The sequence below is a fragment of the Streptomyces sp. NPDC006430 genome (assembly GCF_040612395.1).
Classification (GTDB): Bacteria; Actinomycetota; Actinomycetes; order Streptomycetales; family Streptomycetaceae; genus Streptomyces.
The window spans coordinates 57,672-112,783 of the sequence record NZ_JBEXQA010000021.1 but is presented as its reverse complement, the minus strand read 5'-3'; the positions used below and the strand labels follow the sequence as shown (position 1 = coordinate 112,783).

General features: G+C 71.5%; 53 protein-coding genes and 2 pseudogenes (1 of these 55 only partly in view). 25 read left to right on the top strand and 30 right to left on the bottom strand.

What is annotated here, in order from left to right:
- The first annotated feature begins 233 nt into the window (after nucleotides 1-233).
- Nucleotides 234-1,361: a hypothetical protein gene (locus ABZZ20_RS25970; protein ID WP_356873485.1), complete on the top strand. Its 1,128-nt coding sequence runs from the start codon at nucleotides 234-236 to the stop codon at nucleotides 1,359-1,361.
- 53 nt (nucleotides 1,362-1,414) lie between these two features.
- On the opposite strand, the gene ABZZ20_RS25965 is transcribed toward ABZZ20_RS25970, so the two are convergent.
- The 8 genes from ABZZ20_RS25965 to ABZZ20_RS25930 all read right to left on the bottom strand — a co-directional run bounded on the left by ABZZ20_RS25965 (nucleotide 1,415) and on the right by ABZZ20_RS25930 (nucleotide 8,061).
- A complete protein-coding gene (locus tag ABZZ20_RS25965) occupies nucleotides 1,415-1,633 on the bottom strand; it encodes a ferredoxin (protein ID WP_356873483.1) in 219 nt (72 codons plus the stop codon).
- Nucleotides 1,630-2,973 carry an NADH-ubiquinone oxidoreductase-F iron-sulfur binding region domain-containing protein gene (locus ABZZ20_RS25960; protein ID WP_356873481.1) on the bottom strand — a complete coding sequence of 448 codons (1,344 nt, stop codon included), beginning with the start codon at nucleotides 2,971-2,973 and terminating at the stop codon, nucleotides 1,630-1,632. The genes ABZZ20_RS25965 and ABZZ20_RS25960 overlap by 4 nt, the downstream gene beginning before the upstream one ends.
- Nucleotides 2,970-3,656: a ferric reductase-like transmembrane domain-containing protein gene (locus tag ABZZ20_RS25955; protein ID WP_356873479.1), complete on the bottom strand. Its 687-nt coding sequence runs from the start codon at nucleotides 3,654-3,656 to the stop codon at nucleotides 2,970-2,972. Before ABZZ20_RS25955 ends, ABZZ20_RS25960 begins: the two co-directional genes overlap by 4 nt.
- Nucleotides 3,653-4,612 carry an FAD:protein FMN transferase gene (locus ABZZ20_RS25950; protein WP_356873477.1) on the bottom strand — a complete coding sequence of 320 codons (960 nt, stop codon included), beginning with the start codon at nucleotides 4,610-4,612 and terminating at the stop codon, nucleotides 3,653-3,655. The genes ABZZ20_RS25955 and ABZZ20_RS25950 overlap by 4 nt, the downstream gene beginning before the upstream one ends.
- Nucleotides 4,609-5,010 carry a hypothetical protein gene (locus tag ABZZ20_RS25945; RefSeq protein WP_356873475.1) on the bottom strand — a complete coding sequence of 134 codons (402 nt, stop codon included), beginning with the start codon at nucleotides 5,008-5,010 and terminating at the stop codon, nucleotides 4,609-4,611. Before ABZZ20_RS25945 ends, ABZZ20_RS25950 begins: the two co-directional genes overlap by 4 nt.
- Nucleotides 5,011-5,089: 79 nt before the next feature.
- Nucleotides 5,090-6,499 (bottom strand): HAMP domain-containing sensor histidine kinase, encoded by a 1,410-nt coding sequence (locus ABZZ20_RS25940; RefSeq protein WP_356873473.1) that lies wholly within the window; start codon nucleotides 6,497-6,499, stop codon nucleotides 5,090-5,092.
- On the bottom strand, nucleotides 6,496-7,218 hold the full coding sequence (locus ABZZ20_RS25935) for a response regulator transcription factor (protein WP_356873471.1): 723 nt from the start codon (nucleotides 7,216-7,218) through the stop codon (nucleotides 6,496-6,498). Before ABZZ20_RS25935 ends, ABZZ20_RS25940 begins: the two co-directional genes overlap by 4 nt.
- A gap of 270 nt (nucleotides 7,219-7,488) precedes the next feature.
- A complete protein-coding gene (locus ABZZ20_RS25930) occupies nucleotides 7,489-8,061 on the bottom strand; it encodes a helix-turn-helix domain-containing protein (RefSeq protein ID WP_356873469.1) in 573 nt (190 codons plus the stop codon).
- A 121-nt stretch (nucleotides 8,062-8,182) separates the two neighbouring features.
- Here ABZZ20_RS25930 and ABZZ20_RS25925 point away from each other — a divergent pair, with 121 nt between their 5' ends.
- From ABZZ20_RS25925 to ABZZ20_RS25915, 3 genes and pseudogenes are all read left to right on the top strand, one after another.
- Complete coding sequence (locus ABZZ20_RS25925; protein ID WP_356873466.1) at nucleotides 8,183-8,623, top strand: nuclear transport factor 2 family protein; 441 nt, start codon at nucleotides 8,183-8,185, stop codon at nucleotides 8,621-8,623.
- A gap of 310 nt (nucleotides 8,624-8,933) precedes the next feature.
- Entirely contained in the window at nucleotides 8,934-9,419 is a 486-nt protein-coding gene (locus tag ABZZ20_RS25920; RefSeq protein ID WP_356873464.1) for a DUF2975 domain-containing protein, read from the top strand.
- Nucleotides 9,419-9,502: pseudogene (locus tag ABZZ20_RS25915) on the top strand (transcriptional regulator); the annotation flags it as partial. The gene ABZZ20_RS25920 and the pseudogene ABZZ20_RS25915, both read left to right, overlap by 1 nt.
- Before the next feature lie 57 nt (nucleotides 9,503-9,559).
- On the opposite strand, the gene ABZZ20_RS25910 reads toward ABZZ20_RS25915, so the two are convergent.
- Both ABZZ20_RS25910 and ABZZ20_RS25905 read right to left on the bottom strand, forming a co-directional pair.
- The gene (locus ABZZ20_RS25910; RefSeq protein WP_356873511.1) at nucleotides 9,560-9,712 is read right to left on the bottom strand and encodes a hypothetical protein; all 153 of its coding nucleotides are present in this window, start codon (nucleotides 9,710-9,712) and stop codon (nucleotides 9,560-9,562) included.
- Nucleotides 9,713-9,888: 176 nt separating this feature from the next.
- Nucleotides 9,889-11,379 carry a hypothetical protein gene (locus ABZZ20_RS25905; RefSeq protein ID WP_356873462.1) on the bottom strand — a complete coding sequence of 497 codons (1,491 nt, stop codon included), beginning with the start codon at nucleotides 11,377-11,379 and terminating at the stop codon, nucleotides 9,889-9,891.
- A 421-nt stretch (nucleotides 11,380-11,800) separates the two neighbouring features.
- Between ABZZ20_RS25905 and ABZZ20_RS25900 the strand changes: the two genes are divergently transcribed.
- From ABZZ20_RS25900 to ABZZ20_RS25880, 5 genes are all read left to right on the top strand, one after another.
- Nucleotides 11,801-12,049, top strand: coding sequence for an ABC transporter permease (locus ABZZ20_RS25900; protein ID WP_356873460.1), 249 nt, complete (start codon nucleotides 11,801-11,803; stop codon nucleotides 12,047-12,049).
- Nucleotides 12,050-12,078: 29 nt separating this feature from the next.
- Nucleotides 12,079-12,339, top strand: a complete 261-nt coding sequence (locus ABZZ20_RS25895) for a hypothetical protein (RefSeq protein ID WP_356873458.1) — start codon at nucleotides 12,079-12,081, stop codon at nucleotides 12,337-12,339.
- 15 nt (nucleotides 12,340-12,354) lie between these two features.
- Complete coding sequence (locus ABZZ20_RS25890) at nucleotides 12,355-13,575, top strand: hypothetical protein (RefSeq protein ID WP_356873456.1); 1,221 nt, start codon at nucleotides 12,355-12,357, stop codon at nucleotides 13,573-13,575.
- A 568-nt stretch (nucleotides 13,576-14,143) separates the two neighbouring features.
- Nucleotides 14,144-16,270, top strand: a complete 2,127-nt coding sequence (locus tag ABZZ20_RS25885; protein ID WP_356873454.1) for a PIG-L family deacetylase — start codon at nucleotides 14,144-14,146, stop codon at nucleotides 16,268-16,270.
- 167 nt (nucleotides 16,271-16,437) lie between these two features.
- The gene (locus ABZZ20_RS25880) at nucleotides 16,438-16,860 is read left to right on the top strand and encodes a hypothetical protein (RefSeq protein WP_356873452.1); all 423 of its coding nucleotides are present in this window, start codon (nucleotides 16,438-16,440) and stop codon (nucleotides 16,858-16,860) included.
- A gap of 27 nt (nucleotides 16,861-16,887) precedes the next feature.
- Here ABZZ20_RS25880 and ABZZ20_RS25875 read toward each other — a convergent pair whose 3' ends face one another.
- Nucleotides 16,888-18,207, bottom strand: a complete 1,320-nt coding sequence (locus tag ABZZ20_RS25875) for a hypothetical protein (RefSeq protein ID WP_356873450.1) — start codon at nucleotides 18,205-18,207, stop codon at nucleotides 16,888-16,890.
- Between the two features lie 373 nt (nucleotides 18,208-18,580).
- Here ABZZ20_RS25875 and ABZZ20_RS25870 point away from each other — a divergent pair, with 373 nt between their 5' ends.
- Nucleotides 18,581-20,113: a DUF6056 family protein gene (locus tag ABZZ20_RS25870; protein ID WP_356873448.1), complete on the top strand. Its 1,533-nt coding sequence runs from the start codon at nucleotides 18,581-18,583 to the stop codon at nucleotides 20,111-20,113.
- Between the two features lie 139 nt (nucleotides 20,114-20,252).
- Here ABZZ20_RS25870 and ABZZ20_RS25865 read toward each other — a convergent pair whose 3' ends face one another.
- From ABZZ20_RS25865 to ABZZ20_RS25845, 5 genes are all read right to left on the bottom strand, one after another.
- The gene (locus ABZZ20_RS25865; RefSeq protein ID WP_356873446.1) at nucleotides 20,253-20,792 is read right to left on the bottom strand and encodes a 2'-5' RNA ligase family protein; all 540 of its coding nucleotides are present in this window, start codon (nucleotides 20,790-20,792) and stop codon (nucleotides 20,253-20,255) included.
- Nucleotides 20,793-20,884: 92 nt separating this feature from the next.
- Nucleotides 20,885-21,463 (bottom strand): hypothetical protein, encoded by a 579-nt coding sequence (locus ABZZ20_RS25860; protein ID WP_356873444.1) that lies wholly within the window; start codon nucleotides 21,461-21,463, stop codon nucleotides 20,885-20,887.
- Nucleotides 21,464-21,480: 17 nt separating this feature from the next.
- Nucleotides 21,481-22,398, bottom strand: coding sequence for a zinc metalloprotease HtpX (htpX, locus tag ABZZ20_RS25855; protein ID WP_356873442.1), 918 nt, complete (start codon nucleotides 22,396-22,398; stop codon nucleotides 21,481-21,483).
- 5 nt (nucleotides 22,399-22,403) lie between these two features.
- Nucleotides 22,404-22,682, bottom strand: coding sequence for a hypothetical protein (locus tag ABZZ20_RS25850; RefSeq protein WP_356873440.1), 279 nt, complete (start codon nucleotides 22,680-22,682; stop codon nucleotides 22,404-22,406).
- The gene (locus ABZZ20_RS25845) at nucleotides 22,679-23,461 is read right to left on the bottom strand and encodes a PspA/IM30 family protein (RefSeq protein WP_356873438.1); all 783 of its coding nucleotides are present in this window, start codon (nucleotides 23,459-23,461) and stop codon (nucleotides 22,679-22,681) included. The genes ABZZ20_RS25850 and ABZZ20_RS25845 overlap by 4 nt, the downstream gene beginning before the upstream one ends.
- Before the next feature lie 195 nt (nucleotides 23,462-23,656).
- On the opposite strand from ABZZ20_RS25845, the pseudogene ABZZ20_RS25840 reads away from it, so the two are divergent.
- Nucleotides 23,657-23,848 (top strand): annotated as a pseudogene (locus tag ABZZ20_RS25840) (pyridoxamine 5-phosphate oxidase); the annotation flags it as partial.
- 45 nt (nucleotides 23,849-23,893) lie between these two features.
- Here the strand turns inward: ABZZ20_RS25840 and ABZZ20_RS25835 are convergent.
- Nucleotides 23,894-24,802, bottom strand: a complete 909-nt coding sequence (locus ABZZ20_RS25835) for an aminoglycoside phosphotransferase family protein (protein ID WP_356873436.1) — start codon at nucleotides 24,800-24,802, stop codon at nucleotides 23,894-23,896.
- 90 nt (nucleotides 24,803-24,892) lie between these two features.
- Entirely contained in the window at nucleotides 24,893-26,305 is a 1,413-nt protein-coding gene (locus ABZZ20_RS25830; RefSeq protein WP_356873434.1) for a protein kinase, read from the bottom strand.
- Between the two features lie 249 nt (nucleotides 26,306-26,554).
- Here ABZZ20_RS25830 and ABZZ20_RS25825 point away from each other — a divergent pair, with 249 nt between their 5' ends.
- The gene (locus ABZZ20_RS25825; RefSeq protein WP_356873432.1) at nucleotides 26,555-27,352 is read left to right on the top strand and encodes a hypothetical protein; all 798 of its coding nucleotides are present in this window, start codon (nucleotides 26,555-26,557) and stop codon (nucleotides 27,350-27,352) included.
- Here ABZZ20_RS25825 and ABZZ20_RS25820 read toward each other — a convergent pair.
- Nucleotides 27,303-28,316, bottom strand: a complete 1,014-nt coding sequence (locus ABZZ20_RS25820) for a hypothetical protein (protein WP_356873430.1) — start codon at nucleotides 28,314-28,316, stop codon at nucleotides 27,303-27,305. The two genes, ABZZ20_RS25825 and ABZZ20_RS25820, sit on opposite strands and share 50 nt — an antisense overlap.
- Between ABZZ20_RS25820 and ABZZ20_RS25815 the strand changes: the two genes are divergently transcribed.
- Together ABZZ20_RS25815 and ABZZ20_RS25810 are read left to right on the top strand one after the other, a co-directional pair.
- Nucleotides 28,315-29,676: a 2OG-Fe(II) oxygenase gene (locus ABZZ20_RS25815; RefSeq protein WP_356873428.1), complete on the top strand. Its 1,362-nt coding sequence runs from the start codon at nucleotides 28,315-28,317 to the stop codon at nucleotides 29,674-29,676. The two genes, ABZZ20_RS25820 and ABZZ20_RS25815, sit on opposite strands and share 2 nt — an antisense overlap.
- Entirely contained in the window at nucleotides 29,673-31,817 is a 2,145-nt protein-coding gene (locus tag ABZZ20_RS25810) for a sulfotransferase (protein WP_356873426.1), read from the top strand. The genes ABZZ20_RS25815 and ABZZ20_RS25810 overlap by 4 nt, the downstream gene beginning before the upstream one ends.
- 5 nt (nucleotides 31,818-31,822) lie before the next feature.
- Here the strand turns inward: ABZZ20_RS25810 and ABZZ20_RS25805 are convergent, their stop codons facing one another.
- Both ABZZ20_RS25805 and ABZZ20_RS25800 read right to left on the bottom strand, forming a co-directional pair.
- Nucleotides 31,823-32,683, bottom strand: a complete 861-nt coding sequence (locus ABZZ20_RS25805; RefSeq protein WP_356873424.1) for an aspartyl/asparaginyl beta-hydroxylase domain-containing protein — start codon at nucleotides 32,681-32,683, stop codon at nucleotides 31,823-31,825.
- Entirely contained in the window at nucleotides 32,680-33,444 is a 765-nt protein-coding gene (locus tag ABZZ20_RS25800; RefSeq protein ID WP_356873422.1) for a polysaccharide pyruvyl transferase family protein, read from the bottom strand. The genes ABZZ20_RS25805 and ABZZ20_RS25800 overlap by 4 nt, the downstream gene beginning before the upstream one ends.
- Before the next feature lie 120 nt (nucleotides 33,445-33,564).
- Between ABZZ20_RS25800 and ABZZ20_RS25795 the strand changes: the two genes are divergently transcribed.
- A complete protein-coding gene (locus ABZZ20_RS25795; RefSeq protein ID WP_356873420.1) occupies nucleotides 33,565-34,209 on the top strand; it encodes a hypothetical protein in 645 nt (214 codons plus the stop codon).
- 104 nt (nucleotides 34,210-34,313) lie between these two features.
- A complete protein-coding gene (locus ABZZ20_RS25790; RefSeq protein WP_356873418.1) occupies nucleotides 34,314-34,781 on the top strand; it encodes a hypothetical protein in 468 nt (155 codons plus the stop codon).
- Between the two features lie 81 nt (nucleotides 34,782-34,862).
- Here ABZZ20_RS25790 and ABZZ20_RS25785 read toward each other — a convergent pair whose 3' ends face one another.
- A complete protein-coding gene (locus ABZZ20_RS25785) occupies nucleotides 34,863-36,326 on the bottom strand; it encodes a multicopper oxidase domain-containing protein (RefSeq protein WP_356873416.1) in 1,464 nt (487 codons plus the stop codon).
- Between the two features lie 477 nt (nucleotides 36,327-36,803).
- Nucleotides 36,804-37,316 (bottom strand): PadR family transcriptional regulator, encoded by a 513-nt coding sequence (locus tag ABZZ20_RS25780; RefSeq protein WP_356873414.1) that lies wholly within the window; start codon nucleotides 37,314-37,316, stop codon nucleotides 36,804-36,806.
- Between the two features lie 90 nt (nucleotides 37,317-37,406).
- On the opposite strand from ABZZ20_RS25780, the gene ABZZ20_RS25775 reads away from it, so the two are divergent.
- The gene (locus ABZZ20_RS25775; RefSeq protein WP_356873412.1) at nucleotides 37,407-37,961 is read left to right on the top strand and encodes a hypothetical protein; all 555 of its coding nucleotides are present in this window, start codon (nucleotides 37,407-37,409) and stop codon (nucleotides 37,959-37,961) included.
- 119 nt (nucleotides 37,962-38,080) lie between these two features.
- Nucleotides 38,081-39,619: an immunity 49 family protein gene (locus ABZZ20_RS25770; protein WP_356873410.1), complete on the top strand. Its 1,539-nt coding sequence runs from the start codon at nucleotides 38,081-38,083 to the stop codon at nucleotides 39,617-39,619.
- A gap of 69 nt (nucleotides 39,620-39,688) precedes the next feature.
- On the opposite strand, the gene ABZZ20_RS25765 is transcribed toward ABZZ20_RS25770, so the two are convergent.
- The 3 genes from ABZZ20_RS25765 to ABZZ20_RS25755 all read right to left on the bottom strand — a co-directional run bounded on the left by ABZZ20_RS25765 (nucleotide 39,689) and on the right by ABZZ20_RS25755 (nucleotide 44,509).
- The gene (locus ABZZ20_RS25765; protein WP_356873408.1) at nucleotides 39,689-42,904 is read right to left on the bottom strand and encodes a tetratricopeptide repeat protein; all 3,216 of its coding nucleotides are present in this window, start codon (nucleotides 42,902-42,904) and stop codon (nucleotides 39,689-39,691) included.
- A gap of 71 nt (nucleotides 42,905-42,975) precedes the next feature.
- Nucleotides 42,976-43,416 carry a hypothetical protein gene (locus ABZZ20_RS25760; RefSeq protein WP_356873406.1) on the bottom strand — a complete coding sequence of 147 codons (441 nt, stop codon included), beginning with the start codon at nucleotides 43,414-43,416 and terminating at the stop codon, nucleotides 42,976-42,978.
- 445 nt (nucleotides 43,417-43,861) lie between these two features.
- Nucleotides 43,862-44,509 carry a helix-turn-helix domain-containing protein gene (locus ABZZ20_RS25755; RefSeq protein WP_356873404.1) on the bottom strand — a complete coding sequence of 216 codons (648 nt, stop codon included), beginning with the start codon at nucleotides 44,507-44,509 and terminating at the stop codon, nucleotides 43,862-43,864.
- A 130-nt stretch (nucleotides 44,510-44,639) separates the two neighbouring features.
- Between ABZZ20_RS25755 and ABZZ20_RS25750 the strand changes: the two genes are divergently transcribed.
- Nucleotides 44,640-45,851 carry a pyridoxal phosphate-dependent aminotransferase gene (locus ABZZ20_RS25750; RefSeq protein WP_356873401.1) on the top strand — a complete coding sequence of 404 codons (1,212 nt, stop codon included), beginning with the start codon at nucleotides 44,640-44,642 and terminating at the stop codon, nucleotides 45,849-45,851.
- 178 nt (nucleotides 45,852-46,029) lie between these two features.
- On the opposite strand, the gene ABZZ20_RS25745 is transcribed toward ABZZ20_RS25750, so the two are convergent.
- Nucleotides 46,030-46,542 (bottom strand): ribosome-inactivating family protein, encoded by a 513-nt coding sequence (locus ABZZ20_RS25745; RefSeq protein ID WP_356873507.1) that lies wholly within the window; start codon nucleotides 46,540-46,542, stop codon nucleotides 46,030-46,032.
- Between the two features lie 515 nt (nucleotides 46,543-47,057).
- Here ABZZ20_RS25745 and ABZZ20_RS25740 point away from each other — a divergent pair.
- The gene (locus tag ABZZ20_RS25740; RefSeq protein ID WP_356873399.1) at nucleotides 47,058-48,101 is read left to right on the top strand and encodes a S66 peptidase family protein; all 1,044 of its coding nucleotides are present in this window, start codon (nucleotides 47,058-47,060) and stop codon (nucleotides 48,099-48,101) included.
- 236 nt (nucleotides 48,102-48,337) lie between these two features.
- On the opposite strand, the gene ABZZ20_RS25735 is transcribed toward ABZZ20_RS25740, so the two are convergent.
- Complete coding sequence (locus ABZZ20_RS25735; protein WP_356873397.1) at nucleotides 48,338-48,679, bottom strand: SCP2 sterol-binding domain-containing protein; 342 nt, start codon at nucleotides 48,677-48,679, stop codon at nucleotides 48,338-48,340.
- A gap of 52 nt (nucleotides 48,680-48,731) precedes the next feature.
- Here ABZZ20_RS25735 and ABZZ20_RS25730 point away from each other — a divergent pair, with 52 nt between their 5' ends.
- Together ABZZ20_RS25730 and ABZZ20_RS25725 are read left to right on the top strand one after the other, a co-directional pair.
- On the top strand, nucleotides 48,732-49,061 hold the full coding sequence (locus ABZZ20_RS25730; protein ID WP_356873395.1) for a hypothetical protein: 330 nt from the start codon (nucleotides 48,732-48,734) through the stop codon (nucleotides 49,059-49,061).
- Between the two features lie 110 nt (nucleotides 49,062-49,171).
- Nucleotides 49,172-50,293 carry a CapA family protein gene (locus tag ABZZ20_RS25725; protein WP_356873393.1) on the top strand — a complete coding sequence of 374 codons (1,122 nt, stop codon included), beginning with the start codon at nucleotides 49,172-49,174 and terminating at the stop codon, nucleotides 50,291-50,293.
- Nucleotides 50,294-50,391: 98 nt separating this feature from the next.
- Here the strand turns inward: ABZZ20_RS25725 and ABZZ20_RS25720 are convergent, their stop codons facing one another.
- Nucleotides 50,392-51,006, bottom strand: coding sequence for a DUF308 domain-containing protein (locus tag ABZZ20_RS25720; RefSeq protein WP_356873391.1), 615 nt, complete (start codon nucleotides 51,004-51,006; stop codon nucleotides 50,392-50,394).
- An 81-nt stretch (nucleotides 51,007-51,087) separates the two neighbouring features.
- Entirely contained in the window at nucleotides 51,088-51,783 is a 696-nt protein-coding gene (locus ABZZ20_RS25715) for a metalloregulator ArsR/SmtB family transcription factor (protein WP_356873389.1), read from the bottom strand.
- Between the two features lie 86 nt (nucleotides 51,784-51,869).
- Between ABZZ20_RS25715 and ABZZ20_RS25710 the strand changes: the two genes are divergently transcribed.
- The 3 genes from ABZZ20_RS25710 to ABZZ20_RS25700 all read left to right on the top strand — a co-directional run.
- Nucleotides 51,870-53,234 carry an MBL fold metallo-hydrolase gene (locus tag ABZZ20_RS25710; RefSeq protein WP_356873387.1) on the top strand — a complete coding sequence of 455 codons (1,365 nt, stop codon included), beginning with the start codon at nucleotides 51,870-51,872 and terminating at the stop codon, nucleotides 53,232-53,234.
- Complete coding sequence (locus ABZZ20_RS25705; RefSeq protein ID WP_356873385.1) at nucleotides 53,231-54,511, top strand: MFS transporter; 1,281 nt, start codon at nucleotides 53,231-53,233, stop codon at nucleotides 54,509-54,511. The genes ABZZ20_RS25710 and ABZZ20_RS25705 overlap by 4 nt, the downstream gene beginning before the upstream one ends.
- A 121-nt stretch (nucleotides 54,512-54,632) precedes the next feature.
- Nucleotides 54,633-55,112: the 5' end (the start) of a DUF5954 family protein gene (locus ABZZ20_RS25700; protein WP_356873383.1), read on the top strand. It continues 585 nt past the right edge of the window; the window shows 480 of its 1,065 coding nt (coding positions 1-480); it begins with the start codon at nucleotides 54,633-54,635; the stop codon falls past the right edge of the window.

The following is a 55,112-nucleotide window of genomic DNA, read 5'->3' as shown; positions in this document are numbered from 1 at the left end:
AGTCCCTCGCCCAGGCCCCGGACGGCCGCCCGGCTCGGAGAACCACCGGCGCCACGAAGGTCGGTGGGCTCGGTCGGTCTGCCACGCCAGCCATGTCACCCCCACGGTTGGGACCCTTCCTCCGCACGCGCGACCGTGCCTGCTCTACAGTGATCCGCCGGGTTCGGCGCCGCGGGCCGCGCCGACCGGCACCACGCACACAGCGGATGAGGAGTCACATGCCATCGCCAGGAATGTCCCGACGTCGGCTGATGTTCGCCGGAGCAGGCGTCGCCGCGGCCGCGACTGCGCCCATGGCTGCCGCGGGCACCGCGAGCGCGGAGACCGCGGTGAACCCTGCGAACATCCCCGACGGGGCACCGCTCATCGCGGTGAACAACCCCTCGACCCGGTGGAATCCCGCTCAGCGCGTCAATCAGGACACCTCGACCACGCTGCAGGGCATCGCGTTCGACTCGGTCAACGGGCACCTCTACACCCTGCAGATAGCCGGGGCGAGCCAGGTCGCCTACCTCAAGTCGGGCACCCAGGTCGCCATCACACCGTCCATCAGCGGCAACCAGCACGACCCTTCCGGCGATCTGTGCCTCACCCGGCACGACCTGGACGGCAACGTCTTGGGTTACATGTACCTGCTCGGCTTCGGGCACGGCGTGTCCCTCGGAATCGAGCCGGCCACCGCAAGTGCTCCGGCCTACGTGTGGACCGAGGCGAACGCGGCCAGGAGCGGCTACGGCCAGGAGATCGTACGGTTCCCGTTCACGGACGGGACCGTGCTGTGGACCAGCCACCCCGCCGTACAGAGGCTGGCGTCCCCGGACCCTGCCGCGACCTCGATGACGCCGTACGTGGACGCGGCCCGCGGGATCCTCCTGCTGCGCTACGCGCTCAACGGGGTGCACTGGTTCGCCGCGTACAACCTGGCAGCGGCACGGACGGCATCCGCCGACGGCTCTGCCCTGCCGACGCCACTCGCTCGGATCCAGCAGCCGTTCTTGCCCAAGGCGGACGCCAACGGAGCCCCCACGACCACCGCCGCCACGTTCCAGGGCTTCGCGTCGCACGGCCGTTACGTCTACATGCTGGATGGCGACAGTCGCACCAGCGACCCGTCACAGCCGCTGTCCGGCGTGGACAAGTGGACCGTCCACACGACGTCGATGGACCTCAACGGAGTTCTGAACGACCCAGCCACCGGGTACATCCTGCGCACGCACTCCGAGGCGGACGCGAGCGCCAACCCCCGTGAACCGGAGGGCATGGCCGTGTACACCGGCCCCGAGGGTCTGCGTCTGTGCTTCGGTATCACGAACAACTCCCCCACCGGAACACGCCAGTTCGATCTGTACTACAAGGTCTGACGCCGCCGTCGGACGGATACCGGGGCCGGACAGACGGTGCACGCACATGCTGGTCACCCCGGGCCGGTGTCGGTGTGCAGGGCAAGGAGGGGGCAGGCGGCGACAGCCCGTCGGGCGTGGGTGCGCAGCCGGTCGGGGACGGCCCGGTCCCTGACGATGGGGTATCCCCATTCGTCGAGGTCGATCAACTCGGGGAGCAGTTCGGCGCACAGGCCCCGACCGGTGCAGGCGATGCGGTCGATGCGCAGGGTACGGGTCGAGATACGGGTCATCGCCATGTCTCCGGGGGTGTGGCGGGCGGTACGGGTATCTGAGGCGGCCGGAGGGCCGCCCGGCAGGTGCCGTGGGTGAGGTGCTGGTCCACGTCGTCGGCGAAGACTCGCAGGGCGGAAGCAGCGAGGCGCGCGGCGCCGTCCGGGTGGCGGCAGGCGCCCCGGTCCGGCAGCAGACCGGTCCGATGGTGCAGCCGGGACAGCAGGTGCGCATCGGCCCGTCCGGCGGCCAGCGCGGCGAAGTCCTCGGCCACGGCGGGCAGCCCGAGGTGACAGGGGCCGCACTGGCGGGCGCTGTGGGCGGCCAGGTAGGCGAGGATCCGGGCCGTTTCGGTCAACCCGCAGGCCGAGTGGCGAAGCGCGATGAGCACTCCCGCACCGGGTGCGGCTCCCAACGGGGCCAGGTCGCGCCGGGTGAGGGGTGTGTGCAGGTGTTCCACCGGGAGCCAGGTGCCGGCGAATCCGCCGAGCAGGACAGCCCGTAGGGGTTCCGTGGGACCTCCGGCCCGGTCGAGGATCGTGGCGAGGGGCGTACCGAGCGCGACCTCGCGCACGCCCGGAGCGGCAACGGTCCCGGAGACGGTGACGAGCGTGGTGCCGGGCTCGTCCGGTGTGCCCTCCTGCCGGAACCGGTCGGGGCCGTAGCGGGCGATGAGGGCGAGGTGGGCGAGGGTTTCAGCGTTGTGGACGAGGGTGGGGCGACGGGCGACACCCTGTTCATGGGTGCGCGGCGGGCTGCCCTGAGGGCGGGCCGGCCCCCCGTTGAGCCAGCGCACCAAGGAGGTCGACTCGCTGGAGACGTAGGTGTGCGGAAGGGCGTGCAGGTGCAGCCGTACGGGATCGAGGCGGGCCCGTCGGCGCTCCTCCAGCACGGCGCCGAGCTGCCCGTGCTGGGCCGAACGGGTGCGGGGCAGGCACACGTGGACGGTATCGGCGCCGACCGCCGTCGCGGCCAGGACCGCGCCGTCGAGGACAAGGTGGGGGGCGACGTCGAGCAGGAGCTGGTCCTTTCGACTGGCGGGTTCGCTCTCCATGGCGTTGACGACGACAACGGCGCGGCCACGACGTCCCGCGACGGCACGCAGTTTCCGGGCGGTGGGGAACCCGGCGCCGCCGCGTCCGGTGAGTCCGGCCGCCTCGACGGCTTCCACCAGCGGCGTCGACGGACGGCCGGCGTGGGCCGTGACGGAGGGGGGAGGTCCGTAGCGCCCCAGGTGGTCGGTCAAAGCGGCCGGTCGCCCGGTGTCGTACCAGCCCGCCAGCAGCCGGGCAGCGGTAGGGGCGTCCGGCTCCGGCGCGAGGTGGTGGGGCGCGAAGGGCGCCGCGGCCGAGGAGTTCACCGTCCACCCCCGAGCAGGACCGTCGTCGTGGCGGCGCGCTGGGCCCAGCCGGGCTGGAGCGGCCCGGTGGCCAGGAACGCGGTCAGCACCACCGGTACGGCCACGGCGGCCACGGCAGCCACCAGGCGCCCGGTGACCCGTCCCGGACCGGCCTTCGCAAGTCGCCACCACACGGCACCGACCACCAGGGCCAGGCATCCGGCGTACAGCCACAGCTGGAGGGGGACCCGGGTGTCGGTGCCGGTCCCGGCGCCGTGGAAGAGGGCGAGCGGCCACGCTGCGTAAGCCAGCCAGTGCACTGCCTTCCAGCGCCGCACGCCCATCCGGAGCCGCAGTGCGCTGGTGATCAGCACCGCGAGCAGCAGGTCGAGCGCGGCCGTGCCCAGCCCGAGCCAGAGCGGCCGGTAGGCCGCGCCGAACGGCACCACGGACACCGCCCACCCCAGGTGCACGAACGGATCGAGCACTGCGGTCACCACGTGCACGGCGAGGAACACCAGGGTGAGCAGGGACAGGTTGCGGTGCAGCACGCCGAGCTCGAACCGGCCTATGCGGCGAGGCGCGGCCCGCCCGCCGGAGGTGATCCCGAGCACCACGGTGGCGGTGAGCAGGACCAGGGCGAGAGTGCCGCTAGCGCGGCTGGCGTACCACAAGGGGCTGCCGGTCAGGGCCAGGGTCGTCATCGCAGGTCTCCGCAGGTGGGAGGGTGGAAGTCGGGCGGCCAGCCACCGAGGCGTACGACGTGACCGTCGAGGGCGACCAGCCGCGCGGGGAGGGCGGTGTGGCGCAGCCAGTCCACGGCCCGGTCGCCCAGCACGATCGCCGCCGTGCTGGCGGTGTTGGCGTCCACGCAGGTGGCGGCCGCGACGGTGACGGTCCGCCACGGCGGTGTGGCGGGTTCGCCGGTGGCCGGGTCGACGATGTGGTGCAGGATCCGTCCGTCGCGCCGCCAGGTGCGCACCCGGATGCCGGAGGTCGCGAGCGCTCCGCCGGTCACGGCGACGGCGGGGCCCTGCTGCGTGGCGGGCTGTGCGTGGTCGTCAGCGAGCGCGATGCGCCAGCCGCCCTCCGGCGTCGGCCCGGCCGTCGCCAGGTCGCCGCCGAGGCTGACCAGGGCTCCGCAGCCGGTGGCTGCAGCGGCCCGCTGGGCGGCGCGGTCGGCGGTGAGGGCCTTGGCGGTGGCGCCCAGGTCGAGGCAGGTGTGCGGGGGAAGGCGCAGTCGGCGGGTGCGCGGGTCGAAGTCGATCCGTTGCCAGCCGGGCGCGGGGCGGGCTACGGGCAGGGGGCGGGCGTCGTCGGGACGCAGGGAGGCGAAGGTGCGGTCGTAGCCGAGCGCGATCACCGCGCTGCCCACGGTCGGGTCCACGGCGCCGTCGGTGAGCCGGGCGGCACGCATCGCTGCCTGGAGTGCTTCGGCGAAGTATTCGCTGACGGTCGTGGAGGTGCCGGCAGCCAGGTTGACGCGGGTGAGTTCGGAGTCCGGCCGGAAACGGCTGCACGTGAGGTCGACCGCGGCCAACTCTGCGCGCAGGGCCGCTGCGGCGGCGGGCAGGGCGCTCGGGTCGGTGACGAGCAGGGCGGCCGTGGTGCCGAGGGCCGGGAAGACGACCTGGGCCGGTGCCGGGGTGCGCGTGGTCATGACGCCCCCGTCGTGGTGTGCGGCTGTCCCTGCGTGGCGGCGGGCGGCTGGGCCGGAGGCTGCGGCGCGGGCGGCTGCGGCGCCGGTTGCGCGGCGGGGGTCGCGCCCTTGTCGTCGTCCTGGCTGCTCCCCGCCTCGTCGTGTTCCTCGCCGTCCTCTGCTGCGGTGGTGGCGGTGGATGCCGCGGGGTTCTGCACGGGTGGGCTCACCGGCGTGGGGGCGGCCGTGCCGCCCGGCAGCAGGTGGGTGTAGAAGCTGGCCAGGGCTGCCGCGCCGGCCACGGCGGTGACAGCGATCCACCGGGTGATGCGGCGGCTGCGTCGTAGGCCGCGGTCACGCGCGTACGGGGAACCGGCCGGGGCGGATGTCTGGTGGAAGTCGTCGGGCGAGGGAGCCATGGCAGCGCTCCTGGTGTATCGGCGGCCCGGAATGGCTGCGTGCACCTCCAGGCTCTGCTCATGGCACTCAGGAACTCGCTCACGTCGTCTTCAGATCCGGTAAAGATCTCGGCGCGGCACCCCGCTCGTGCCCGCGCTCCGGCCACAGTGGCAGGTCCAGTACGACGGTCAGCCCGCCACCCGGGGTGTCCTCCAGCTCCGCGGTACCACCGTTGACGGTGACCAGCCGGTGGACGATGGCCAGCCCCAGGCCGCTCCCCCTGGCCTCCGGATTCCCGAACCGGCGGAATGCGACCGCCTTCGCCTCGACCGTCATCCCGGGACCGTCGTCCCGCACGAGCACCCGGGCCGATCCGCCCACCGCGCTGTGGTCGAGGGTGACGCTCCCGCCGCCGGGCACGGCATCCACGGCGTCCACGGCGTTGGCGATCAGGTTGTCGAGGATCTGCTCCAGGTGGCCCGCGCCCAGCGCGGCTGTCAGAGCGGGTCCCTCGGACCGGGCGGTCAGCCGGACTCCGCGCTCCTCGGCAACGGGCGACCAGGCGGCCACCCGTTCGCTCACCACCTGGTCGACCCGCACGGCGGTCGGGCGGGGTGTCGCCTGTTCGGCGCGCGCGACTGCGAGCAGTCCGTCGACCAGCCGGGAGAGCCGGGCGATCTCCCCCTGGGCGGCGGCCAGCTCCGCAGCGGTATCGCCCTCGGCGCCGGCGGCGAGGAGGTCGAGCCGCAGCCGCAGCGCGGTCAGCGGGGTGCGCAGCTGATGGGACACGTCGGCGATCACGGCCCGGTGGCCGTGCACCAGGGTTTCCGTGCGGGCCGCCATGGTGTTGAAGGTGGCGGCCAGACGGCGTACTTCCGGCGGTCCGGCGCCGACGTCGGCCCGTTCGTCGAGCGCGCCCTCGCCCAGCCGTCGGGCGCTGGCGTCCAGCGTCGACAAGGGGCGGCTGACCCAGCGGGCGAGGCGGACGGACAGCAGCACGGAGGCGCCCAGCCCTGCGAAGCCGATCGCCGCGGACCAGCCCCAGATCGCGGCGATGCGGGCGTCGAGCGGGTCTGCGGAGCGGGCCAGGACGACCGCGCCGGCCGGCTGCCGTACCTCGCCGGCCGGTTCCGCGGCCAGCAGGCGGCCCTCGTTCTCCGGTGGCTCCGGCTCGTGCCCGGCCAGTACCTCCTCCACCAGTTCCTCCGCCTCCGCCCCCTGGGCCGCCGTGCAGGGCGTACTGGCCACCAGGCGCGCGGAGGCGTCGTACACGGCGGCGCAGTCCCCCGCCCGGGCCGCGGTGTCCAGCTCCTGCCGCATGGTCGTTGCCGGCTTGTGGTCGGAGAGGTGTTCCTCGGCCGCCGCGGCGATCACCCGGGTGGTTGCCCGCTGGCTGTCGCGGTACGCGACCCGCTCGCGCGCCGTCAGCGACACCGCCAGCGGTACCACCGCCAGCGCCAACAGCACGGAGGTGAGGACCAGCAGCGTCCAGGCGATCCGGCGGGTCACGACTCCTCCTGGGACTCCTGGGACTCGTGGGACTCCTGGAGCGCCCCGAGCCGAAAGCCGTGCCCGTAGACCGTCTCCACCAGGCCCGGCACGCCGAGCTTGCGGCGCAGCGCCGCGACATGCACGTCCAGCACCTTCGTGGGCCCGTACCAGTGCGAGTCCCACGCCCGCTCCAGGATCTGCTGGCGGCTCACCACCCGGCCCGGGTCGGCGGCCAGGCACTCCAGGATGCCGAACTCCTTCGGCGTCAGCGCCACCGTACGTCCGTCGACCGAGACCTGCCGGGTGCGCAGGTCGAGCGCCAGCGGCCCGTGGAGCAGGATTTCCGTGTCCGCGGGGCGCCGGCGGCGCAGCACCGCCCGTATCCGCGCCAGCAGCTCGGCCAGCCCGAACGGCTTGACCAGATAGTCGTCGGCGCCCTCGTCCAGGGCCACCACCCGGTCCGCCTCCTCACCCCGGGCGGTCACGGCGATGATCGCCGCATCGGACCGGGCCCGCAGCCTCCGACACACCTCCACCCCGTCGATGTCCGGCAGCCCCAGATCCAGCAGCACGACATCGGGCGAGGGCGCCGTCAGCGCCTCCCGCCCGGTCCGCACGCCCTCGACCGCATAGCCTGCCTGCCGCAGCCCACGCACCAGGGACTCCGCGATGCCGCGGTCGTCTTCCACGACCAGGACCCGCGCCTCTTCGGCTGCGCCCGTGGGCTGGGCGTTCATGCCCGCTCCCGCCTCCCGGACGATGGGATCGACTGCGTCGGTTCACCTCCCAGCCTGCGTCCTCGTCCGCCCCCGGCGGCAGGGGCCGTTCGTCCCCTTCCGACACTGAGCCACGGCGAGGGGCGAGGCCCCGCAGGCCGTGGCTGCCCGTCAGCTGGGGGTGGCGTTCTGTGTCGCGGGGGGGGCCGGTCCGTGTTCGGTCAGGACGTCGGTGGAGCGTTCCGGGAGGACGCCGACGGCGGTCGCATGGTGCCGTCGATTGAGCGGGGTTCAGCGTGGCCGCAGCCCGTCGAAGACCACCTCGAAGATCCGCTCCCGGGGCGCCGGATCCGCTCCGAGCTGTTCCATCGCCCTGCCGGTACCGGTCAGGAGGGCGATGAACTCCGGCAGGCCCAGCTCCGGGCGGACCGCCCCGGCCCGCTGCGCCCCGGCCAGCAGATCGGCCAGCCGGGCCTGGATCTCCATGGTCGGCTCGTGCAGGGACGCATGCACGTCCACCCCGGCCGCAGCGAGAGCCTGGGCGAACTCGCTTTTCCCCTCGGACTGTTCCACCACCAGGCGGAAGCAAGCGAAGAAGGCTTCGGCGGGCCCGGCCTCGGCGGCCAGCTGTGCGGTCTGGGCTGCCATCTCCTCCAGTCTGCGCACCATCACCGCCTCCAGCAGTGCCTCCTTGGTCGGGAAGTGCCGGAAGAGCGTGCCGACTCCGACCCCGGCGGTTCGGGCGATCTCCTCGGTCGGAACGCTGACGCCGCGAGTGGTGAACACCTCCGTGGCGACATCCAGCAGCCTGGCCCGGTTGCGGGCCGCGTCAGCCCGCAGCGGACGTTCCTGAGTGCCACCCATCCCTCTCCCACCCTTCGCCGTCGACGGCAGAACCGCTCTGGACAACCGGACTCTCCAGTCCGTATCGTGAAAACGGAGTTTCCAGTCCGATTCTAGCCGTGGATCCCACAGGAGGTTCGGCATGCCTGAAACGCTGTCACCGCGCGAGGTCTTCCAGAAGCTGATCGAGGGCATCGGCGCGGGACGGTTCACGGAACTGGCCGAGCTCTACACCGAGGACGCCGTAGTGGAGACCGTCTTCGAGCCGGTCGGTCCGCGGCGGATCGAGGGGCGGGCCGCACTCAGGGAGCGGTTCGCTCAAGTCTCCGAACGTTCGCCCGTGGAGCTGACCCCGGCGAACGTGGTCGTCCGGGAAACCGACGACCCGGAGGTGGTCGTTGCCGAGTTCGACTACCAGGTGCACCACCGGTTGACCGGGCGGACTTTCGAGGCCGCCAACATCCAGGTGCTGCGGGTCCGCGACGGCCTGATCGTGAGCAGTCGGGACTACCATGACCACCTTGCCCTCATCATGGCCGGCGGCGGCCTGCCTCAGCTGGTGGCGGCACTGGAAGGCAAGTAGCGACCGATGCAAGCGGGCACACCGCAACCAGTGGGCCTCACCCGGGAAACCAAGGAGGGCTTGCAGCACGGCGGGGATATCGCGACCCCCGGTCGGGATCAGCTTCGACGTAGCCGGGCGACATCCGATCTGCCTTCAAACGAGGCCGACTTCGACAAGACCAAGACGGTTCGCACAACCGCCACGCCACGGGAGCGGGCGACGGCGTCCCACCCCGGCGCGGAACCGCCGCCCACCTTCCTCTCCCAGCCCTTGCTTCACCTATCGAATCTCGATAGTTTCCCATCGCAACTCGATGGAAGGAGGGGCCGTGGGAAAGCTGACAGTGGGTGCGCTGCGCGCCGTGCTCGTGGTGGTGCTCGCCGGCACCGTGTTCGTGCAGGCATTGATGGTGTGGGCGTTGGCCACCGACCCGGAGGACGGCTCGCTCCCGCTGACCCCACTGCGCGTGATCACGATCCTGGGCATGGTGTCGGTCCAGGTCGCCCTGGTCTGCGTATGGCGGCTGGTGACGATGGTGCGACGCGGAACCGTGTTCTCCCACGCCGCCTTCCGGTACGTGGACGGCGTGATCGGCGCGATCGTGGCTGCTGCCCTCATCTGGTTCGCGGTCACGGCCATCAATGCGCCGGGCCAGCGGGACGACCCGGGCGTCACCGTCATCATGGGCGGGGTGGGCTTGGCCATCCTGGGGGTCGCGCTCATCGTGCTCGTGCTGCGGATGCTGCTCGCCCAGGCCGTCGCGCGTGACGTCGAAGCAGCGCACATGCAGGCTGAGTTGGACGAGGTGATCTGATGCCGATCGCCGTTGACATCGAGGTGATGCTGGCCAAGCGGAAGATGTCCGTGGGCGAGCTCGCAGACCGCGTAGGGATCACTCGTGGAGACCGTAACGGCCTCGTCGTACTCCGGCAGGCCGTGGCCTCCTACGACCACTCAGGCGACGGTGACCTCCACCGGAAAGGCCGAGTCCGGGCCGAGCTCGCCCAGAGCCGCGAAGACCGGGGCCTCGTCGAACAGCGACCAGCACCGTCCGGCCGCGTCCGCGAACTGAACCTCCACCACCCCGGGCCACGGCTCATCGTCCACCCAGCGGACCGCTTCACACCGCAGCTCAACCACGAACGCGCCGACGTTGTCCTACAGCAGCGATCGAGTCGCGTTTCCCAATCAGCGGTCGAGTCGTCGCGGGGCTCCGGGCAGCCAAGTCACACAAGCCATCAAGAGGCTCAGCCCTTAGGTAGCGGGCCCCGTTCGCGGAGCAATCAGGGTTGCACCGTGGGGCTGAGCAGCGCCGCGAACGGCTCCCGTACCGTCCCGGTGAACACCGTAAGCAGACCGTAGCTTTCGGAGATTTCATCCCATTCGAGCGCGCTCATCCCACGCCCCTCTTCACCCTTCAATGTAATTATCGCAGTTATGTCAGCGTATTCGTCATACTTCACATTGGATGACTTGTGAGCCACCCGCCAAAGAGTGACGTACCGAGGGCGGCGGGTCACATTGAGGATCTCAGTACTGTAATATAGTCGGGCATGAAATCTAATGTACTCATCCCCCGCCTGCGCCACCCACTCGGGAGCATTTTCCGCATGGGAGAGATCCTCTGACCATGATGCAGTCGCCGAGCTTGCGTAATCGCCGCTGACCGTCGCTCGATCCTTCCGCATGACCACAGCCCGAGCAGAACCGTCGATCGAATCGAATTTGGATGCTGCGGAGATAACGACGATCTTATCCTCGGTGAAATCGTCACCCGGCTCCAAGAAGGTACCACCTTCGTCGGCCATGATCGTACCGGAACTGATCAACTCACGCCCCAGCACCTCGTTATTGCGTTGCACATCTCCACCAGTCTGAAGATCACGCTTCCAATCCTTCATCCCCCTGGCCTTCTCGGTGAAATCAGCCGAGCGCCCGTAGACCTCATAAAGGCTACCCAGAATATAGAATGACACCTTTCCATTGTTCTTGAGCGTCACGGCCATCGGAAGATAAACGACCGTACGCTCGGCATTGAGTCGCGGTTTTCCAAACTTGACCACCATGCCCATTGTAACGGGATTGGCGTACGGTATGTACACCTGCGAGTAAATCAAGTTGGCAATGGCAATGAGCGCCGTCACCGCTGCACCGATCGCCACTCTCTTCGGATGCGGCGATTGTCTCCACACCTGTTGGGGATTGACCTTCCAGAGCGCCCAGAAAGACCAAACCAGGACAGTGGGCCAGATCCAAGCGTAAGGAGTGTATTCTCTGGCGTCGATCTGCATGAAGAGCAGCAGAGTATTCACGCCCAGTGCGATCGCGACGCCTATGAGCACCGCCGCTCCAGAGAAAACCCAGCGCCTCTTCCCCCAGTAGTCGAGAACAGCAATCGCCGCGATCAGCTCCACGGCACTCGCGAAGAGGAACGTGGCGCCCGCCACGCGTCCCCCGTACGTCAGGGCCTCCGAGATGTCTGTTTTCCCTATTCTGCCGAGTACGGCTGCCGTGACGAGCAGCCCTGCAGCCATGAGGACGGATGTTGCTCGCCGCTCCCAAGGACGGGCCGGCCACGTCTCGAATCCGCCGCCACGCCAATGGACGTGCGCACTGTCCTTCAGGTCCAGGTCGTCCGGGATTCCGGCACTGCGCAACAGACGGCGTAGGTCTTGCAGGGACCAGGCCCGGCCCACGATCTCACCGCGCACACGGACGACCCGCAATCCACGACTGTCCGGCGGCTCCACCACTATCAGCGGCTGGCTGTTCATGACACCAGGCTGATCCGGAAGGAGTCGCGAACGCCATGCGGGGCGCCCCGGGTGTACTGCGTGCTGCGCTGGAGCGACCAGGTCAACACACACGACTCGGACCAGCTGAGCGCTACGCCGTGCGGGTTATTGGCTGCGCAACACGATCCCGAATCGTGCTTCTTGAGGCATCTCCAGCAAGCGGGGCCGTAGGCGCGGCGTTCCGCGGCAGGCGCCCGCACCGATGCGTTTGACAGGTTCAGGGGTGCGGCGCCTACTGAGAGTGAGGCCTCGGGCAGGCAACTTCGGTCGCCGCTTGCGTGCGGTGGCGGTGGCGCTGATGGGCCGTCGCTGCCCACCCGTCCGGGGGGAGCTCTTCACCCTGACGACGGCCGCGGCGCGGCCGGTCCGGCCGTGGAACCCATCGCGAAGGGTGCGCAACATGATGCGTAATGTGCGTATGCGCGGCTGGATCGAGGCGATCGCCGCCTCGATCAGCGGAATCCTTCTCATCGTGACCCTGATCTGGCGCGATTGGATCGAAGAGGTCTTCGGGGTCGACCCCGACCAGCACAGCGGCGCACTCGAATGGGTGGTCGTCGCCCTCGCCGTCTGCGCCACGCTCACTTTCTCGCTGCTCGCGCGCGGTGAATGGCGCAGGGCCAAGGCACTGCATCCGCGCGCCGAGTGAGCTCATCAGCAGGAGCAGGAGGCTGTCCGATGTCGAACGAGAAGCGGACCGAGGGCCCCCCGTACGTGGCGGAGGAAGCGAACGTGGGGCACACCCGCAAGCCGAAGTCCCTGGCGAAACCGGGAAAGAAGGCCAAGGCGATGGCCGAGTCGGCCGAAGGTACGCCGACACCCGAGGAGCTCGACGCCCGCGAGGACAGGTTCAGCCGACGTCGCAAGCCGATGGGCCCCACTCGGGACCAGGTGCCCGAAACCATTCCCCAGGAGCTCGACGAGCCCGAGGAGCAGTGACGGAGGACAGCAGTCATGGCTCAGGTCCGCCTCATCCAGAACATCGGCCTCGACGACAACGCCACCGGTATCCAGACCGGCACCGTCCACGAACCGACCGTCGCGACGTCCCACGACAACATCTTCGTCACCGGCAACTGGTTCGCCAGCCGCAGCACCGACAACGGCGCGGGATGGACCCTGGTCAATCCGTTCACCGCGCTGCCCCCGGCAGCGGGCGGCTTCTGCTGCGACCAAATCGTCCTCTACGACCCCGGCCGGGAGCTCTGGATCTGGATCCTCCAGTACATCGCCGAGGGAGGCAGCAACGTCTTCCGGGTGGCTTTCGCCCCCGGCGACGACCCGACCGCATGGAGCTGGCACGACTTCAGTCCGCGTGACCTGGACCCCTCATGGACGGACATGTGGTTCGACTACCCCGACACGGCGCTGAGTTCGAACCATCTCTACGTCAGCTTCAACGCCTTCAACGCGGCCGGCCGCTGGCAGCGCGCGTTCGTCTTCAAGTTGCCCCTCGACGCGCTCAAGGCACGGCTCGCGCTGACGTACCAGTGGTGGACGACGACGCAGAACGGTTCCCTGCGGCTCACGCAAGGCGCCACCAGCAGCATGTTCTTCGCCAGCCACAACGGCGGCCGGACCCTGAGGGTGCACGGCTGGCCCGACGGCTCGAACACGGTGGGCTCGTTCGACGTGCAGGTGAGCCCGTGGACCCCCGGCCCGTTCGTCGGTGCACCCGGACCCGGTGGCGTCGAGTGGCTCACCCGTACCGACTCGCGCATCACCGGCGGATGGGTGAGCGGCACCCGTGCGGGCTTCCTCTGGACTGCCGGGCCCCGGTCCGGACGACCCATGCCATACGTCAAGGCCGCGGTCGTCGACGTGACCACCCAGGCGCTGGTGGAAGAGCCCGACATCTGGAGCCAGGAGTCCGCGTACGCCCAGCCCGCGGCCTGCCCGAACGCCCAGGGGATCGTCGGCGTTTCGTTGTTCTTCGGCGGCGGTCCGAGGCATCCTTCGCACGTCGTCGGCTTCCGCGACGGCGGCGAGTGGCGGCTGGCCATCACCAGTACGAGCACCCACGGACCGCTGGAGGGCAAGTGGGGTGACTACCTCACCTGCCACCGCCACGATCCGAATTCCTCGGAGTGGGTGGCCTCCGGCTACACCCTCCAGGGCGGTTTCGACCGCCGCAACGTGGAACCGCGGTACGTGCACTTCGGCATCGGCAGCTGACCCGGGGCGGGCGCTGCGCTCGGGCGGCGCCCACACTCGCCGCCTCCTTCGCCTCACGGCGGCGCAGGACGTCCTCGTCCCCGCCAGCCGGCCACCCCACCGGCCCGCCTCCGCCCCCTCTGGTGACCCGCGCCACACACCGTACGAGCAGATGGGACGGGCACGTCGAAGCCCTTCCAGCGTCTCCGCGAACCCGCTCGATTGACATGCACGGCTCAGCAATTTGGCCGAGTGACGATCCGACCCGCGGTCGCCGCGATCGCAGCGACAGGGCCGTCAGCCGCCGCCCGCGCAGAAGACCCTGCGGTCGATGCGCATAGGGATCGAAGTGTGGCGGGCCGGGCGGAGCCCGGCTGGTGACAACCGCCCCAACCCGTACCAAATGGGACAAGTCCGTCATATCCGGCATTCAACTTGATTTGCACTCATATGACACTTGATGGTGTGTCAGTCGCAAACGCGCGAGGCATAATCGGGCCCGGTCGTCTCCGGGAGCGGTGGAGCCATCGGGACACCGACTCACCCTCCAGCGGAATTCCGCACCGGACCGACCCTCAAGGCGTTGTAGATGTCCCTGGCCAGCCGCACCCGCCTCGCGACCCTGCTCACCGCACTCACAGTCGGCGCGGCCGGGGTGACGACCTGGGCCTACGGCTACGGGAACGCGCAGGAGCCGACGGCCCCCGAGGCGGTCCTCCGCCCGAGTGTGACCGAGGGCACGGTCGTCCAGGTCGTCGCGCATCCCGACGACGACCTCTTCTTCATGAACCCCGACCTGAGCCGTTCCATATCGACGGGCGCCCAGGTCGCCACCGTCTACCTGACCTCCGGCGAGTCCGACGGCAGGAACGAGGCCCACAGCCCGCACGTGGAGGACCCCGCGCGCCCCGCCGACCGCGCCGCATACGCGGAGGCCCGGCAGAACGGCATACGGGCCGCCTACGCGCAGATGGCCACCGGTGACCGCACCAGCGCCTGGCAGCGCAAGTCCGTACCCACCGCGGGCGGAGGGAGCGCCGAGGTGGACGTCCTCGTGGCCAGGCCCGAGGTCAACCTGGTGTGGATGCAGCTGCGTGAGGCCCGCAGCATCTCCGGCGACAATCCGAACAGCCTGCGCGGCCTGTGGGACGGCCGGGTGCCGGCCCTGGGCGCTCAGCTGACCTCCGGGACGCCGGTCAAACCCTGGTTCTCGTACACCAAGGAGCAGACCGTCGAGGCCATCGCGAACGTCTTCTCGATGTACCGGCCGACCACGATACGGACGCAGGATCCGACGCCCGGCCGGTCGCAGGGCGGCGGCGCCTTCCTCGACCACCAGGACCACATGTACGGCGCCCGCTTCGTGCAGGCTGCGGCCGAACGCTACGCGCAGTCCACGGACCGGCCGCACTTCTCGGTCCAGAACTACGTGAGCTATCCCAACAGCTCCCTGCCCCCGACGCTCGACCCGCAGGCGGCCGAGGAGAAACTCGGCTACCTGAAGACCTACGCCTGGCTGGACCACCAGGACTGGTGCGGCAGCCCCGCCGGCTGCGGCGATCGCAAGGCCGCGACCCGGCCCACCGGCGCCGGCTGGAGCCAGACCATCCGCTACAGCCGGGGCGACGGCACCTCCTGGATGGCCGAGGGCGTCTCCGGCCGGCTGTGGGCCTTCGCCGCCCTGGACGGCCGGATGGCCTACTGGTCGCGCAGCGGCCCCAAGGCCTCGTGGCAGGGACCCGAGTTCCTCCCCGGCACCGGGATCGACGCGGGCGCGACGGCGGTCCGGCTCCCTGACGGCAGGATCGCGGTCTTCGGCACCCGCACCAACCTGGGCACCACACCCCAGGAGTACGAGCGCACCGTCGTGTACGCCGTTCAGGCCGCGCCCGACGGCGCCTTCGGCCCGTGGCAGTCGCTGGGCACCCCGGACGCGGACGACATATCCGGCACCTCGGCGATCAGTGCACCGTCCGTTGCGGTGGACCGCACGGGCCGGCTGACCGTGTACGTACGCGATTCCCGGCGCACCCTGCGCACCCGCGTCCAGGAGACCCCGGGCGGCGCCTTCGGCGCGTGGCGGGCCCTGGGCGGCACCGGTCTGCAGGGCGACCCGGTCACCGCGACCGACGGAGCGGGGCGGCGGCACGTGTACGCGGCCACCGCCCGGACCGTGCTGGCCTGGGTACAGCCGACCCCGGACGCCCCGTTCAGCGGCCCCTTCCCGACCGGGCTGCCGGCGACCACCGGTCCGCTCTCGGCGAGCCCGCAGGGCGACGGTGTGCGCTTGTACTTCCGCCGCCCCGGCACGGGCACCGTCGGTACGAGCCTGGCCACCGCGGGCGGCCCCACGCCCACGTTCTCCCCGGTCACCGAGGCGGGCGGCGAGGGCGGCTACGGCGCCGTCGGCGTCGCGGGCCACGTGCTCGCGGGCCGCGCGGGCGCGGGCACGGTCGGCGTGTCGGGCCCGAACGACGCGCCGTCCTGGTACGAATCCCAGATGCTCTACACGGGCGCACCGGCGGCCGTGGCCGAACCGGACGGCACGGCCGTGGCCGCAGCCCTCGGCCTGGACGCCGGTCTGCACGTCACCACCGCTCCCCCGGCCGGATCCGGGCCGCCCGGGAGCGGCCCGCCCTCCACGCCGTGGCACCGGGCGGTCCAGCCAGCGACCGTCGCGCAAGCTGCGCCCGCGGGCTCCGGGTGGCAGCGCTGACCGGTGTGGGCGAGGATGGCGCGCGGACCACGTCGGGCCCGGCTGAGGCCGGCTCCTGACCACTGGCCGGCCCCTCACCACCGGCGATCGGGGATCCCATGACCCCTTGGTCCACTGAGCGCGGGCGTGCGGGACCGGGAACGGTCCGCGCCGTAGCCTCCGTCGCCGTGCTGATGGCCCTCGCCACCACCGGGTGCAGGAACGACGCCGCCCCGGCCTGGGGGTACCCGGATCTCCGGACAACCCTGGGGACCCTGTCCCGGGCCCTGGAGGCGGGCTGTGACGGGACGGCCCCCGAGCACTGTGCCGACGACCTCGACCGGCTCGACGCGCTGGCGGAGCGCGCCTTCGCCGCGGTCCTCGACCACCACCTCCTCGACGACGCGTACGTCGAAGCCAGGAACGAGGTGGACCGGGCGAGGGAGCTCCGCCGCACCATCGCGGCACAGGTCCGGTCACGTCGTGATCCGCACCACCTCCTCCTCATCCAGGCGGTGGCGGCCGAAAGGCTCGCCTACCGGCACCTCCTGGCCGCGCTGGAGAGGGTCCGCACCGCACCGCCGCCGGGTGACCGGACGGAGCCCGTCTGAGCACGTGCCCCGCCACCGCAGCACGGGCTACGCCGGCCGTAGGGGTGGGGTGGGGAGCGCCGTGCCGTCGAGCGCCACGAGGGACAGGACGGCGATCGAGCCCGTCCATGCGAGCGGAGCGACCGCGGCGGGCCTGCCCTCCTTGTCCACCTTCTCCGGCAGCTCGCCGAGCGAGTTCCTCTTGGAGAGGACCCATTCCAGGACCTGTCCCGCCTTCGCTGGCCTCCCCGTAGTGGCCCATGCGAGCGCGAACAACGCCGTGCTGGGCGTCCAGGCGTTCCCGCCCCAGGGCGCCGTGGGGTCGTTTCCGGGGGTCAGCCCGCCGTTGGGTAGGAGCAGCGCCCGGTAGGTGGCGTCCAGCGCCGCGGGGAGGCCGGCGGGCGCCGCGTTGAAGGGGGGCGCCATGAACGCCACCGCGCTGTCGCGCCCGTGCCGTCCGTCGACGGTGCGCTGGTACCCCAGGGGAACGAACTGCGCGGAGATCGCCGAGGAGAGCCGTCGTGCGGCCCGGGCCCAGCGCGCCGCGTCGTCCGGCCGGTTCGCCTCCCGGGCGAGGTCCGCCGAGGCGTTGAGCCCGGCGAGCAGCGGCGCGGCCGTACCGATGTTCGTGGTGGCCGTCATCAGCTCCCAGTAGTCGGGGGAGGCCGGGGGGAGGCCGTCCGTCCGCAAGGAACCCGCCGCGTGGTCGGCCGCCTTGCGGATCATCGGGTAGAGGGTGGTCAGCCGGGCGGGGCGGGTGGTCCGAGGGGCCTTCTGGTACCACTGCCAGGTGGCCCAGGGGACCCAACCGTTGGCGTCGAGCTGCCACCGCCTGCGGTCGGGCGAACCGGATCCGTCGAGCTTCGTCCGTGCCTCCCAGGTGCCGTCCTTGCGCTGGGTGGCGGCGCTGTAGCGCAGGATCCGGTAGGCCTCCGCGTCATGGCCGGTGTGCGCGAACGCGGCGGCGGCGAAGCTGGAGTCGCGCGGCCAGGAGTACTTCCAGCCGGGGCTCCACCCCGCCGCCATGGCGCCGTTCGGCCGGAGCAGGGCGCGCATGGCCAGGAGGGCCCGTTCGGCCGCCGCCCGCTGCGCGGGCGACCTGCCCGGGATCCGGCCGGAGGCCAGCCAGGCGCGGCTCTGCACGATCTGCTGCCACGCCGGCGGATGGTCGAGGGCGACCACGGTCGAGGCCGTCCGGGCGGCGGGAAGGTACATCCACCGACCGGATGCCAGGTGCAGGACGTTGCTCCCCTCGACGTACCGCGCGCCCCTGGCGACGGACGGCGGAACGCCTTCGGCGGCGGTCGTGTTGGACAGGAGACCGACGCTGGGGGCGGCGAGCATCGACAGGGGCGCGTACCTGAGCACGGCTTCACCACGCCTCTGGTGACCCCCGGCACACAGGGGAACGGCCACGCTCGCCAAGGCCACTGTGATGACCGCCCAACGGCCGAGCAGGACACCGGGCATCGCCACTCCCTCCGCGGGGCCTGCGTACGCACGGCCCGGATCCCCCATCCTGGAAGACCCGCGTGGAGGTTGCCACGGAACGCCCGCCGCCCGGGTGAGCGGGGCCCGACGGACCTGGCGGCGTCCGTACCCCGGCCTGGCGCACCCGAGATGCCGGGGGCGGGGAACCGTGCACATCATGGGTGCTCGCGGCCGTGCGGTCACTGCAGTCGGCGGACCGGCGGGCGCACCGGCCGCCTCCTCGGCCGGCCCCGCTGCGAAGGGGTGGTGAATGAGCACTGCTGCGGTCGAGGGCGAGGACGTCCGGACCCCTTCTTCCGCGGTGGCCCACAGACCCGGCCGCCGCCCGCTCGTGCGCAGGCTCCTCCCGGTGGCCGGGGCGACGCTGGTCGCGGCGGCCGGAGCGCTGATCGCCGTCGGATGCTTCCTCGGCCTGTACGTACGGCCCACGTCCGACGACTGGTGCGCCGCGTGGAAGGCCCGTGATCTGGGGGTCCTCGGCATCACGTCCGATTTCTACATGACTCAGAACGGCAGGATCGCCAACGCCTTCCTGACCGGTGTCGTCTACGGCGACGGACTGGCCGGAACCAAGATCCTCCCGACCGTCATAGCCGTCTCGTTCACCGCCGGACTGGTTCTGCTCGGGCAGGACTTCATCAGGTTCCTCGGCGGCAGGCCCCGGTTGCTGGTCCTGACCGCCTGCGCCCTGGTCGTCCAGGCGCTGCTCTACTTCGCCGGCACCCGCAGCTACCAGGTGCTCCTGTGGGCCCCCGCCACGATCTCCCACACCCTTCCGAGCGTCATCGGCCTGTGGGCGGTCCTGCTGGGCGTCCGCACCGTCCGCCATCCCCGTACTGCCGTCCGCGTGGCCGGCTTCGCCTCGGCGTTCCTCATCGGCCTCGCGCTCGGCACCCTCAGCGAGCCGTTCGCGCTCGTCAGCGGGCTGCTCGCCGCCGCGGTGGGGCTGCTCTCGCTGCCCCGCCTCGGCCTGGCGCGGAACCGGCATCCTTTCACCTGGTGCCTGCTCTGGTGCTCCGGCCTCGCCTGCGGTCTGGTGGTGCTCTACACCTCCCCGGGCGCCCGGTGGCGCCGGGCCCAGCAGCCGGACAAGGAGTCCGTGCTCTCCGCGGGCGAGCTCAGGGCCACCTTCGAGGACTGGCTGCACATGTGGAACTCCGTCACCGGCCAGTGGGCCTACCTCGGAGCCGCCGCCGCCGGCATCCTCCTGGGCCTGGCGAGCGGGCTGTCCGCCCCCGGGAAGCGGGACCCGCGGCGGACCGTCCCGCGCAGGATGCTGATCGCGGTGCTTCTGCTCCCGGTGCCCGTGGTGGTGCTCGCGTCGTTCGCGGTGGTGATCGGCCTGCGCAGCGGCTACGGTCCGAGCGGGTGGACGTATGCCCGTACCTGGACGAGCCATCTCGTACTGATGGAACTGGCGCTCTGCGGCTACGGGGTGCTGCTGGGGGCGTGGGGTGGCCGGTGGCTCTCGGGCCGCCGCACCAACGGCGCGGCCCTCGTGACCGGCACCGTGGCGGCGGGCTGCCTGGCGCTGGCCTCGGTGGCCGCGCTCGTCCCGAACGTCCAGCAGCTCACGACCGCCACGGTCGCCCGTTCCGTGGCCTGGGACGCCCAGAACTCCCGGATCCGCACCGAGGCCGCGCGGGGCGCCACGGACGTGGGCTACCGGCCGCTCCACATCGGCAGTCTCGCCGAGCCCTTCTTCACTGGGAATTACGAGCGGGACTGGGTCGCCGGCTGCATGTCGAAGTGGTACGGCGTCGACCGCATCCACCGCCGCTGACCAGCGGCAGCGCCGGCAAGGCGTGGCATGAACGGGCTGCCGTACTGGCGCCGGCGTGCGCAACGGCCCGACCCGAGCGGGCGCTCGGTATGACCGTCGAGGCCGTCCCGGAGGGTTTGCACGAGCCTGGTGCCCGGCGTCATCCTCCGAGTGCGAACGAGGCCCGTTCTTGCCACTTCGTGCCGTCGTACACCATGAGCTCGACCGACGAGACATGAGATGTGAAGGGGAGCCTGCCGACGAGGTCGGCCTCGATCTCCTCCAGGACGGCGTCTTCCTGACCTTGCGCGATGGTCAGGTGCGGCACGATCTCGGTGAACCGGCCGCCGTACGGCGGAGCCTCAGGCCAACGGTCAGCGATCGCCTCCGTGAGCTGCCGCAACCGCGTGTCCGGCTCGGGAACGAGATACAGCACGTCCGGGAGCCGTCCGCACCTCTCGAACTGCAGGTCAAAGGCCTGGTGGCTGCCGAACACGGCCGCGAGGGCGGAGTGGACGAGCGGGCCTATTCGGCTCTCGTCAAGGAACGGGAAGAGCACGGTGACGTGTGCTGGCACTCCGGCCCGTGCTGAGGGATCGAGCCGTTCACGCCACGCGCGAACGGCCGGCTCCGCCTCCGGGATCCGGACGATGAGTCCCGTTCGGCCTGCCGGAACCGTACTGGTGCTGTCATCTGCCACGACACCGCATGGTGTCACCTCTCCCCCGGACGGCGCCGCTCCTTTTGATCAACAGCTCTCGGGGGGCGGCGGCCCGGGGCCGCCGCCCGTTCTCATAGGCCGGGGGCGCCCCACAGCGGGAACCAGCGGCGCAGATCCTCCTCGATCCGCAGGTCGTCCTTCACGATGGCCTTGACCTGGAGTTCCAGCGGGTTGTCGCGTTTCTGGCCGGGCAGCGGCGCGAAGGGGTAGAAGGCGCCTCGCTTGTAGAGGTAGACGAGGGCGAGCGGGCGCAGTTCGGCGTCGCGGAAGGTGACCAGCGAACACAGGAGCTGCGGACCGAAGCCGCTGTCCTGCAAGGCGGTGTTGACCGCGTGCAGGTCGTTGACCAGGGCGGGGAGCTCGTCGGGGTCGCGGCGGGACAGCAGCCAGGAGTACCCGTAGTCGTCCCGGCTGAACTCCACCGACGAGCCGGGCCGTTCTGCGTCCGCGTCGAGCAGGGCGCGTACCTCCTGCTGGACTCGGGCGAAGGCCCCGCCCTCGATGGCGGCGAAGCACACGGAACCCAGGCCGGTCGGGGTGAAGCCGATGGCCGCCTGGAGCGTGATCGCCGCCGAGGGCAGGCCGAAGAGCTGGTCGAGGTCGGGCTTGACCGGCCTGCTGCGGCCGAACAGGACGTCCAGGAAACCCACGGGACATCAACTCCTTCTCAGGGCGCCGGCTCGCCCGGCCCGCCCAGCTCGGCAGAGATCTCTGCGAGCGCCGCCAGGCGGCGTTCCAGGCTGGGGTGGGTGGAGAACAGGTTCGCCACCGTCGTACCGGGCCCGAGGGCGGGGGTGAAGAAGAACGCGTTGAACGCCTGGGCGGTGCGCAGGTCCCGGGTCGGGATCCGGGCGATGTCGCCGCTGACCTTGGTCAGTGCCGAGGCCAGGGCGGAGGGTTTTGCAGTGAGCATGGCGGCGGCCCGGTCTGCGGCCAGTTCTCGGTAGCGGGACAGGGCGCGGATGAGGAGGTAGCTGACGGCGTAGACGAGGGCGGAGACCGCCATCACGGCCATGAAGACGACGGCGGTGTTCTGGTCGCGTTGGTCGCGTCCGCCGAACAGCTGGGAGTAGAACGCGAAGCGGACGACGAGTCCGGCGATGACGCCCAGGAACGAGGCGATGGTGATCACCGCGACATCGCGGTGTGCGACGTGGGAGAGCTCGTGGGCGAGGACGCCTTCGAGCTCTTCCGTCTCCAGGCGGCGCAGCAGTCCGGTGGTCACGCACACGACGGCGTTCTCCGCGTTGCGGCCGGTGGCGAAGGCGTTGGGAAGGTCCATGTCGGAGACGGCCACCCGGGGTTTCGGCATGTCCGCGGTGGCGCACAGCCTGTCGACGACGCCGTGCAGCAGGGGCTGCTCCTCGGGCGTGACGAGGCGGCCGTGCATGGCGTACAGGGCGATCCGGTCGGAGTACCAGTACTGCGCGCCCAGCAGCGCTGCGGCGATGACGACCACCAGCACGACGGACTTGAGCAGGACGATCAGCGCGGCGATGAACGCCACGTACACCAGCCCGAGCAGGAACATCGTGACCACCATGCGGACGGTCAGCTGCCGGTCGGGCTCGAAACGGCTGCGCATCGCCATCACCCCGGGATGAGGCCCTCGTCGGACAGCAGCTCCCGCACCTGCGCGAGGCTGGTGTCCGCATCGGGCAGCACCAGATCGGAGGGGGCGATCGTCTCGTCCGGCAGCGGAGTGCCGAGGGCTCGTACGGCGTCCAGCAGGGCCGACAGGGCGGTGGTGAAGGCCGCTTCGTCGTCCGCTTCGACGGCCGCCTGGAGGGCGGAGTCCAGTTCGTTGAGCCGGGCCAGGTGCTGTTCGGCGATCTCGTGCTGGCCCTCGCCCAGAATCCGCACGATCATGACTTCGTCTCCTCGTCCGAGGGGTCTGTCGGGTGATCTGCGCGTCCGCTCTCCACTGCCGTCGGGGCGGCGGACGCCGGAAGCTGCGCCTTCATCCGGGCCAGCTCGGTCTCCACGTCCTGGCCTGCGGTGACGCGTTCGAGCTCGGTCTGGATGTCGTCCCGCCCCGCCGGCAAGGTGGCGTCCTCCAGAACGCCGGAGGCGAGCAGTTCGTCCAGCGCACCCGCACGTGCCTGGAGCTGTTCGGTCTTGTCCTGGGCGCGCTGCATGGCCAGGCCCACATCGCCCATCTCCTCGCCGATACCGGTGACGGCCTCGGTGATGCTGGTCTGCGCCTCGGCTGCGGTATAGGTGGCCTTGATCGTCTCCTTGCGGGTGCGGAACGCGTCCACCTTCGCCTCCAGACGCTGCGCCGCCAGGGTGAGCTTTTCCTCCTGCTCCTTCAGCGACGCCTGCTGGCTCTCCAGGTCGGTGGTCTGCGCGGCCACGGCCGTGCGGCGGGTGAGCGCCTCACGGGCCAGGTCCTCACGCCCCGCAGCGAGCGCCTGCTCTGCCTGGCCCTGCAGTTTCTCCGCGGACCGACGCAGCTGGCTCACCTGTAGCTCGACCCGCTTTCGGCTGGTCGCCACATCGGCCACGCCGCGCCGGACCCGCTGCAACATCTCCCGCTGCTGCTCGTACGAATAGTCCAGGACCTCGCGTGGATCTTCGGCCTTGTCCAATGCCTTGTTCGCCTTGACCCGGAACAAGCTGGCGATGCGGTGCGTGATGCTGGTCATGACGACCGCCTTCCTCTCGACGCCGCCGCTGTCCGGGGTGCGACCGGCCCGGGCACGCCGGGCACGTCGCCAAATCCGTCCCACCGCGGGACACAGCTCAGGACGCCTCCCTTCCATTGTCCGGGCCCGTTCCCGACCCGGCAGCCTGATCGGGGTCCTGGGGTCGCTGCACGGCCCGCTCACGGCCCGCTCCCGGTCCAGGCGAGCGGCACCTACACGACGACGCCCGAGCAGCGGGTCGAGTGGGAGGCCGGCGTCCGCTCGCTGTACGACGGCATGGTCCGGATCGTCATGACCCCGACATGGGCCAAGCTGATCGACTTCGAGACGACCCTTCCGAGCGCCGTTGAGGAGCTGGTCCGGCAGCGGGACGAACGAAGCCGCGCCCGACCCCTCCCCGCCCGCGAGGCCCTCCGCGCGGGCGGAAGGCGCTCAACGCCCAGCGGCGTCCGTGAGGATCGCCCGAAGTCGTGCTCGGCATTCGGCGACGAAGGCGGGAAAGGTGTGCCAGTAGTAGGTGATTCCGCTGACACCCACCGCGATCGCCCAGGCGCGGGCGCGGGCCCACGTCAGATCGTCGAGGTCCAAGGCGTCCCAGTAGGCCTGCCGTGCCGGGGACGGCAGGTCCCAGAGCGTGGAGTGCTCGGCGTCGGGACAACCGACCGAGAGGCCTCCGAAGTCGATGACCGCGCGGATCCTGCCCTCCTGAACCAAGAGGTTGGTGGGCTTGAGGTCGCCGTGGAGCCACACGTGGGGCCCGGAAGGCTCGGGCAGTGCGAGCGCCGCTCGCCACAACCGTTCCAGGGTTTCGACGTCGAGCTCCAGCCCCACGAGGGTGCGGCACTCTTCAAAACACTGGCTGATCCACTGGTCGCATGCCCGCAGGCTGCCTCCGCGGTACCAGCTGAGGTCGTCCGCGCGAGTCGCTCCCATCAGGTCGATGCCGTGGAGCTCCCGCACGACCGCTGCGAGGTCAGCTCCGAAAGCGGCCCAGTCACGGACGGTGTCCGGGCCGGCTTCGTCACCGTCGATCCAGCGGTACACCGACCAGACGAGCGGGAAGGCCTCTGAGGGAGTTCCGGCATGGACGGGCTCGGGAATCGGGCAGGCGAGGTGGGGCGCCAAACGGGGCAGCCACTCCTGCTCCTTCCGCACGGACCGTCCGTTGGCGGCGGTTCGCGGGAGTCGCACGAGGAGCTCGTCGCCCAGCCGGTACATGGTGTTGTCCGTGCCCGCGCCTGCGGGCGACAACCGTAGGTCGGCCCATTCCGGGCGCTGTTCCTTCAACAGCGCCCGTACCAGCGCCTCGTCGACCGGGATCTCGTCCTCGTGCAGCGTCACGCGGGAAGTCTCACCGCTGGACGGTGCAGAAGCCAGTGACTTTCCGTCCGTCTCGGCTCTGGGGGCAAAGTGCCTGGCGCGTGGTCGCCGCTACGGCGGGGGTGGGCCGAAGCCGCCGGCTCCCAGAGGGGCGCCGGCGCCCCCGTACGGGCCGTACGGGCCGTGCATGCCGGGCGCGCCGGCGTCGTACGGTCTGGGCATGGAGCCCAGCCTGGGCTCCAGGTACCAGGCGACGATCCGGTTCAGCTGCTCCAGCCATTCCTGGAGGCGGGCGGCGCGGCGGGCGTTGATCTGGCAGGCGTAGGCGTTGCCGTCCGGCAGCCGAACCGTCACGACGAGGTGGTTGCCGCGGTGCGACGACGGGCCGTAGGCGACGCCGGCGAGTTCGCCCCATTCGAAGTCGGCCTCCACACCGTCGACTTCGAGGACGATCCCCGTGCTGTCGGCGACCACGCTGTTCCTGCGGTCGGCGATCAGGAGGTCCGGGCCGTGCGGCGCGGGTACAGCGGCCGGTCCGAACGCCCTGCCAGCCGGGAAGTTGGGGGCCGCCGCCGGTATCGGCGGGACGCCCTGCGGCACGGGCGGGGTCGCCTGGACCGGGAAGGGCACTGCCTGCGGGGGCGTCCGCGGGTCCGGGGGCGGCGTCGGGGCCTGCGTCGGGGCCGGGGCCGGGGCCGCCGGGAGTGTGGGTGCGGGCGTCCAGACCGCCGGGGTGCCGCCCTGCCGCGGGTCGGCGCCGGCGAGCAGGTCCAGCAGGGCGGAGGGGGTCGGGCGGTCCGCGGGGTCCTTGGCCAGGCAGGCCTCGACGAGCGGGCGAAGGACGTCGGGCACCGCTGTCAGGTTCGGCGACTCGTGCACCGAGCGGTACATCATGCCCATCGGCGTCCCCTCGCCCCAGGCGCTGCCGCCGGCCGCGGCGACCAGGACCGCGCCGAGCGCGAACACGTCGGCGGCGCCCGTGACGTCGTGGCCCAGCGCCTGTTCGGGGGCGAGGTAGCCGGGGGTGCCGAAGGCCGCACCGGTGGCGGTCATCCGCGTGGACTCCACGGCCCGCGCGATGCCGAAGTCGAGCACCCGCGGCCCGTCGTCGGCCATCATGATGTTGCCGGGCTTGAGGTCGCGGTGGACCAGGCCGCAGGCGTGGATGGCCTCCAGGGCCTCGGCGAGCGCGGCGGCCAGGGTGCGCAGCGCCGCCTCGCCCATCGGGCCGTCGGCGGCGAGCCGGGCGGCCAGGGTCGGTCCGGGTACGTAGGCCGTCGCCAGCCAGGGCGGGTCGCCATCGACGTCGGCGTCCACGACCGGCGCGGTGTGAAAGCCGCCGACCTTGCGGGCCGCGGCGACCTCGGCCCGGAAGCGCTCGCGGAACGCGGGGTCCGCGGCCAGTTCCGGCCGGGCCACCTTGACCGCTACGGGCCGGCCCCCGCGGGACCGCGCCAGGTAGACCGTCCCCATGCCGCCTTCACCGAGCTTGCGCTCGACGGCGTACACCCCGATGCGTTGCATGCGAACAGTATCGCGTCCGGCGGGGACAGTACCCGGCCAGGGAGAACCGCCCGGTGACAACCGGCGGATGTCGTCGACCGCCAGCACGGGCCCGGTCCGGAGAACTGCGCGGCGCGGCCCGTCCCCCGACACGGCCCGAAGGCAACGGCCCCGCTGACAGCCCGCCCGGCGTGCTCCGATCGGGTGCTCCCGGCGGCGGTCCTGCCTGTCGGGCGGGGGCCCGTCGGGGCACCGGATACTTTGCGGTCCGTGGTGCCCACCCCCCGGAACCCAGCAGCCGTCGGCGTCCTGCATGGGGCGACGGCGGACGACATCGCCCGGCTCGCGAACGATGCCGGGCTCAGCGCGGTCGTCGTCCCCGACGGCCGGCGAGCGCCGTGGCTTCACGAGCTGGCCGAACTCGTGGTCGGGGGACGGCTGGTCATCCCCCGCACCACCCTGGCGTCCGTCACCCGGGACGAGTTCACCGACTGGGCGCACACCGCTGTGGCCGACGCCCCCGCCACGGTGGCACGCCCCCTCGTCCACCACATGGCGGAGATCGTGACCCGGGTCGTGGACGCGGCGCGCACGGACCACGTCATGGTGCGCGCGTTCACCGAGGCCCCCACGCGCCGGTGCGGCTTCCACGTGGACACGGTGCCGCCGCAGAGTTCCACGGTCGGGGCCGTGCGGGTCTACAACGGTCCGACCACGGAGTACGTCGCCTGCGAGGACGTACGGGGCATGGACGAGTTCTACGCCTACCTGGCACGCAGGGAGCGGCTCTCGCGCCAGGCGGAGCGCGAGGGGCGTGGCGGCGGGGCCGCGCTCGACGAGCTGTGCGCCATGGACGACAGCCCGTCGTTCCTGAGGCGGGGCGCCGTCGTCCGGCGGGTGCCGGCCGACGCGACCGTCTTCTTCCGGCACCTCGACGTACGACGACACTGGTCGCCGCATCCGGTGACCGACGTGTGGATCCACCGCTCGCCCATGATCGGCAGGCCACGGCTGGTCCTCAACGTGTCGCCGTACCGGGCGGTACCGGCGCACTCCGGTCGGGGGTGAGCAGGACATGGGTGAGGTGGTCGGGCAAGGAGTCGTCCAGGGTGCGCAGCAGGCGCAGGACCCGGGCCCCGGCCCGTGCCGGCCCGTGGTGCGCGCCGAACCAGGCCCGGGGTCGCTGTCCGGCACCGCAGGCCGCCCGTACCGTCTGCACGGCGTCGTCCTCCCCGTCGAAGAACAGCCCGGTGAACGGGTTGACGTACTGCCATCCGCCGAGGATCTTCCGGTTGACGACGACCGGCACGTCGAGGCAGAGCGCTTCGGCGAGCACGCGCGGCGAGGCGTCGAGCACGGCCGGTACGAAGAGGGCACGCGCGCCGGCGATGGCCGCGAGCAGCTGCCGCCACGGCAGCGGCCCGACCAGTCGTACGCCGGGGATCGGCTCGGCGTCGGCCGGCGCGTCGACCACCAGGATCCGCAGCCCCGTCTCCCGGGCCACTCGGCGCAGACAACGGGCGGCGAGCGGCCAGTTCTTCGCCTGCTGACGCCAGGGCTCCCGACCGGCCACGTGCACCACGTCGGCGGCGAGCCGCGACGGCAGCGGCCCGTCCACCCCGGCCGCCCCGGCCGCCTCGGTCACGCGCGCCGGATCCACGCGGAGCGGGTCCGTGAAGTCGGACTCGCTCGCCAGCAGGCGGGGGCCGGTGGGCGGCAGGAAGCGGTCCGGATCGCGGAAGCAGTGCAGCCACGCCTCGCACAGCAGTCCGTAGTCACGCTCGTCGCGCCACGGCGCCGCCGGGAACCCCAGATAGCTGGTGGCGCCGGCGAACCGGGCGCCGGAGCGGGCCAGTTCGGCCAGTCGCAGGTGATGGGCGCGCGTCACGATCGGCGCACGGACCAGGACCCACGGCAGGCCCTCGCCACCCGGCCCGGTCACCCGTAGGAAGGGCGTGCCCGCAGCAGGGTTCACCCGTCGTCCCTCACTCGAATCGGCACGGTGCCACGACAGCAGCACAGGAGAGGTCATGACCCCGACCATCAGACGCGACTTCTACACGGATGGCAACGGCGGCACGCGGATCGAGATCTTCGACGAGCTGAGCGAGACCGCCAAGGCGGCCCTGTACGCGTTCTTCCGGCGGGTCGGCGCGCCCCAGCTGATGGACGAGGTCGTGCTGCCCCTGTTCTGCGACGGCGATTCGCAGGTCCTCGCCGCCGTCCGTGACCGGCCGTGGCCGCCGTGGGGGCTGGGCGCCCGCAACATCGTCGCGTTCGTGCAGACGCACCTGGTCGGCGACGGATGCTGGGGGTTGAGCCCGGTGCACGTCGCCGACGAGGACCTGACGAACGTCGGACTGTGCGCGGCCGTCTACAAGGAAGCCCTGGAGACGCTCGCCGTCGATCCGAACGCCGAGGTGCACTACCTCCTTGCCGAGGGCTCGCGGCTGGCGGACCTGACGTTGCGCCGCGTCGGCTTCGAGCGTACGGAGGACGTCTTCCTCACCGAGGCCGCGCGTTACCTCACCTACCGCATCCCGGCCGGCGAGCTGCTGCACCGTCTGGGGTTGGCCGAGGCCGACACCGTCGACGTGCTCGCCGGCGCCCTCGACGACGAGGTGTTCGCGCTCAACGCGGCCTTCCACCACACGATCTATCTGGGTTCGCGTGCGGAGTGGGTGGTGGACCGGCCTTCCGTCCCGTCCGAAATCGCCCGGCTGGTACGCGGCGGCCACTACAGCAAACCGGCCGGTGTGCCGACCGGCACCGGTCGGTTCGAGAGGGATCCGATCGCCGAAGTGGCCCAAGGGGTGAGGGAGTTCCTCACCGAGGCGGAACACGACGAGTTCCGTGCGTACGTGCTGCGCCGGGAGTCCGACTTCAAGCCCGCCACGGTCCGGATGTCCGGGGCCGCCGAACCGGTGGTGGACGAACGCGTGCGCCGCAGCCTCGTCCTCGACGAACTCGGCCCCTACGAATCGCTGTTCACGGAGCGCATCAAGGAACACCTCCAGCAGATCGGTCACCGCCTGAACCACCCGGCGTTCCCCTTGGGCCGTGTCGAACTACAGGTGACCGCCAACGGCGACCGCGACTACTTCGGCATGCACCGAGACAGTGACGGCGGCGACACCCGCGAGCTCACCTTCGTGTACTTCTTCTCCGGCGAACCGCGCCGGTTCTCCGGCGGGGAGCTGCGCGTGTTCGAGACGGTCTTGGAGGACGGGGAGGTGGTGCCCACGGACCGCAGTCAGACGATCGTGCCGCGCGCCAATCTCGCGATGTTCTTCCCGAGTCGGCACGACCACGAGGTGCTCCCCATCCGAGTGCCGAGCAAGGCGTTCGCGGACAGCCGCTTCAGTGTCACCGGCTGGATCCACCGGCAGTGAGCAGTCGGCAGGCCGGACCTGACCCCGGGCCGGCGGCCGTCGCCTGGACGGTGGTCGGCCGGGTGGCGCTCCCGTCCGGCCGGGCCCGGCACGCGGCGCGCGTCCTGCACCACGCCCCCTTCCCCGAGGTCGCGGGGCTGCTCGCCCGGGGCGTGCAGGCCGACGCCCACGGCGTGCGCGCCCGGTACCTCTTCGACTCGGAGGCGGCGGCGACGGCGTTCCGGGCCGCGCAGGACCCCGCGCTGGGCCGTCCGGGGTCGCCCGTCACCAGTGCCGTACGGGCGGTGCCCGCGACCGCGCCGGTCGCGGGCACCGCGCCCGTGATCATCGTGTCGCCGCCCCGCTCGGGCAGCACGGCCCTGTTCGAGGCGCTGGCCCGGCATCCCGCTCTGTGGACGGTCGGCGGGGAGAGCGAGAGCGTGATCGAAGGCGTGCCCGGGCTCCACCCGGTGGCCTGCGGGTACGCCTCGCACGCGTTGGAAGCCGAGCACGCCGACCGGTACGGCGGGGCGGTCCGCGCGGGGTTCCTGGCCGAGCTGCGCGATGCGCGGGGCCGGAGCTGGCTCGACCGCGGCGGCCCCCAGGCCCCTCCCCCGAGGCTGTTGGAGAAGACCCCGGAGAACTCCCTGCGGCTGCCGTTCCTGCTGCGGCTGTTTCCGGACGCCACCGTCGTACAGCTGCACCGCGATCCGCGGGACACCGTGGCCAGCATGGTGCGCGCCTGGGCCCATCCGGCGTTCGTCAACATCCCGGACCTGCCTGGCTGGCCCCGGCGGGCCTGGCACCTGCTGCTGCCGGACGGCTGGCGGCGATGGCGGGACGAGGACGCGTCACGGATCGCGGCCCGGCAGTGGGCGGCCGCCGTGGACGCGGCACTGGATGGCCGTGCCGCCCGGCCGGCCGGCCGCTGGGTCGATGTCGACTACGCCGCGCTGAACGCAGCTCCGGCCCGGACGATCCGGTGGCTGGAGCGGGAACTCGGGCTGCCCGCCGGCTCACCCGGCCGGGACGTGCCGCTGTCGGCGACGACGATCACGCCTCCGCGCCCCGGCAAGTGGCGCAGTACGCCCGGCTTCGACCCTTCGGCCCTCGACGCCGTGGCACCGACCTGCCGGCGCCTCACGAACGGACGTGCCCCGATGCCCCAGCCCACCCGCGAGTCCCGTCGACGCCCGTCCTTCGTCTGCTGGCTCGACGACGGCGGTACGGACGACCGCGGTGCGGCGGAACGCGAGCCCGCCGCACCGCACGGTCCGGGGCCGGGGCCGGGGCCGGAGCCGGAGCCGGACTCAGTCCTCGACCCGGCCGCGGTGCTCCAGGACGGGGTCACCATTCCCTTGGGCCTTGTACGCAGGGCCCGGTTCCGGGACCGGTTCCTGCCCGACCTTCCGATCCTGTGGACCGACGACCCGGGCACCGGGGCACTCGCACCGTTCTGGGTTTCCCTCGGGGACTTCTGGGTGCTGCGGGCACTCCTCCCGGGACGGCCGCTCCCGCCGGACCTTCCGCCCCGTCTGCGCACTGCTCTCGCCCGGGCCGGCGCCCTGGGGTCGACCGAGTCACGTGCCCGGGAGGCTGCGCGGGCCGACGCCGTCGTCGCGGCTGCCGCCGCGGAATTCGAGCGCACTGATGTGTGCCGGATCGACCGCATGGTGCACCCCCGGCACCGTGAGGCCCTCCTCGACTACTACGAGCAGCTCATCGCCACCGGTTCATGGCCCATGGGGGACGCCCAGGTGGCCGGCCGTTACGGCTGGCACAACGAGTCGCTGTCCCGCTTCTTCCACCACCAGTTCGCGGCGCTGGTGGGGCGGATCGCGGGCCGGCCGGTACGCCCGTCGTACTCCTACGTGTCGGCGTACCGCGGCGGGGCGGTCCTCGGCCGTCACGTGGACCGGGAGCAGTGCGAGTTCACCGTGTCCCTGCTGCTCGGGGAGTCGGGCCCGGGCATCGAGGGCGGCTGGCCGCTGTACCTCGGCAGCACCGGGGGCGAGGTATCCCTCGTCCAGCGGCCCGGTCAGGCCGTCCTCTTCAGGGGGACCCGGGTGCCGCACGGGCGCCCGCCGCTGCCCGACGGCAGCACCCACACCTCGCTGCTGTTCCACTACGTCCCCGCCGAGTTCCGCAGGACCCTGTACTGAAGCGGCTACTGCACCCCGAGCAGGCCGACGCTCCGTGCCTCGGCCTCCCTGACCTGCGGCGCGATGCGCTCCCACCGCATGACGGTACGCCGGGCCGCAGGCGGTGCGACGCGTCGGCGGGTCCGGGTGAAGCCGGCCGGCACCGGCCCCCGCCCGAACATGACGGCGGCGGCTTCGGTGGTCAGCAGCATGTCCCATACGAGGTGCGTGCGGTCGGCGGGTCCGGCGTTCTCGGCCGCGTGTACGCAGCCGTGGTTGACGAGGTAGACAGCCCCGGCTTCCAGGTGGTGCACGTCCCCGTCGAGCAGCAGCGTCGCCGCGGGATGGGTGGTCAGGGGCAGGTGGAAGCGGGCCCTGATGCCGACCGCGCCCGACTTCGCGCGTACCACGCTGTGCTCCTCGTGCGGGGCCAGCGATGCGCCCGGCCCGAGCACGTTGATCCGGAAGTTGACCAGGTGCGGCAGGGAGCCGATGAGCGCGGCGAGGGCGGGGTGGTGTGCGCCGTGGTGGAAGCGCTTGCCGAAAGCGGACAGGTCGTGGTCGCGGGAGAAGTCGTCGCAGCGTCCGGAGGCGTTGAGCAAGCTGTACTGCTCGACCCGCCCGCTGGGTCCGGTCCATGCCGTCACGTGGCCGGGGGCGCCGGCCAGCGAGGGACGCTGCCGGGCCCGCAGCAGCGCCACCTCGGCGGCCAGTCGGTCGGCCGCGGCCGGATCGGCCCGCATCAGGCGCAGGCAGCGGATGCCGGGACGGTGGTAGTTGGCGTCGCGGATGCCGTCGAGGATCTGCTGCAGGCCTCGGTACGCATCGTGGTGCGCTCCGTACTGCCCTTCGTGTTCCCGTGCGGGCGGCGGCCCTTGGGCTGTCATCGGAACGGACACCTCTCCAGGAGCAGATCGAGATCCGGGAGCCGGGCGGGGAGCGTGGCGTAGTCGGCGAGCTCCGCCGAGTCCAACCCCGCACCGGTCCGGCCCACCGGCACGGGCGGGGGAACCGGCACCCCGACCGAAAGGAAGTAGTCGTGGAACTTGCTCCCGTCACCGCTGGGCAGGTCCTGGTAGCGGATCCAGACGGCGGGGATCCCGTAGGCGTGGCCGAGGATGATCCCGTGCAGGCTCGACGAGGCGATCAGAGGGGCCCGTACGAGCTGCTCGACGACGTCCTCGACGGGCCGCTGCACGTCGACGAGCCGCCAGCCGGCCGGAGTGCCGAGCTGTGCCCGGGCCTTGTCGGCGAAATGCGGGACGACCGCCGGACGTCGCCCGGTGCCCCGACCGCGGCGGGGCAGGAACCGGGGCACCAGCAGGGCGGGGTCCCCGTAGACGGGGGAACAGGCCGCGCCGGAGCGAAGCGCCGCCTCCCGGGTGAGGGGGCCGCGTACGGCGATCAGCTCGGCCCGCGGATCGATGTCCTCGCCGGCGTGCATCACACCGGCGCCCCAGACGACGGCTCCAGGCCCCGCGAGGGACACGACGCTGCCGGTGACGAAGTGTTTGAGGACCGGCGCGTGCGGCGCGACCCATCGGGCCGGGGCGCCGCAGATCCGCCGGACCAGCCAGGGAGTGAGCCCGTCGCCGACGTTGCCCTGGCTGGGGGCCCGGCACCAGAAGGCGGGCACAGGCTCGACCACGCGACCCACTGTAGCGAGCGGACCGCCCTGTTCATCCGTACCTACCACCGTGATGTCGCCTGGTTGCACTATGCGCTGTCCGCCGTCCGGAGGTGGTGCCGGGGCTTCGCGGAGGTGGTCGTGGTCACTCCGCGCACCGGGGCGGCAGCCGTGCGCCGGGCCGCTGGCGACGGAGTGCGTCTGGAGGTGGGCCCGGACTACCGCGACGACTACCTGGGGCAGCAGGTGAGCAAGCTGTACGCGGACGAGTTCACCGACGCGGACCTCATCTGCCACATCGACTCGGACATGGTCTTCTTCCGTCCCGTCTCCCCCGCCGACCTGCTCGTGGGCGGTCGGCCGTGGATCGTCCGCCGGGCCGTCGCCGAACTCGGCCGGCACCGTCCCTGGCTCGCTCCGACGGAGGGCTTCCTCGGCCGGCCGGTGGCCTTCGACTTCATGCAGCAGCCGCCCTTCACCTATCCGCGCCGGCTGTACGCGGAACTGCGCGACCTGTGTCTGGAGCGCCACGGAGTGCCGCTCGACCGGTACGTGGCGGGGCGTCCGCCGCGCGGGTTCTCGGAGTTCAACGTGCTCGGCGCCCACGCGCACGCCGCTCACCGGGCGTCGTTCACCTGGTACGACGCGAGCTCCGACGCGGCGCCGCTGCTCTGCCGTTGGTACTGGAGCAGGGCCGGCATCGACGCCGGTCTGCGCGCGGAGCTCGACCTCGTCGTCGCCGGAGCGTCCACCGCTGGGCCAATCGGCCGGGGCCGGCCGGGGTAGCCGAGTGGTGGGCCGCGGCGGCGGGTGCGAGCGTGGCAGACAGGCCGTGACACGAGGGCGCACGCCAAGGCGGCGGTAGGCCCCGGCACAGAGAGGTGCCCGCGATGACACACACGCAGCTGACGCTCGACGAGGTGCTGGAACACCTCAAGAACAGGCCGGAGACGACGCACACCTATCGGGTTCCGGTGGGGTTGATCGCCGCCCTTCCGCTGACCGAGGCGCCCGGCATGCGAGTGCTGGACGAGGCGGAGACGCAGGAGCTGGCCCACTACCTCGGCACCCCCGCGAGCTCGCTCAAGGGACCGCTGAAGGTGCTCGACTCCCGGTGCTCCGAGTGCAGCCGCCGCATCACGTTCCTCGATTTCGCGAAGACCGCGGTCGACCTCGGCTTTCATCCGAAGGACGGCCTGCGCGACGTGCTGACGGGCAAGGGTGGGGAATGGATCACCATCCGTGGCCGGGACGGTGGCCGACCGGTGAACTGTGCGCAGTGCGGCAACGACGTTCCCCGCCTGAGGATGAACGGCTCGTACTCCGAGTACTCGTCGAGCTCGTACGCGTACGCCTGATCCTCCTCCCCTCACCCTCGCCGCCGCCGGCCACCCCCCGGGCCCTCCACGAGCGGGCTCCGTTGCGGCCCGGCAACCTGGCTACCGCACCAGGAAGTTGGCCATCATGCCCATCGCCGAGTGGTCCAATAGGTGGCAGTGGTAGACGTACGTACCCCGGTACGCGTCAAAGGTGACGTGCAGCTTCACCGTCTCGCCAGGGAGCAACTGGACCGTGTCCTTCAGGCCCGCCTCGGCCGGCCCGGCGGGGACGCCGCCCCGCTCCAACACCCGGAACTGGACCAGGTGCATGTGGAAGTTGTGCGGGATGATCTTGTTGGCGTTGGTCACCGTCCAGATCTCCGAGGTCCCGAAGGTGACCGTCTGGTCGATCCGGTCCGGATCCCACTGCAGCCCGTCGATGAACCCGCGCGACTCACTGCGGCCGTCCTCGTCCATGCTGAGGGCGATGCGCCGTTCGACCGCGGGCTTGGGCAGTGCGTCCACCGGCGGCAGGGTGCGCAGTACGTCCGGGACCCGGCTCGGGTCGGGGGCGGTGCGGACCACGTCGAACCGGAGCACGTTGCCCACCTGGTCGGGGGTGCCCGGGCCGTTCGTGTTCTGCAGGACGATCTTCGTGCCGACCGGGTAGCGGGAGAAGTCGATGACCACGTCGGCGCGTTCGGCCGGGGACAGCGAGACGGTGTCGGTGGTGAACGGGCGTTCCAGCAGGCCGCCGTCGGAGCCGATCTGTACGAGCTGCCCGCCGTCGGCAAGACGCAGCTTGAAGAAGCGCAGGTTGGAGGTGTTGAGCAGGCGGAAGCGGTACTTGCGGGCGGCGACTTCCACGTACGGACTGGGGCGGCCGTTGGCGAGCACGGTGGTGCGGCCCCGGAAGTCGTCCATCGCGTAGACCAGCTGCCCGTTCTCGTCGAAGCGGGCGTCGCGCAGCGCGATGGGTATGTCGTACTTGCCGGAGGGCAACGGCAGGGCGCGTTCGGTTTCGTCGGTGAGGATGTACGTCCCCGCCAGGCCGCGGTAGACGTGCTCGGCCTCCATGTGGTGGGCGTGGTCGTGGAACCACAACGTGGCGTTCGGCTGCCGGTTCGGGTAGGTGTACGTGCGTGCCGCGCCCGGGGCGACCGTGTCCATCGGGGCGCCGTCGTTCTCCGGGGAGACGCTCCCGCCGTGCAGGTGCACGGCGATCGGCATGTCCAGGGTGTTCCGGTGCCGGATGGTCACCTGCCGACCGCTGCGCGCCCGCAGTACCGGCCCCGGGAAGTGGCCGTCGTAGGTCAGCACCTTGGTCTGTACCCCGGGCAGGATCTCCCGCGAGACCTCCTTGACGGTGACGCGGTACGCGTCCTGTCCGCCCTGCGTGGAGTACGGGGTGAGCACGGGGAGCGGTGGCAGCTTCACCGTGAACGGCGGCGGCGCCGCCGGCCCTGCGTCGTCGGCGGCCTGCGCGATGTCGGTGCGCAGCACGGGCAGCAGTCCGGCACCGGTGATCAGGCCCGCGCCCGTCGTGGCCAGGGCGCCGACGAGCACGCGTCGTCTGGTGACCATGGGGATGTCCTCCTGAATGGGTGAGGATACGAACAGACGTTCGCACATCGAACGCCTTCCCCCATGATCTGGAGCGCGCGCCGAATGGCCTCCGGCCGGGGCCGGAGAGTGTCAGGTATCGCGCCAGGGCCGGGCGGTCTCGGCCGGGCGGCCCGGCTGCTCACCGGGCGGGCCGGGCGACCGCACTGCGGATCGCGCTCCCGACCGCCGCGCCGGCGGACCACCTGCGGAGACTGCGGCGGGGTGTTCGCGTCCAGAGCCAGGAGCGGAGCATCGACATCCCGCTCAGCCGAATCGCGGGTCTGACCCCCACGTCCGCCTGCCCGTAGCGGAGCGGGCACCGCCCACCGACCACTGCGCGCCGAACCTCCGGGCCAGGGCGCGGCGCCCACGGCAGCGGCCCCTCGGGACGCCACCCCCACCGCACGGCCCGCACGGACGTCCGGGCGTGCGGTCGACCCGGCAGCGAGACACGCGCTAGCGGATCTGACCCACGGCCCAATCGGCCCAATCGCGGCGCATCTCGTTGAAGCGGATGCCGTACTCCAGGGCGATGCGGCCGTAGACGGACAGGGAGTCGTCGCCCCAGTCGACGGAGGCGTCGAGGGCGCGCAGCTGCGCGGTGCCCTGCTCGGAGAGTTCCATCAACTCGGCGAGGTAGCCGCGCGCCTGCTCGGGCGTCAGCACACCGAGGAAGAACACCCTCAGCAGGACGTCGCTACGGGTGTTGCGTTGCGGCTTGACCTCGGTCAGCCAGTGCCGCAGCTCCGCCAGCCCCTCGTCGGTGAGGGCGTACTCCTTGCGCCCGCGCGGGCCCTCGGCCGCGACGCTGATCAGTCCGGCGTCGGCGAGGCGGGACAGCTCCGTGTAGATCTGGCTCTGTGTCGCGGGCCAGACGGTGGCCAGCGCCGTGTCGAAGCTCTTGAGCATGTCGTACCCGCTCGCCGGGCGTTCGGACAGCAGTCCGAGGAGGGCATGTCGAAGACTCATGCCAGCACCCTACCTTCCACTCTTGACATGTCGAGGCTCGACATTCTAGTTTCGACATGTCAGAACAGGAATGTTGAGGGGGAACTCCCGATGTCGTACGCACGCACCTTCCTTCCGTGGATCGTCTTCGCGGTGCTCCCGTCCGCACAGTGGCAGTGGGCCGCGCTGGCCGGCCTGGTGGCGGCGATTGCGGTGACGGTCCAGCAGCGCCGGGCGGGGGCCGGATTCGACGCGCTGATCATCGAGACGGGCTCGGCGGTCTTCTTCGCGGCCCTGACGGCGCTGGCCTTCGCCGACCCGGACACCCCGCTGCACGACTACTCGGCGGCCCTTTCCTCGGTCACGCTGGCGCTCATCGCCGGAGTCTCGCTGCTCATCGGCAAGCCGTTCACCCTCGGGATCGCCAAGCGCACCACCCCCCGCGAGGTCTGGGGGCTGAAGCCCTTCGTGCGGACCAACGTCGTCATCACCGCCGTGTGGACCGCGGCCTTCGCAGTGACGGCCGGCGTGCTCGCCCTCCTCGCCCACGCGGGCAACGGCCACTCGACGCCCGCCACGCTCGTCCAGCTCGCCGGATTCGCCCTCCCGATGCTGTTCACCGTCCGCTACGTCGCCTCCGTACAGGCCAGGGCCACTGCCCGGTGAGCGCAGCCCCGCAAGCGCAGTGCCGTGAGCGCCGCACGATCGAACCGCCCCCTGGGCAAGGCCCGATGAACACGACCCGGCTGCGCCCCCTCACGTACGCCTCTCGTAGAGTCGAGGGGGTGAATCGAGACAACTCCCCTGAATCCACGGGCCCCTCCGACCCGCGCCTGCTGTGGACGAGCCACGGCGGCGAGAGCGCCGAGGAACTACTGCGCGGGGCCAGTGCCCGACTGCTGCCCGTCGAGTCGCTCACCCCGGAGATGGCCGGCAACCTCCGGTACGCACGGGTCGTGGCCGACGGACTCGTCTTCGCCTACGCACTCGACGGACCCACCAGCGTGCGCGTCCTCACCGACGAGGACGTGGAGCGCGCCGGTCTCCAGGACCTGGGAAGGGCGGCTTACGCGAACCTGATGCGCGTACCCGTCACGCACGAGGACGTGCCCATCGAAGGTCGGGCGACGCTCCACTCCGTCTACGGCGACTCTCACTTCGTCGCCAGCAAGGCGCTGTACCTGTCCGAACTGGCGCGACAGGTCACCGGTGCGTCGCTCCCGGATGCCGGCGCCCTCGTGGTCGTCCCCACCCGGCACCTGCTGGCCTACCACCCGATCGCTGACGGCTCGGTGGTCGATGCCGTCAACGACCTCGCCTCGTACGCTCTGGGCGCGTACGAGGACGGACCCGGGGCCCTGTCGCCGCGGGTCTACTGGTGGCACAAGGGCGCTCTGACCTCGCTCACGGTCATCGACGAAGACACCCGTACCTTCTCGCTACAGCCGCCACAGCAGCTGCTCGGCCTGATGAAGGGGCTGGTCCGCCTCGACCGCGCCGGCCGGATCGCCACCCGCACCGCGGACCGGGCCCCGGACATCGCCGGACTCACCCGCACCACGGCCGAGTCGATGGCCCGCCTCGCGCAGGACCCGTCGGGCCTGGGCGACGTCTTCGCCTCCGCCCTGGCCTTGGCCCACGCGCACTGCGCCACCGATCCCGACGTGTCACACATCGCCACGTGGGACGCATGGGCCACCGCACTGCAACTCGGCTCCGCGCTGTTCACCGGAGCCCCGCCGACGCAGTGTCACCTGGCCGAGGACCACGTGGGGCAGCTGCCCGCCACGCCCGCCGATCCGCCCGCGGACGCCCGCGCCTGGCTCGACGCCCTCTACCTCGCGATCGTGTGCCGCGAGCACGACCGGGTCGCCCGGCTGTGCCGGGTCCCGCTGGAGACGCTACGACAGGACGACTCCGTCGACGCGTACGTCCTGCACTGGATCGACACCCTGCAGACCTACTTCTCCGACAGCTCCATGGACGCGGTCGTGGAGAAACTGCTGGCCACCATGCAGACGTCCATGCCCGACGCCCTGACCCACGCGCCGGACGACTTCGTGAACCGGATCGACTTCCAGCCGGTCGCGCTCTTCCACCGCCTCATCGCCCGGGACCACGACGCCTTCGGCAAGGCCCTCGCCGAAGCCCTCGCGGAACACGGCGGCTACTGGGGCGGTTCGGCGGCGCCGCGCGCCCGAGCGGCACTCGGCCCGCTCGCCATGGCCTGCCTCGCCCACGACCACGGCTACCCGGTCGACCCGGCGCAGCCCCACCTGCCCAAGTACCTCCTCAACCGCGAACGGATCGAGACGATCGCCTGACAGCAGCCCGCCCGCCGGCCGAATCCGACCTGTCGGGCCCAGGCCTTCGCGGTCGCGCCTTCGGGGCGGTCATCTTCCGTACGCTGGAGGCCCGTTGACGCCAGCCTCGGGGTCGGGCGGGACGGGGTTCGCCAGAAGCCACTCGCGGACCTGCCGGGCGTCCTGCGGCCGTCCGAGCAGGTCGAGCAGATCGGCCTGAAACCCGAGTGCGAAGTGCAGCTGCGGCAACACGACCGGCGCGGTCGCCACACATCCACGGAAGATGTCCACGGCCTCCCCCGTGGCACGTAGCGCCCCGGAAAGGTCCTGCACCATACAGAGGAACACGGCATGGGCGGTCAGATAGCGGGCGAGGTTGGGTGTGTGAGTGGCAGGATCGTCCAGAGCCAGCCGACGCCACGTCTGCGCCGCTTGCCGCTCGCAGGCGAGGGCTTCGCTGCGCCGGCCTGCCTGGAGCAGCTGACCGCCGAGGTTGGACAGCGCGCGGGCGAGCTCGGGGCCGTGGGCGGCCGGCTCGTCCCGTGCCAGGCGACGGTAGACGCTGACCGCCTCTTCGGTGGCGGCGTACGCTTCGCCCGCCTGTCCCGCGTCCATCAGCCGGTCTCCGAGATGGGTGAGGGAACGGGCCAGGTCCGGCTCGTGAGCGACCGGATCCTCCGCTGCCAGCCTTCGACGGATCACCACTGCCTGCCGTTCGGAGGCGAGGGCTTCGGCCGACCGCCCCGCCCGTGCCAGTTGCATTCCCAGGTTGGACAGAGCGGCGGCGAGGTCGGGTTCGTGGGCGGCCGGATTGTCAAGGGCCAGCCGGAGGCGGACGTCCAGAGCCTCTCCGCTGGCGACGAGGGCCTCGACCCATCGCCCCGCCTGCGACAGCAGGGCGCCCAGGTTGGTCAGCGCGCCCGCGAACTCGGAGGTGTAGGCGTAGGGATCGTCCTGCTCCAACTGACGGTAGATCGCGACCGCTTCCTCGGTGGCGCTGATGGCTTCGGTCCAGAGGGCCGCCTGTGAGAGCCGGTTGCCGAAGTTGACCAGGGAACCGGCGAGGTCAGGCTCGTGGGCGGCCGGGTTCAGCGCCGTCAGCCGGCGGCGGATGTCCATCGCCTCCCGTTCGGAAGCGAGGGCTTCGGTCCACCTGCCTGCCCGCGACAGCAGAACGCCGAGATGGGACAGCGAGTGGGCGAGGCCGGGATCGTGGGCCGAGGGATCGTCGCGGGCCAGCCGACGCAGTATCTCCACCGCTTCGCTGCCGGCGACGAGGGCCTCGGCCCGCCGTCCCGCCACCGCGAGCTGGATGCCGAGGTGGGACAGAGCAGCTGCGAGGCCGGGTTCGTGGGCGGCCGGGTCACTCCGCTCCAGCCGACGGTGAACGGTGACCGCCTCCTGGCCGGCGACCAGGCCTTCGTCCCTGCGCCCCAACTCCCGTAGGAGATCCCCGAGGTGGGTCAAGGAGTACGCGAGGCCGGGTTCATGGCGTGCCGGATCGACCTGCGACAGCCGACGGTAGAGGTCCACCGCCTCCTCACCGGCGACGAGGGCCTCGGCCCGCCGCCCCACCGCCGACAACTGCACGCTGAGGTTGGCCAGCGATCCGGCGAGGCCGGGCAGGTGGGCGGGATCGTTTCCGGCCAGGTCCCGCCAGGTTCGTACGGCGGTCTCGGCGGCGGCGAGGGCACCGCTGCGGAGCCCCGCGAGGTGGAGGCGCACCGAGAGGTTGTCGTGGAGGCGCGCGCGAACGAGGGGGTTCCGGGTGGTGGCCAGCCGATGCCGGGTCAGTCGATGGACGACGGCAGCGGCTCCCACGTCCAGCTCGCTGTGCCGGCCCTCGGGCAGGAGGGGTTCGATGGCCTCCAGAACAGCGGGCTCAATGGAGTCGAGGCCCGCCAGGCCGGCGAGGGCGGGGCCGCCGGCGTGCAGGGCGAGTTCGGGGTGCTCCCTGAGCAGGGGGAACAGCTGCCCCGTGGCGACGTGGGGCCACCGCCGAGCGGTTTCGATCAGTACGGTCAGCGCGGCGCGGGTCCACGACGCCGCAGTCGAGCCGCTGACGTCGGCAAGGAGCCGGCGCGCAGCCTGGTCGGCCCAGTCGTCGACGACGGCGCCGCGCACCGGGTGGGGAGAGTCGGGGGCGGCCGGAGTGCTCAGGCCGAGGAAGTCTTCGCCGAGGCGGTCGGGGTAGAGCGGTTCGAGAACCGTGTTGCCGCCGGTCGGTGGATAGCAGTACCGGTGGTGGTCCAGGAGCGTGTTGGCGGCCTCCCGGGAGTCGGCCAGGCCGATTCGGCGCAGTGCGTCCCAGCCGTTGGCGCGCACCACGGGGCCGGTGAGGGTAGCGGTCAGGACCGCTCGGCCCATCGCGTCAGGTCCGGTCGACAACAGGTCGGCCGGCGGCCGGTGCAGGGCGGTCCAGTACGCCCGTTCGCGTTTGAGGAGGTAGGCGCTGGCGCGGGCCGGGTCGGTGGGCGGGGCGTCGTCGTGGAGCCGGGCGTCGACGGCGGCCAAGGCGGCGATGTGGATGGTCAGGACCTGGGCGTAGTCCTTGTCGGTGGCCAGCTCTGCGGGCGGGCCGATACGGGCGGCCTGCTCGGCGGGCAGACCGAGGTGATCGGCGAAGCGGTCCCTGGCCTGCCGGAAGAGGGCGCCGCGGCTCTGGGGGTCATCGGCCAAGGACTGCAGGGCGTCCGCGCCGGCGGAGGCGTCGAGTTCGTCCCCGATCCAGGTCTCCAGGCTGTCCCACCAGGCTCCCGACGGGCGGGCCAGCAAGAGGATGCGGACCGGGACGCCCGTTCGGTGCAGGAGCGGTTCCCGTAGCAGGTCGCGCAGGCTCTGCACCGGCCAGCGTTCGGCGTAGTCCACCACCACCAGGATCCCGGCCGCGGGCCGCGGGAGCGGGCTCGTGCCGAGGGCATCGGCACCGGTTTCGTTGACGACGGCCTGCCATACCGTCCACCCCATCTCCCCGCTCAGGCCGGCGAAGCGGGCAGCCAGACGGGACTTGCCCTGTCCGCCGGGCCCGTGCAGGAGCCTGATGGCGAGATGCTCCTGCGGGTCGTCACGCCAACCCGCCAGCTTGTCCAGCTCGGTACGGCGACCCGTGAACGGCACCACCTGGTGTGCGGCCCGCAACAGCCTGGACGGTTGGTCAGCCAGGATTCGGGGGCGCACCGGGCGGGGCGTTGTTGGGAAACCCTCGACCCGGTAGGCGGGCTTCCACTGGTAGACGAACTCGGCGTTCAGGGTGCCGTTGTCGCCGGCGATGAAGGCGGTGGGGCCGTGGTAGAGGTTGCCGCTCACACCGGGCCCGTGGCCGGCACCTGTTCCGGGACCTGTGCCGGGACCTGTGCCGGCACCGGTGTCCGGGCCGCTCATGCCTGCGGCCCGAAGTGCACGTCCTGCTGGTTGTGGTGCCCTACTTGGAAGGCCACCGGCCCGCGGAAGTCGTTGTGGGACACCACACCGCCCCCGTCGGAGGGCCGGAGCGCCGCCTGGTGCAGAAGCTCCTCCAGAACCGCGGCGGCCTCGGCGCGGCCCTGGCCGTCCAGCCCCTCCAGCACCGTCTCGATGCGGGTCTGCCACGCGACCTCCTGCCGCGTCCTGACCCGGTCTGCCGAGGCGTCATCGGCAGCGGCGATCTCGGCCGCACTCCGGTCCAGTCGCTCCAGCTCCGCGCGCTCGCGCTCCGCGTCGCCGCGGGCGGACCAGCGTGCCAGCCGGTCCCTCGTCCCCTCCCACGCATCGGTTCCCGCTGCCTGTACCACCGCGGCGCCCCCTGCTGCCGCCAGCGCCATCAGCGCCTCAGCCAGCATCCCAACCCCCTGCCATCGCCGATCCCCCGGTTGGCCGCGACCGTAGTCCCCTACCGGCGCGTAGACCGCGTCTTTGGGAATACCGCCCCGCCGGAGCGGTTGCCGTTCGGCCGCGTACTGCACCGCACTGCGCACCGCATCGCACCCCCGCAGTGGGCCCCGGGTACTGGTGGAGGGGACGGGACCGGTACGCGGGGCCTCGGGCGGTCGCGCTGGCTGGTGCTGGTGCTCCCCGCCGTGCTGTGCGTGGGCGCGGCGATGGGCGCGGCGACCGCCCAGGCCGACGACTCGCGGTCCGGCGATCCGGTGTCCGCCCCCGAACGCAGCACCCACCCGCTGCGCAGCACCGAACCGCAGGGGAACCTGGCCCCGCCCCGTCCTCACCGCTCCCAGGTGACGCCTACCGCTGGGTGGAGGGCCACGGGCCACGGGGCGGACGCCCGGATCAGTCGCCGCGCAGCACGGTGGCGACCGGACCTGCGCCCACGACCTCGATCCGGCCCGCCTTGACGCCCGCTTCCAGGCTGAGCGCCCCCTCGCAGAGTTCGCGGCAGGTGTCGGCATCGAGCACGAGGCGGGCATCCGGCGCGCCTGCCGGGCCGTCGCCGTACGCCGGCCCCGCATCCCCTCCCCCGAGGCGTAGGTGGAACACGCCCTCGTCCAGAACCACATCGACGACGGCCGTGGTCCCGGTCGCCGGCAGACGGCGCATGAGGGGCAGGGCGAACCAGTGCGCACGCAGCGCATCGGTGGGCCGGCGGTCGCCGAGCTCGGGCGCCCCCCACTCGGCCAGCGCATGGAGCACCGGCAACAGGTCCGCACCGCGCGCGGTGAGTTCGTACACCGTGGCGGCTCCCGGCGGCGGGATCTTGCGGCGCGTCGCGAGCCCCTGCGCCTCCATGTCCTTGAGCCGCGTGGCGAGCACGTCCGTGGAAACGCCGGGGAGGTCGGCGTGGAGGTCGGTGTACCGGCGCGGTCCGGCCAGTAGCTCCCGGACGATCAGCAGGGTCCAGCGGTCCCCGACCGCGTCGAGGGCGCGGGCCGAGGCACAGTACTGGTCGTAGCTTCGGCGGCGTGGCTGACGTGGTGACATGCAGCGCAGTCTAGACAAGAAGTTGGACTTTCCAAGCTTGTACTTGGTAAAACCAAGCAACACGGTCGAGGTACGGACGAGACCAGCGGGGTCCGGTGGTCCGGAACCCGGGAACCAGGGAGGGCGCGCCATGGAGTTCCGACAGTCGAGCAAGCTCAGCGAGGTCTGCTACGAGATCCGGGGGCCGGTGATCGAGCACGCCAACGCGCTGGAGGAAGCGGGCCACAGCGTGCTGCGCCTCAACACCGGGAACCCGGCGCTGTTCGGCTTCGAGGCACCCGAGGAGATCGTCCAGGACATGATCCGGATGCTCCCGCAGGCGCACGGCTACACCGACTCGCGCGGCGTGCTCTCCGCCCGCCGGGCCGTGGCCCAGCGCTACCAGGCGATCGGCCTGACCGATGTCACGGTGGACGACGTGTTCCTCGGCAACGGCGTCTCCGAGCTGGTCTCCATGGCCGTACAGGCCCTCCTGGAGGACGGCGACGAGGTCCTCATCCCCGCCCCGGACTTCCCGTTGTGGACGGCCGTCACGACCCTCGCCGGCGGCAAGGCCGTGCACTACATCTGTGACGAGGCGGCCGACTGGTACCCGGACCTCGACGACATGGCGTCCAAGATCACGGATCGCACCAAGGCCGTGGTCATCATCAACCCCAACAATCCGACGGGCGCGGTCTACCCCAAGGAGGTGCTCGACGGAATCCTCGAACTCGCCCGCCGCCACGGGCTGATGGTCTTCGCGGACGAGATCTACGACCAGATCCTGTACGACGACGCCGTGCACCACTCCGCCGCGGCCCTCGCCCCCGACCTGGTCGTGCTCACCTTCTGCGGGCTTTCGAAGACGTACCGGGTGGCGGGATTCCGCTCCGGCTGGCTGGTGGTGACGGGGCCCAAGCAGCACGCACGCAGCTACCTGGAGGGGCTGACCATGCTCGCCTCCATGCGACTGTGCGCCAACGCCCCCGCCCAGTACGCCATCCAGGCCGCGCTCGGTGGCCGCCAGTCCATCCGCGAGCTGACCTCCCCGGGTGGCCGCCTCCTCGAACAGCGCGACCGCGCCTGGGAGAAGCTGAACGAGATCCCCGGAGTGTCGTGCGTGAAGCCGAAGGGCGCGCTGTACGCGTTCCCACGCATCGACCCGAAGGTGCACCCGATCCACGACGACGAGAAGTTCGTGCTGGACCTGCTGCTCCGAGAGAAGATCCAGGTGGTGCAGGGCACCGGCTTCAACTGGCCCCGCCCCGACCACTTCCGCATCCTGACCCTGCCGTACGCCGATGACCTCGAAGCGGCGATCAGCCGGATCGGGCGCTTCTTGAGCGGGTACCGGCAGTGAGGACCGCGGGACCGGAGTGGAACGGGGGCGCTGTACTGCGCTGTTGGACGTGCCCGGCTCCAGGAGCAGGCTTCGGTCCCGCCCGGGGATGACGGTAGGGCCGTACGGAAGCGGCGGGACCGGCAGTCGGGCCCCGGGCCGCGTCCGGAGCCACGTGGCGCCGGGCCGCCCCTCCTACCTACGCGCGACGCAGGGCGCGCGCCTCGCACCACGGCCCCCCGGTCACCCAGATGCGCGACACCTCGTCGGCGAGCGCAGGGAACTGGGCGGGCTCGCAGAGCATCTGCGTCAGCACGAGCATTCCGTGCGCAGTGTGCATCGGATCGGTGTTCTGATGCAGCCGAAGGATTGCGCAGCTCATGGGCCGGCGCCCCAGGGGAATGCTCGCCCTCTGCACACTGGCCGCCCTTTCCAGTGCAGAGCACCCACCCTCGAACGGCAGGACTTCCGCTCGATGTATTCCCGGCGGCACGAGCGAGTCCTGTACGCAGCGGAAATAGGCTTCCGGCGGCGCCTGCCCGTCCTCGAAGACGTTGCGGAAACCGACGATTCGGAAATCCGAGCTGCACACGTAGAGTTCGACGAACAGACCCCCCGCCTGAATGCGGAGCGGAAGGTAGTGGGCCGTTCCCCCAGATGGTCCGCTTCCCCTGCCTCCCGCCCCCTCGGGCGGGTCCGTCGCCGCTGTCATCCTGGCCCGAATCGTCGATGCCAGGAGCCGGTACTCGTCCACAGGGGCGCACATCACGGAAAAGGAGACGGGCTCCAACACGACAGGACGCGTCAGGCAGCAGGAGCGGCCTCCGGGCTCCGTGGTCACCGGACCGCCACGGTCAATTCTTGCGATACCCGATCCGCTAGGCCTGCGCATTGCGGACTGGGAATCCGCCCGACCCCGATGGGGGCGCCGGTCCAGCTCGACACCCGCACACCATCGGTTCTCCCGCGCTCGTCCATGACCTATCCATCGCCTTCGATACGATTCGATCACCGACGGCACCAACCGACATACCGCCGGGCTGAGTTCCTCAATCCCTTTGTAATCGATCGCCTGACGACTGGAACAGATACTTACCCGCTGATGCTAAAAACCGCCCTCCCCTCGGGCCGTTACAGCATGCTCGACCATGCGGTCGCAGGTACGTCAGCGTGGACTCCGTCGGCTCACTCCCTGCGGCTGGGCACGCCACCTTCTATGATCACCGGATGACAGGTCCTCTCCACCCTGCCAAGCCCCGCCCCGGAGACCTGGTCGCGGTGCTGTCCCCCTCGTCCGGTCTGCCCGGCCTCTTCCCCCGGCCCTACGAGTTGGGGCTCCGCAGACTCCAGGACGACTTCGGGCTGAAGGCAGTGGAATATCCGACGACCCGCAAGATGGGTGCAACCCCGGAGGATCGGGCCGCGGACATCCACACGGCTTTCGCGGATCCCGATGTCAAGGCAGTGATCGCCAGCATCGGCGGCGACGACCAAATCACCGTCCTCCCCCATCTCGACCGCGCTCTTGTCCGCGCCAACCCCAAGCCGTTCTTCGGCTACAGCGACAACACCAACCTGCTGTTGTTCCTACGGAACCTGGGCATCGTCAGCTACCACGGCGCCTCAGTCATGGTCGAGCTCGGACGGCCCGGAGCGATGCACCCGTTGACCGCGGACTCCCTCCGTGCGGCGTTGTTCACCTCGGGCGAGTACGAGCTCACGCCTGCCAGCGCCTACGGGGACGTCAACCGCCCTTGGGAGGACCCGGCCACCTTCGAGTCCGAGCCGGCGATGGAACCCGCCGACGGCTGGTCATGGCACAACGGCGACCGAGTGGTCGAAGGGATCGGCTGGGGCGGCAACCTGGAGATCATCTCGTGGCTACTGATGGCCGACCGCGCAGTGCAACCGGTTGACGCCTACACCGGCAACGTGCTCTTCCTGGAGACCTCCGAGGAAATGCCCCGCGCCGAAGAGGTCTACCGGATCCTTCGGAACATGGGCGAACGCGGGCTGCTGCAACGGTTCCCCGCGCTGCTGATGGGCAGGGCCAAGAGCTGGTCGTTCGAGAACCGTTTCAGCACTCAGGAGAAGGCGCACTTCCGACAGCAGCAGCGAGAGGCCGTCGTACGGGCGCTCCAGCAGTACGCCCCCGACACCATGGTGGTGTTCGACGTCGACCTCGGCCACACCGATCCGCAACTGGTGATCCCGGTCGGAGGACGAATCCGGGTGGACGGCCCGGCACGCCGGATCGTCGTCACCTACTGAGTCGGCCCGGGGCAGACAGCCGCGCCGGCTCGCGCTCCCGAGCACCCGCAGCCCGTACCACCGGCGAAGGGACAGACCTCGGCACACTCCATCCAGGCTGCGGCGCCGGGCTCGGGTCCCGTCGCAGAAACCCGGCTGTCGCCGAGCCGACCAGTCATGTCCCGTCTGCGCCTCTTCAGATCCCGATGCGGATCAGGCGAGGCAGGGGAGGCTACCGGGGGACCTGCGGCGTGGCCTCATCCCGTGGGCCGGGGTGCGGGAGTGCGCCAGGCGAACCAGTGGGGGAACGCGGCGGCGAGCCCCGGATCGCCGTCGATCCGGACGTGACCGGCCTGCCGCGCGGCGTCCAGCGTGGCCGTCCCCGCCACCACCTTGTGCATCTCCGCCATGTCGGCGCTCACCCACACGTCGATGTCGTAACCGGGGTGAACGCGGCACGCGCTGACGTCGTTGGCCGGGGACAGTACGAGCCACGCCCGCTCGTCCGCCTCGTCTGCGAGCCGCAGCGCGAACTCGACGACCACACGGCGCCGGGGCAGCGACTCGGGTCGCACGTACTGCCGTAGGCGCCACACCATCCAGCCGCTGTCCAGCTGCTCGCGCTCGGGGTTGCCGAAAGACCAACGTCACGTGCCGCCCCCGCCCGCCGGCGGGCAGCCGCCGACGCTCTGGGGCGACGAAGCCCACGTACGGCGGCTGTTCGCGGAACACGAGGTCTCCGTGAGCACGGAACAGGTCGGGTTCACCTTCCCAACACCCTTGGCCGCAGCCGAGTTCTGGGTCCGTACGGCCGGCCATCTCCAGGCCGAACACGACCGCCTGGAGGCCGACGGCGCGTGGCTCGCACAGCACCAAGATCTCGCAGCCGTCTTCACCGAGTGGAACCGGAACAACGAAGCGGGCACGGACGTGCGGGTCGAATCGGCGTACCTGCTCGCGGTGATCCAGCCCACCGCTTGAGCACCCCGCCACAACCGCACTGCTACTCGCCGGCGTACCGGCACACGCTGACACCACGACGATAGCGCCACCCGCGCCGCCCCTTTTGCAAGAGGCTTTACGCTGGAGAGATGGGCGGTGAGCTCGTGACGCTGTTCCTCGCCGGTGATGTGATGCTCGGCCGCGGCGTCGACCAGATCCTTCCGCACCCCGGCGATCCGACCCTGCCGGAGGCGTACGTCACCGATGCCCGCACCTACGTCGAGCTGGCCGAGACCGCCAACGGCACGATCCCGCGGCACGCGCCCTTCTCCTGGCCCTGGGGGGAGGCGTTGCACATCCTCGGCGCGGCGGCGCCCGATGCCCGCATCCTCAACCTGGAGACGTCCGTCACCGAGAGCGACGACATTGCGCCGGGCAAGGCGGTCCACTACCGGATGCATCCCGCGAACATCCGCTGTCTGGCCGCGGCCCGTCCCGACGCCTGCGTCCTCGCCAACAACCACGTCCTGGACTACGGCCGACGCGGACTGGCCGAAACCCTCGATGCGCTCGCCGCCGCAGGGCTGCGGACAGCGGGAGCCGGAAGGGACCTCGACCAGGCACGGCAGCCGGCGGTGCTGCCCCTCTCCGGGGGCGGGCGCCTACTGGTCTTCTCCTTGGGGATGGCGTCGAGCGGTATCCCGCACAGTTGGGCGGCCACCACGGACCGGAGCGGCATCGACTTCTTCGCCGAGGCCTCGGACGTGGCCGCGGCCGAGGTGGCGGGCCGCATCGGGCGGGCGAAACGCCCCGGCGACCTGGTGGTCGTCTCGATCCACTGGGGTTCCAACTGGGGCTACGCCGTCCCCCGCGACCAGATCCGCTTCGCGCACGCACTCGTCGACGGCGGTGCGGACGTGATCCACGGCCACTCCTCGCACCATCCGCGCCCGTTCGAGGTGTACCGGGGACGTCCGATCTTCTACGGCTGCGGCGACCTGATCGACGACTACGAGGGCATCGGCGGCAACGAGCAGTATCGGGACGATCTGCGGCTGTTGTACTTCGTCGCACTGGAGCGGGACACCGGCCAGTTCCACCACGCCCGCTTCTTCCCCCTGCAAGCCCATCGGATGCGCCTGCGGCGCGCCTCGCGCGAGGACTCCGAGTGGCTCCACGAGGTTCTCGCCCGTACCAGCCGCGCTTTCGGCACCCGCCTCGCCCTCGCCCCGGACGGGACCTTCACCGTCCGCCCGCCGCAGCCAGTCTGACGCCGTTGGGCAGCTGACGGGGAACGGCGCGGGCGACCAGGAGCACCCGAGCCTCGTCATGGTCACGAGCTGCTGACGTCGGCCGGCCTACCGGGCGTTCACCTCGGGGGCACAGGCATGATCCTGCGGGTGGCCGAGCGCAGCGCGAAGGCCATCACCACTTCGAACACCCCGAGCAGGACGAGCCACAGTCCCAGCAGCCGCGTCAGCGCCACCGCGGAGTCCACCGGGAAGCAGAGCACGACGATTCCTGCGACGGCGCCGAGGAGGCCGAGGCCGAAGAGCAGACCACGGTGCACGAGCGCCCGGTCGGCGATCGCGACGTACGCCGTGAGCACTCCGGTCAGCAGCCAGAACACTCCGACGACCAGGGACAGCGCGCCGATCGTCTGCATCGGATGCCGCAGTACCAGGACGCCCGCCAGGAACGCCAGCATGGCGATCAGGACGTTCGCCAGTCTGCCGCTGCCCCCGTCACTGCCGTGCGAGAAGGCCGTGACGAAACGGAAGACACCCGCCACCAGGAACTGCAGACCGATGATCACGGCCAGGATGTGCAGTGTCTCGTCGGGCCAGACGAGCACCAGGATGCCGGGGATCAGGGTTGCGAGGGCGAAGCCGAGTGCCCAGTGCCACGAGCTTCCGAGCTGCTTGAGGACATCCTCGGGGTCGCTCTGCGTGTGCTGCGGTGCCGCGTCAGGGGGTACGGTCATCACGCCTCCCGGGCCAGCCGAACGGCCTGTAGGGGCACCTCGAAGCCGCCGGACATACCTTATTTACCCTTCCGCCCCACCTTAGGTGGTTGTGGTCCCGCTCGCCGCTCCGGCGGGGTTCCCCGTGTGCACGGGTAGGTCCGCCAGGCGCCATTCCAGCATGCCGTCAGTGAGGCGGATCGCTGCGCGGCCGCGGTCCCGCAGGAGGCGTACGGCGTCGTAGGCCAGTACGCAGTAGGCGCCCCGGCAGTACGCGACGACTTCCGTGTCGTCGGGGAGCTCGGCGATCCGGTCGGCGAGTTCGGTCACGGGCACAGAGAGGGCGCCCGGAATGTGACCGGCGGCGTACTCCTCCACGGGGCGGACGTCGAGGAGCACGATCTCGCCCGACCGGGCGCGGGCGAGGAGTTCCTCACGGCTGACCTCTTCGGCGTGGTCGGTGCCGAGGTAGGCGGCGCGGGCGGGCTCGACGGCTTCCTGGTGGGCACGGGCGACGTTGCGCAGGAGTGCGTAGAGGGCGGCGACGTCATCGCCCGCCAGGCGGTAGTGGATACGCACGCCGTCGCGGCGGGTGGCGACGAGCCCGGCCTGCTTGAGGGTCTGGAGATGGGCCGAGGCAGTGGTCAGGTTGAGCCCGGCGGCCTTGGCGAGGGCGTCGACGGTGCGCTCGCCCTGGGCCAGCAGGTCGAGCAGCTCCAGGCGCTTGCCGCTGCTCAGTGCCTTGCCCGTGCGGGCGAAGGCTTCGTACAGCGCGGTCTTGCGCTCGGGGTCTCCCATGGCGTCCTCCATAGATCCATGGAATATTGTAAGTGAAGGCGGGCGCTGAAGCGGTCCTGCACCCATCCTGACTTCCGGAGGGCCTCATGGGCTTCGCTGACGATCACCTCGTACCCCTCGTCGACCACGGGTTGGGCAACAGTGCCTACCTCGTGGACCTCGGTGACGGCCGGGCCCTAGCCGTAGACGCCGGCCGGGACCTGCGCGCCCTGCGCGCCGCGGCGGGGCAGCGCGGGTTGCGGGTCGCGTTCGCGGCCGACACCCACCTGCACGCCGACTTCCTCTCCGGCGCCGTCCAGCTCGCCCACGACGACGGCGCGGCCGTCCTCGCCTCCACGGCCGGGATGCGGGCCTTCGCCCACCGCGGCCTGGGTGACGGCGACGAGGTCGACCTCGGAGGGCTGGTGCTGCGGGCGCTGGCAACCCCCGGCCACACCGACGAGCACCTGTCCTTCCTCCTCCTCGACGGAGACCGGGAGCTCGGCGTGTTCACGGGCGGGTCCTTGATCGTCGGCTCCGCCGCCCGTACCGACCTCCTCGGCGCCGACCGTACGGAGGAGCTGGCCCGCGCCCAGTACCAGTCGCTCCAGCGTCTGGCGCGGCTGCCCGACGCCGTGGCGGTTTGGCCCACCCACGGAGCCGGCTCCTTCTGCTCCGCCCCGCCCGGCACCGAGCGCACCACCACCATCGGCGCCGAGAAGCAGGCCAACCCCCTGCTGGCCCCACCCGACGAGGACGCCTTCGTGACACAGCTGCTGGGCAGCCTCGGCTCGTACCCCACCTATTTCGACCGGCTCGGCGAGGCGAACCGGCGCGGCCCTGCCGTCCTGACCGGGACTCCGCTCCTGCCCGCGCTCGACGCCGGACGCGTACGGGCCCTGCTCGCCGAGGGCGCTCTGCTCGTCGACGTACGCCCGGTGGCCGACTTCGCCGCCGGCCACATCCCCGGCGCGATCTCGATCCCGCTGCGGGACCAGTTCGCCACGTGGCTGGGCTGGCTGCTACCCGACGACACCCCGCTCGTCTTCGTAGCCGCCCCGGGCCAGGACCTGACCGAGGTCAATTGGCAGGCGTTGAAGATCGGCTACGAGTGCCTGGCCGGATTCCTGGACGGCGGCATGGACGCCTGGACCGCCCGGGGCGGCACGCAGGAGACGATCGCCCTCGTCGGCGCCGACCGGATCGCCGGGCGGCCCGTACTGGACGTCCGGCAGCAGGCCGAACACGTCACCGGTCACATCCCGGGCGCGATCGGCATCGAGCTCGGCGACCTCCAGGCCCGCACGGACGAGGCTCCGCCCGGGGCGGTCGTGGCGTGCGGGCACGGCGAACGAGCCATGACCGCCGCCAGCCTCCTCCAGCGTGCCGGACATCGAGACCTCGTGGTCCTCGACGGCGGCCCCGGCGACTGGGCCGAGGCGACCGGCCGTGCGCTGGAGGAGGGCGAGTGAACAGCCCTGCCCCCGCCCCCGCCCACCCCACCGCAGGCAACCCGGGCATCCGGCTCGGGCTGCGCGCCAACCTCGCCCAGTTCACCCTGCTCGTCGCCGTCAACGCGCTCGTCGGCGGCATGCTCGGCCAGGAACGCGTCGTCCTGCCGCTGCTCGCCGACCAGGTCTTCCAACTGGCCGCGTCCGCGTTCTCGCTGACCTACATCCTGGCCTTCGGCGCCACCAAGGCAGCCGTCAACTTCTTCGCCGGCACCCTCTCGGACCGTTACGGCCGCAAGCCCGTCCTCATCGCGGGTTGGCTGATCGCCCTGCCCGTGCCCGCCATGCTGGCCTGGGGCCCGACCTGGGCGTGGATCGTCGCCGCGAACATCCTCCTCGGCGCCTCCCAGGGCCTGACCTGGTCCACCACCGTCATCATGAAGATCGACCTCGCCGGACCCGAACGCCGCGGGCTCGCCATGGGCTTCAACGAAGCCGCCGGATACGTCGCCGTCGCGGCCACCGCCCTGGCCACCGGAGCCGTCGCCGCCCACTACGGGCTGCGCCCCGAACCGTTCCTCCTCGGCGCCGCCTACGCCGCCCTCGGCCTCGGCATGTCCACCCTCCTCGTCCGCGAGACCCACGAACACGCCCGCGCCGAAGCAGCCCTCCACCCCGTGCGGGCCACCGCCGAAGCGGCCCTGACGACCGCCCAGATCACCCGCCGCACCAGCTTCACCGACAAGGCCCTGTCTGCCGCGAGCCAGGCAGGCATGGTCAACAACCTCAACGACGCCCTCGCATGGGGCATCTTCCCCCTGCTCTTCGCCGCCCACGGCCTGTCCGTCGCCCAGATCGGCGCCCTGGCCGCCATCTACCCCGCCGTCTGGGGCGCCGGCCAGCTCCTGACCGGCTGGTGGTCCGACCACGTCGGCCGCAAGCACCTCATCACGGCCGGCATGCTCCTCCAGGCCGCTGCCATCGCCCTGGTGGCCGCCGGCACGACCTTCCCGGTCTGGGCCGTAGCCCAGGTCCTCCTCGGTATCGGCACCGCCCTCGTCTACCCGACCCTCCTCGCCGTCATCGGTGACGTCGCCCATCCCAGCTGGCGCGCCCGCGCCGTCGGCGTCTACCGCCTCTGGCGGGACGGTGGCTTCGCCGTCGGCGCCCTGCTCTCCGGAATCCTCGCCGCCGCATACGGTCTGACCACCGCCATCTGGACGGTCGCGGGCCTCACCGCCGCCTCCGGCCTGGTGGTCGCGATCCGGATGTACGAAACCCACCCGAGGGCGAAATGACCGGGCGGGCGTGTCCACACCCGGCCGGCGACGTGGCGAGCCGGGGTTCCCGTAGAGCCCGTGGATCGGTGGAACCGGCGAATCCGGAGCGGTGCCGTGCCACGGTCGGCATGATGAGGGCATGGATCACGGTGACGCGGGACCGAGCGGAACCCGGCCAATGGTGGTGCGGGTGCCGGTGGAGCCGGTGGAGGCCGCAGTGGAAGCGGACGCGGTCGACGCCGCGGCGCGAGCGGGCGACGTGATGGTGCGCGGCCCGTTGTTCGGGGTGGCGGCGCAGTCCGCCGGGGCGCGGTGGCAGGTGGTGGCCGGGGTGACGGAAGGCTGCCCGCAGCTCGCGCGGGACTGGCTGAACTCGCGGTTGTGGTTCCGGGCGAAGGACGAGGCGCACGACAGGGCGGAGCGGCGGGCACTGCTGGCGGCGGTCGCCCGGCTGGAGAGTGAGCGGGTCGACGAACTCGTGGTGGCCGGGACCCGGTACCGGGTCGTACGCGCTGAGGAGTACGCGGTCGCGGGACCGGACGGTATCGAACAGCCGCGGCCGACCGATCCGGAGCCCCTCCTGCCCGACTGGGACCGCGCCGTCAGGGACGCGGAGATC

Excerpts from the sequence above, each read along its gene's own strand:
- ABZZ20_RS25740 (WP_356873399.1), top strand. The coding sequence starts at position 47,058 with ATGACAGGTCCTCTCCACCCTGCCAAGCCCCGCCCCGGAGACCTGGTC.
- ABZZ20_RS25820 (WP_356873430.1), bottom strand. The coding sequence starts at position 28,316 with ATGACCTCTCCTGTGCTGCTGTCGTGGCACCGTGCCGATTCGAGTGAG.
- ABZZ20_RS25785 (WP_356873416.1), bottom strand. The coding sequence starts at position 36,326 with ATGGTCACCAGACGACGCGTGCTCGTCGGCGCCCTGGCCACGACGGGC.
- ABZZ20_RS25815 (WP_356873428.1), top strand. The coding sequence starts at position 28,315 with ATGACCCCGACCATCAGACGCGACTTCTACACGGATGGCAACGGCGGC.
- ABZZ20_RS25890 (WP_356873456.1), top strand. The coding sequence starts at position 12,355 with ATGGCTCAGGTCCGCCTCATCCAGAACATCGGCCTCGACGACAACGCC.
- htpX (WP_356873442.1), bottom strand. The coding sequence starts at position 22,398 with ATGCGCAGCCGTTTCGAGCCCGACCGGCAGCTGACCGTCCGCATGGTG.
- ABZZ20_RS25965 (WP_356873483.1), bottom strand. The coding sequence starts at position 1,633 with ATGACCCGTATCTCGACCCGTACCCTGCGCATCGACCGCATCGCCTGC.
- ABZZ20_RS25790 (WP_356873418.1), top strand. The coding sequence starts at position 34,314 with ATGACACACACGCAGCTGACGCTCGACGAGGTGCTGGAACACCTCAAG.
- ABZZ20_RS25945 (WP_356873475.1), bottom strand. The coding sequence starts at position 5,010 with ATGGCTCCCTCGCCCGACGACTTCCACCAGACATCCGCCCCGGCCGGT.
- ABZZ20_RS25780 (WP_356873414.1), bottom strand. The coding sequence starts at position 37,316 with ATGAGTCTTCGACATGCCCTCCTCGGACTGCTGTCCGAACGCCCGGCG.
- ABZZ20_RS25955 (WP_356873479.1), bottom strand. The coding sequence starts at position 3,656 with ATGACGACCCTGGCCCTGACCGGCAGCCCCTTGTGGTACGCCAGCCGC.
- ABZZ20_RS25755 (WP_356873404.1), bottom strand. The coding sequence starts at position 44,509 with ATGTCACCACGTCAGCCACGCCGCCGAAGCTACGACCAGTACTGTGCC.
- ABZZ20_RS25720 (WP_356873391.1), bottom strand. The coding sequence starts at position 51,006 with ATGACCGTACCCCCTGACGCGGCACCGCAGCACACGCAGAGCGACCCC.
- ABZZ20_RS25905 (WP_356873462.1), bottom strand. The coding sequence starts at position 11,379 with ATGAACAGCCAGCCGCTGATAGTGGTGGAGCCGCCGGACAGTCGTGGA.
- ABZZ20_RS25930 (WP_356873469.1), bottom strand. The coding sequence starts at position 8,061 with ATGGGTGGCACTCAGGAACGTCCGCTGCGGGCTGACGCGGCCCGCAAC.
- ABZZ20_RS25950 (WP_356873477.1), bottom strand. The coding sequence starts at position 4,612 with ATGACCACGCGCACCCCGGCACCGGCCCAGGTCGTCTTCCCGGCCCTC.
- ABZZ20_RS25885 (WP_356873454.1), top strand. The coding sequence starts at position 14,144 with ATGTCCCTGGCCAGCCGCACCCGCCTCGCGACCCTGCTCACCGCACTC.
- ABZZ20_RS25760 (WP_356873406.1), bottom strand. The coding sequence starts at position 43,416 with ATGCTGGCTGAGGCGCTGATGGCGCTGGCGGCAGCAGGGGGCGCCGCG.
- ABZZ20_RS25735 (WP_356873397.1), bottom strand. The coding sequence starts at position 48,679 with ATGGTGTGGCGCCTACGGCAGTACGTGCGACCCGAGTCGCTGCCCCGG.
- ABZZ20_RS25775 (WP_356873412.1), top strand. The coding sequence starts at position 37,407 with ATGTCGTACGCACGCACCTTCCTTCCGTGGATCGTCTTCGCGGTGCTC.
- ABZZ20_RS25830 (WP_356873434.1), bottom strand. The coding sequence starts at position 26,305 with ATGCAACGCATCGGGGTGTACGCCGTCGAGCGCAAGCTCGGTGAAGGC.
- ABZZ20_RS25970 (WP_356873485.1), top strand. The coding sequence starts at position 234 with ATGTCCCGACGTCGGCTGATGTTCGCCGGAGCAGGCGTCGCCGCGGCC.
- ABZZ20_RS25900 (WP_356873460.1), top strand. The coding sequence starts at position 11,801 with ATGATGCGTAATGTGCGTATGCGCGGCTGGATCGAGGCGATCGCCGCC.
- ABZZ20_RS25725 (WP_356873393.1), top strand. The coding sequence starts at position 49,172 with ATGGGCGGTGAGCTCGTGACGCTGTTCCTCGCCGGTGATGTGATGCTC.
- ABZZ20_RS25805 (WP_356873424.1), bottom strand. The coding sequence starts at position 32,683 with ATGACAGCCCAAGGGCCGCCGCCCGCACGGGAACACGAAGGGCAGTAC.
- ABZZ20_RS25895 (WP_356873458.1), top strand. The coding sequence starts at position 12,079 with ATGTCGAACGAGAAGCGGACCGAGGGCCCCCCGTACGTGGCGGAGGAA.
- ABZZ20_RS25850 (WP_356873440.1), bottom strand. The coding sequence starts at position 22,682 with ATGATCGTGCGGATTCTGGGCGAGGGCCAGCACGAGATCGCCGAACAG.
- ABZZ20_RS25710 (WP_356873387.1), top strand. The coding sequence starts at position 51,870 with ATGGGCTTCGCTGACGATCACCTCGTACCCCTCGTCGACCACGGGTTG.
- ABZZ20_RS25750 (WP_356873401.1), top strand. The coding sequence starts at position 44,640 with ATGGAGTTCCGACAGTCGAGCAAGCTCAGCGAGGTCTGCTACGAGATC.
- ABZZ20_RS25925 (WP_356873466.1), top strand. The coding sequence starts at position 8,183 with ATGCCTGAAACGCTGTCACCGCGCGAGGTCTTCCAGAAGCTGATCGAG.
- ABZZ20_RS25935 (WP_356873471.1), bottom strand. The coding sequence starts at position 7,218 with ATGAACGCCCAGCCCACGGGCGCAGCCGAAGAGGCGCGGGTCCTGGTC.
- ABZZ20_RS25745 (WP_356873507.1), bottom strand. The coding sequence starts at position 46,542 with ATGACAGCGGCGACGGACCCGCCCGAGGGGGCGGGAGGCAGGGGAAGC.
- ABZZ20_RS25715 (WP_356873389.1), bottom strand. The coding sequence starts at position 51,783 with ATGGGAGACCCCGAGCGCAAGACCGCGCTGTACGAAGCCTTCGCCCGC.
- ABZZ20_RS25845 (WP_356873438.1), bottom strand. The coding sequence starts at position 23,461 with ATGACCAGCATCACGCACCGCATCGCCAGCTTGTTCCGGGTCAAGGCG.
- ABZZ20_RS25870 (WP_356873448.1), top strand. The coding sequence starts at position 18,581 with ATGAGCACTGCTGCGGTCGAGGGCGAGGACGTCCGGACCCCTTCTTCC.